The sequence below is a fragment of the Limnohabitans sp. genome (assembly GCF_044361645.1).
Taxonomy (GTDB): Bacteria; Pseudomonadota; Gammaproteobacteria; order Burkholderiales; family Burkholderiaceae_C; genus Limnohabitans_A.
Map to the genome: position 1 here is coordinate 1 of NZ_JBIKIL010000012.1, position 45846 is coordinate 45846.

Below are 45846 nucleotides of genomic sequence, written 5' to 3' on the forward strand. Positions count from 1 at the left end.
TTCGCGCTCGGACAGGCTGTATTCGCCAGCGCCTTGGGATGAGTACACCACTTCAGAGGTGAGGGTGTTGACGATGTTGAGGTTGACTTTGGCGTAGGCCACTTGGGTCTTGCCCCGGCCCAGGATGCCAAACAGCTGGCGGTCGCCCACGTCTTTGCGGCCAAATTCGGTCACGTCACCGGTGACCACATAGTCGGCCCCTTTGAGGTTTTGGTTTTGTTTTTTGAGGGCGGCTTCTTGTTTGATTTCGGTCATGGCCGAGCGGTCGAGCACGCCAAAGCGCTGCGATTGCTGCAGGTGGGTGACCAAGATGGTTTGCGCTTGGCTGCCCATGCGGTCTTCGTTATTGGAGAAGACACCGCGCATGAAGGACGAGCGGTTGTCAAATTGGCCCACCGATACGGGCACGCGCACGCCAGAGTATGGGCGTGCAGCCGATTCGACTTTTTGGATGGGCAGGGTGCGCGAGCCTTCTTGCACGCAGGCGCTCAGGGTCAAGGTGGTCAAAGAGATGAGAAGGAGCTTTTTCATGGGAAGGAATGCCTGAGGAAGGGGGGATTTTAGGTTAAAAATAAATCACTAAATTTTCATTTTTGGTTTTATTTTGCTGCGCATGGACGCTGGACGACCGCCGCAATTGGCTGGGTTGGGTTGAAGGTTCAAGGGCGCTTGCGCAGCACCATCTCGTCGCGCCGGATCTCCACGTCGAAGTGCCTCAAAAAGGCCTGACCCAGCAGCGCTTGTTCGGGCGGCATGCCGCTCAGGCCCACAGTGACGCTGGTGTCGTTGAGCACCAGGTGGCCCGCCCGCACGGGCACGTTGCGCACCAGTTGGCCGGGGCGCTGGCCGTTGGCGGTGTGCAAGGTGATGCTTTGGCCTGCAGGCAGTCCGGCTTGCGTGGCCAGCGCTTGGCTCACGCTGACATGGCTGGCCCCGGTGTCCACCAAAAAGCGCACGGGCTGCCGGTTGACTTCGCCCTCGACATGAAAATGCCCGTCGCGCTGGCGCGGAATCACCAAGTCACCCGAGCTCAGCGCATAGGGCTTGAGGCTGGCTTGGCGGTTTTGCTCGATGCGCTCAAACACCAAATACAGCACCCCGGCGACCGCCAGCCACACTGCGGCGATGGCGAAGGCGCCGAAGCGGGCGGTTTTTTGCAGAGATGGATCAGGCACTGGGGCTTTTATCGGACGCCCCAAGCTTGCAAACGGTTGGCGGCGTATTGCGCGGCCTGCCCTTGCTTGTTGGCTTGTAAAAATCGGCGGTACAAAACCGCAGCGTCTTGCCGGTTGCCGCTGCCTTCCAGCGCAATACCGCGCAAAAAAGTGATGCCGGGGTCACCCGGTAGCGTTTGCTCAAAGCGGGTCAGGTCTTCGTAGGCCTGTTGGGGTTGCTTGAGCTGCAAGGCCAACACGCCCGAGATTTTCTGCGCTTGCGCCTCTTGCGGGTAAATGCTTTGGCCAGTTTGTGCATAAGCACGGGCCTCTTGGGGTTTGCCCATGGCTTGTAGGCATTGGGCCATGCGCACGTGGGCGGCGTAGTCTCTGGGCGTGGCTTTGATGGCTTGGGCAAACGCCGCTTGGGCTTGGGGCAGTTGTTTGCGGCTCATCGCGGTTTCGCCGCGTTGGCAGGCTTCGATGGTGGGTTGGATGCGGCGCACGCTGGCGGTGCTGTCCATGAAGCGTTCGCGTCGGGTGGGCAGGCTTTTCGTGTTGGCGTATTGCGTGCTGGCCAGCCGCCCGGCGGTGGCCACGCGCTCGGCGCTCATGGGGTGCGAGCTGAACATGGTTTGCAAGAGGCTGGGGGCTTGCTTTTCTTCGTCGAGCAGCAGTTGGTGCAAGCGCACCATGCCGCTGGCGGGGTAGCCGCTGCGCACCATGTAGGCTTGGCCCAAGGCATCGGCCTCTCGCTCGTTGTCGCGCGAATACGAGGCCAGCAGCGCGCTGGCGCCAATTTGCCCACCCACCATGGCCAAGTTGCCCCATTGTTCGTTGGCCGTCAAGGCCACGCCCATCAAGGCCACGTTGGCCAACAAGCCTTGGCCGCTGCGCTGCGCAGAGTGGCGTGCGGTGACGTGGCCAATTTCGTGACCCAGCAGCGCGGCGAGTTCGGCTTCGTCCTTCATGGCCACCAAAATGCCGCGTGTCACGCCCATGGCACCTGCGGGGAAGGTGTAGGCATTGACGTAATTGGCGTTCAGCACCCGGTAGTTGTAGGGCATGTCGGGGCGGTGCGAGCGGGTGTGCAGCTCGCGCCCGAGTTCGCTGACGTAGCGGTTCACCGCCGGGTCTTGGATGGCCCCAAGGTCTTCAGAAAATTGGTGCGGCGCCTGTTGCGCATCGATGGCACGCTCTTGGCCCTCGGACATGCCGACCAAGATGCGTTCACCCGTGATGGGCGATTGGGCACAGCCTTGCATGGCGCTCAAGCTGGTGGCCGACACGCTGGCACCCAGCAGCCACAAGGCATGGCGACGGGTGAGGCGTTGGCGAGACAAGGCAAGAGACAGTGGGGCGTGTTTCATGGGGCTGTGTTGGCAAATGGTGGCTGAAGGCTGTTGAATTATTCAACACTTCGTATTCACCCCGCTCAGCTCGCCCCGCTTTCATTCGATTGCATGCGCTTGCATGCGCTCACATCGCCCGGAACAAATGCGCATACAGGCGGCTGACGCTCAAGGCTTCGTTGTGGTTTTTGAGGCGCAGGCTCAAGCGGCCCATGTCGTCGCGGGTGACGCTCTCGATGGCGCTGGCGCGCACCACGCAGCCGCGGTGGATTTGCCAGAACACTTGCGCATCGAGCCGTTGCATGAGTTCTTTGAGCGGGGTGCGCAGCAGCACTTCTGTGCCGTCGGTGGTGAACACGCGCACGTATTTGTCGGCAGCTTCTAAGCGCAGCACGTCGGCCACGGGCACCATGCGCAGCGTTTTGCCCACGCTCGCTTGCAGCAGTTGCAGCGGGGGCAAGTCGGGCTCTGGGTGATGGGGGTGGGTGGTTTCGATGCGCAGACTGAGCAGGGCGCGCAGTTGCGCCAGCACCGGGCCTTCTTGCAGGCCGTGCAAGAGGCCCGGTGCAGCGCTGTGCTGGGGGCGTTGCTGCAGGGCATGTTGCAGCCGCGTCACGGTCTGCACCAGCCGCTCGGCGCGCACGGGTTTGAGCACGTAGTCCACCGCCTGCGCTTCAAAGGCCTGGATGGCGTATTGGTCGTAGGCCGTTACAAACACCAGCAGCGGAAAGGCCTGCTGCTCGGGCCACTCCTCGGCCAGCTCGGCCACAGCCTCTAACCCGCTTTGGCCCGGCATGCGGATGTCAAAAAACAGCACATCGGGGCGGTGTTGCAGCGCCAGGGCCACGGCGCTCAGGCCGTCGCCCGCCGTGGCCAGCACGCGCAGCGCGGGCCACAGGGCCTGCAGTTCGTTTTGCAGGGTTTGGGCCAGCAGCGGCTCGTCTTCGGCAATCAGGGCGGTGGCGGGGGTGTTCATGCGGTGGCTATTTTGTCTTCGTAGGAGCCCACCCTATGGGCGATGGTTTTCAGGGCGTGTGCCACGCCCATCGCCCACAGGGGTGGGCTCCCACAAAAAGCATACGCAGTGGGGCGCCGCATTTCATGCTTTCTCATGAGGGTTGTTGAATGGCAATGTCAGCACCACGCAGGTGCCGCCGGTGGCCATGGGGGTGATGCGAATGCCAGCGCGTGGGCCATACAAGGTGTGCAGGCGCTGGCGCACATGGGTGAGGCCCCAGGATGTGTTGGTGCGGTCGGTGGCCGGGGTCAAAGGCCGGGCCGATTCGGCCAGCGCCAGTTCGCTGATGCCCAAGCCGTTGTCTCGCACCGTCAGCAGCAGCTGCGCACCCTCAGCGCGGGCCTGTACTTCGATGCGGCCACCGCTGACCTGGGGCTCCAGGCCGTGGCGGATGGCGTTTTCCACCAGCGGCTGCAGGATGAAACGCGGCACGGGCGCTGTGGCCAAGGCGGGGGGCAAGTTCAGATCAAACGCCATGCGTGGCCCCATGCGGATCGCCATCAGGCTCAGGTAGTCGCCCAATCGAGAGAACTCGTCGCCCAGCGGGTGCAGCGCTTGGTGCACGGGCAGTCGCGTGGCCTGCAGCGTGGTGCGCAAATAGTCGTTCAAGTGGTCGAGCATGGCGTGGGCTCGCGCGGTGTCTTGCCCGATCAGCGCCCGCAAATGCGCCAGCGTGTTGAACAGCATGTGGGGTTCGAGCTGCGACTGCAGCAGCATGAGCTGCGCCTGAGTCACCTCGTTGGCCAGCGATTCGGCTTTGCCGCGTTGGCTGAAATAGGCGACGAAGGCAACGCTGATGGCGATGGAGGTGACCATCAGGCCCAAAAAGCGGTTTTGGTTGTGTTCAAGTAAATCCCAAGTGGACTTGCCCGAATACGCATCGCCCAACAGTCTGCCCAGCAAAAAGCCCAGTGGAATGCCCACCAAGAGCATGAGCGTGGCGGGCAGCGCAGGCGGCCAGTAATAGGGCGCGGGTGAGCGCAGCAGGCGTTTGAATACAAAGCGCGGCACATCGGTCAGCAGCCAAATGAAGGTGGAGATGGCGTAGGCATAAACCAGCGACACATCCAAGGTGCTGGGGTGTCCTTTGGCCATGTTGCCATTCCAGGTGCTCAAGCCGATCAACAAAGCCACGCCCCACACGATCAGCAAGCGCTGCAGCAAGGGGCGACGGTGATGGGGCGGGAGCCAGGCAAGGAGGGTGTTTGTGTTCATGGCTGAGAGAGCTTTTGTTTGAAGAATAACGCGATCTGGTCGAAGGCTTTTTGGCGGTCTGCGTCGGTGAATGCGGGGTTGGGCAGGCCACCGCGCATTTGGGTGGCGGCCACGGTTTGGGCCAGGCTCACAGGCCAGGGCGAGAGCCAGTCAAAGTGGCCCGCTTGCGGGTGGTCTGACAGGTTGGTGCAGCTTGTGCAGTGTTTCAGCACATGCTGGCTGTGAAAGCGGGGCAGCAGCACGCCGTCATCGCCCGATGTGCTCAAGGCCACGGGGATGCGGATGCGCGCCAGGCTTTCGGGGGTAAAGATCACACCAACCGGCACGGCCAGGCTGACGGCGGACACACGCGGGTCGGGGCGCGGGTCATGGCCTTGGCCAGTTGCCTGGGCACTGCTTTTGCCGCCGTACACCACTTTCAAGTTGTCGGGGGCGTTGCTTTCTGTCAATACCCGTGCCATGAAGAACTGGGTTTTGCGCAGCAGTTGTCCCCCTGTTTTTCCGACCAAGCCGTTCAGGCAAAAACCGATGTCTTCGTCCAGGTTTTGCGCGCAGTGCATTGCCAAATCGAGCAGGCGCCACTGCGCCCCGGCCAGCACCAAGCCGGTCACGCCGCCTGCCGACATGCCGTGCACGCCCACGCGGCGGGTGTCCACCAACGCTGCCAGTGCAGGGTCACGCGCCACGGCGTCGATGGTCTCGATCACGTCTTGCGGGCGGGTTTTCCAGCTCTTTGGGCCTGCTTTGCTGAAGTCTTGCCAGTTGTCGCCCCGGTGCTCGGGCTGGGCCACCACAAACCCGGCGCGGGCCAGTGTGGCGGCCAGGGTGTGTTCGGGCAGGGCGCTGCCTGCGGTGCCGTGCGACAAGACAATCAGCGACCGTTTGCCCGATGCCGCTGTTGAATCTGTCGGCAAAGGCGCAGCGTTGCTGGCCACTTGGACCGTGAATGCACCGTAAGTGACGTCTTGGGCCGCTGCCGCAGTGGGGTAGACCAAGGTGATGGTCATGCCGCTTGACTGGATTTGGCGCATGCCCACAGAGGTGACTTGGGCCTGGCTGGCGCTGGCGGCCAGCAAGCTGAAGGTGCAAGCCAGGCGGGTGAAAGTTTTGAGAAGGGTGGTCATGTGGTTTCTTTCATTGCAGTTTCAAAAAACGCCAAACCCGAGCGATGACGATGCCGGACAACAGCCCATACAAGGCGCTGATGCCTATGGCCGCTTGCACGCTGCGCAGGGTTTCTGGCGCGATGGCGCTGAGCGTGCCCACGACAAATTTGCAGGCAAAGATGGCCATGAACAAGGCCAGTGGCCACCCACTGCCGGGCAAGGTGAAGCGCTGGGTAGCGGGGTTGTAGCTGGCCCCAGCGGGCGCGGCGCTTTGGCTCAAGGCCCAGCTCACGAACAGGCCTGTGAGTGCCCAACTGATCAGGGCGATGGCCAACCAAGGTGTGGGCCACCAAAGTTGCACCACGCTGATCAAGGTCACAACGGTCAGCGCGACTTTCGCGCCCAGCAGTTGCCTCTTGTGCACTTGCCGGGTACGGGTTTGGAGCCAACCCAGCGTGACCAAGCCGATGAATAGAAAGAGAACCCAGAGGGGGATGTGTTGAAGTGTTTGCATGTCGATGTTTTGGTGATTCAGATCCAACCCAGCCATTGGCCCCATACCAATTGGCCCAAAAAGCGCCCGGGCAGCAGGGTGAAGCTGCCCGTGACGATGCAGGCCCAGAAATACAGCTGTTGCATGGTTTTGCGGTGGCCGGTGATGTTGCCCGCCGCCAAAAACCGGAAGGCCCGGTAAAGGCTGAACACGGTCAGCGGAATGAGCCAATGGATGGGGGTGTAGCCCCAGAGGTTGGGCAGCCTGAAGTCGCGGATGAACAAGCCCGTGAGCGCGGCCCCCAGCATGCAGGTGACCCAGGCATAGCCCAAGGCGCGGTGCAGTTGGGGGCGGGTGATGGCGCCCATGCGGGCCCAGAGGACCCAAGGGCCGATGGCGACGGCGCTCAGCGCCAAGCTCATGTGGACGGCGATGGTGGGTGTGAGTTGCACAGTTTTCCTCCTGACTTCTTTTGGTGGCTGCACTGTGGCAGCTGCATCAGGCGGGATCAACGGGCTTGCGACGAACTGCACTGGCGCAGCGTGAACGGCGTTGGGTGGTCGTGAGCGGCCAGGCTGACAGGGCCTTGAGGTGCCGATGCGCCAGGTTCTGGCGAGCATTTGCACCGATGGGGGTGAGCCGTCACCACCCGTTCAGCGACGATAATCCACCCAGTTTTTTCGAGGAACGCTTGTGGATCTGATGTTGTTGCTGAAAGCCGCCGTGATGGGCGTGGTCGAGGGCTTGACCGAGTTTTTGCCGGTGTCTTCGACGGGGCATTTGATTTTGACAGCGTCTTTGCTCGGCTGGCACGGTGAGAAGGTCAAGCTGTTTGAGGTGGTGATTCAGACCGGGGCCATCTTGGCCATCGTGTCGCTGTATGCCCAGCGTTTGTGGCAAACCGTGGTGGGCTTGCCCACGCAGCCGCAGGCGCGGCGCTTCACGGCGAATGTGTTGATTGGGTTTTTTCCGGCGGCGCTGGCCGGTTTTTTGTTCATCGACGTGATCAAGGGCGTGTTGTTCTCGCCCATGGTCGTGGCCTTTGGGTTTATTTCGGGCGGCTTGGTGATTTTGTGGGTCGAGCGTTTGCAGCGCTTGGGCGCGGTCAGCCCCATCCAAGAGGTGGACGCGGTGCGCTGGACCGATGCTTTGAAGGTGGGCTTGATTCAGTGCGCTGCTTTGGTGCCGGGTGTGAGCCGCTCGGGCGCGACCATCATCGGTGCGATGTGGCTGGGCTTTAACCGCAAGGCGGCCACCGAGTTCAGTTTCTTCTTGGCCATCCCCATGTTGTTTGGCGCAGCGGCCTATGACCTGTACAAAAACCACGCGCTTTTGACCACGGCCGACATCCCGCTGTTTACGGTGGGTTTGGTGATGTCTTACCTGTCGGCCTGGGTGTGTGTGAAGTGGCTGCTGCGCTTTGTGGCCGACCACAGTTTTGTTGTGTTCGCTTGGTACCGCATCGTTTTTGGCTTGGTGATTTTGGGCACCAGTTACCTGGGCGTGGTCAACTGGGCGGCTTGAGCCCCCAAAGAGGTCAGGCCCCCATGTTGCGCAGGCTGGCCTCGATGGCGGCGGCGGTGGCCAAGGGTTTTTCCATAGGGAAGAGGTGCGAGCCGTCCAGCATCATCACCCGGCCTTTGACGACTTGGTGGGTCAGGTCGGTCCCGGCTTGGCGCATTTCGGCCGACTGCGTGCCACCAATAAAGGCCACCGGACATTTGAGAGGGTGCCGCTTGAGCAGGCTGTCGAGTTTGTGCGGCAGGCTGTTGTAGATCGCGGTTTCGATGTCACGGTCAAAACTCAAAACACGCTGGCCACCTTCGTCGTGGGTGCCGTGCGCGATGTAGTCGCGCAAGACCTGCGGGTCCCAGCGGGCAAACGATTTTTTTTGCTGAAAACTCTCCAGCGCAGATTCGGCATCAGGCCAATGGTGGCGACGTTTTTGGCTGATGCGACCGGGTGACAGCGCGCCCACCAAAGCGGTGCGCTTGGCCAGGCCCAAGGTGGTGGCACGCCAGCCGCCGAGCACGGGCGAGTCGATCAACAAGACGCCGCGCACCAGCTCGGGGTGGCGGGCAGCGCACATGAGGCTCAAAATGCCGCCCAGTGAGTGACCGACCAAAAAGGCGGGTTCGTCCGCTCTGTCTTGATCCTGCGGTGAAACATGCATGGACTGCCACGCTGCGCTCGCAGTGACGTGGGAGTTGTCTGCGAGGATGGCGGGGGGGCTGCCTGCGAAGTTGGCGGGGGAGTTGTCCGTGTGATTGAAGGGGGCGTTGTCCGCGTGCATGGACTGCCGCGCTGCGCTCGCAGTGACGGGGGAGTTGTCTGCGAGGTTGGCGGGGGGGTTGTCTGCGAAGTTGGCGGGGGGGCTGTTCGTGTGATTGAAGGGGGCGTTGTCCGTGTGATTGACGAAGAAGCCGTCATCGCGAGGGACGAAGCGATCCATGGGGCGGGTTGTGCCGGGGTGGGCTGTGCTGTGCTGGTGTTGCTTGTCACGCGCAAAGTCGGCCAGTTGCTGCACCAAGTGGGGCCAGTTGTTGGTGACGGGGTATTGCGGGTCGTGGCCGAATTTTTCGATGGCGTCGACGACAAAGCCGCGCTGGCGCAGGCTGTCGAACAGCACACGGTAGGTGCTGGCCGGAAAGCTGTTGCCGTGCGAGAAGATGATGCGAGGTTTCATGGCGGGGCGAGGTTATGGTTTGTGCATCGGCAAATGGGTGGCAGCGCGGTCGGAGATGGACGCTTCTCGGTGGGCGATGGACGCTTCGCGGTGGGCGATGGACGCTTCGCGGTCAGAGACCGCTCCTACAAAGGGCATGCCATGACGGTCAGAGCCGGCCACAACATGGGGGGGTGTGTAGGAACGCTCAGAGACCGCCCGCACATTGGGCGTGCCATGACGCTCAGAGACCGATCCTACAAGGGACATTCCATGGCGCGGTGCGTTGTGTAGGAGCGGTCTCAGACCGCGATCTGTGGACCCGGCCCATGAAGGGTCCTGCGCCATCAGATCAGCTTCTCTTCAGGCGTGGTGATTTTCTTGAGCGCGGCATTGCGCGTGGGCGGCACCATCAGCGGGATGTCGGTCGCGCCGCCGTGCCACATGGGGTCTTCGATGCTGTCGAACATTTGGCGCAGCTTGTCGCCCCAGCTCGTGCGCAGCATTTTGAAGTAAGGGTTGTGCTCGTCGATGCACATGATGCGGTCGGTCTGCAAGCGGCCCACTTGGTAGACCACCATGTCCAGCGGCAGGCCCACCGACAGGTTGGATTTGAGGGTCGAGTCCATCGACACCAGGGCGCATTTGGCGGCTTCGTCCAAAGGGGTGTTGGGGGTGATGACGCGGTCCAAAACGGGCTTGCCGTATTTGGATTCGCCAATCTGAAAGTAGGGTGTTTCGTCGGTGGCTTCGATGAAGTTGCCGGGCGAATACACCTGAAACAAGCGCATGCCCTCGCCGCCAATCTGACCGCCAAAAATCATGGACACATTGAACTCCACACCCGAGGCGCGCAGCGCTGCGGCGTCGCGCTCGTACACGCGGCGCACCGCCGCGCCCAGCACGCGGGTGGCGTCGAACATGCTCTTGGCGTTCCAGATGGTGAGCGGTTCGTCCAGACCGGGTTCGACCAATTTTTCAATTTGCAGCACCTCGCGCACCGACTGCGAGACGCTCAGGTTGCCCGCTGACAACAGCGTCATGAAACGGTCGCCCGCTTTTTCGTAGACGATCATTTTGCGAAAGGTGCTGATTTGGTCCAGGCCCGCGTTGGTGCGCGAGTCGGACAAGAACACCAAACCGGCGCGGGTTTTGACGGCAACGCAGTAAGTCATGGATTCAACTTTTGGGCAAAAGACGCTGCAAAGCATACAGGGCATCGAGCGCCTCGCGGGGGCTCAAGGCGTCGGGCTTGATTTGGGCCAAGGCCACTTCGATCGGGCTGGGGCCTGTGGCTTCGGTCTCGGGTGGCGCGGCAAACAGGTCGACTTGCTGGCGGCTTTCAGTGGCACCGGCTTCCAGGGCGCTGAGCGCATGGCGTGCGTGGTGGAGCACGGCCGCTGGCATGCCCGCCAGCCGCGCCACTTGCACGCCGTAGCTTTTGCTGGCGGGACCGGGTTGCAGCTCGTGCAAAAACACGATGGACGCGCCGGACTCGGCCGCACTCACATGCATGTTGACGGCCGCGGTGTGCGTGGCCGGGAACTCGGTCAGCTCGAAGTAGTGCGTGGCAAACAGCGCAAAGGCCTGGGTTTTGTTGTGCAGGTGCGTGGCGATGCCGCTGGCGAGAGCCAGGCCGTCAAAGGTCGAGGTACCGCGCCCGATCTCGTCCATCAGCACCAGGCTGTGCGGCGTGGCGCTGTGCAAGATTTGCGCGGCTTCGGTCATCTCCAGCATGAAGGTCGATTGGGCATTGGCCAGGTCGTCGGCCGCGCCGATGCGGGTGTGGATGGCATCGATGGGGCCTAAGCGGCAGCGGCTGGCGGGCACATGGCTGCCGATGCTGGCCAACAGCACGATCAGGGCCACCTGGCGCATGTAGGTCGATTTGCCGCCCATGTTGGGGCCGGTGATGATTTGCAGGCGCTGCTTGGGGCCCAGCACCGTGTCGTTGGCGATGAAGCTGGCGCCCGTGCCGCCTGTGGCACCCCTCGAATAGCCTTGGGCCAAGCGCGCCTCGACCACCGGGTGGCGGCCTTGGCGAATCTCGATGCAGGGCTCTTTGGTGAATTCGGGCGCGCACCAGTTCAGGGTCAGCGCGCGCTCGGTCAGGGCGCACAGCGCGTCCAGGCTGGCCATGGCTTGGGCCAAAGCGCTGAGCGCGGGCACAAAGGGCTGCAGTTGGTCGAGCAGGCCTTCGTAGAGCCACTTCTCGCGGGCCAAGGCGCGTTCTTGGGCCGACAGGGCTTTGTCTTCAAAGGTCTTGAGTTCGGGCGTGATGAAGCGTTCGGCGTTTTTCAGGGTCTGGCGGCGGCGGTAGTCGTCCGGCACTTTGTCGAGCTGGCCTTGCGTGACCTCGATGTAAAAGCCGTGCACCTTGTTGAATTGCACGCGCAGGTTGGCAATGCCGGTGCGCTCTTTTTCGCGGGTTTCCAGGTCGAGCAAAAACGCATCGCAATTCGTCTGTATGTCGCGCAGCTCGTCCAGCTCGGCGTCCAGACCGTCGGCAATGATGCCGCCGTCGCGCACCAGCGCGGCGGGCTCTTCGAGCAGGGCCATGTGCAGCAGCTCGGCGCAGTGCGCTGGCGGTGTCAGCCAGCGGGCCATGCCCGCCAGCAAGCTGCCGGGTTCGGTGTTCAGGGCTTGAAGTTGCTCCGACAGCGCAGCTGCACGCGCCAGCGCATGGCGCAGGGCCACCAGTTCGCGCGGGCGCACCTGTCGCAGCGCGGTGCGGGCGGTGATGCGTTCCACATCGCTTGCGCCTTTGAGTTGTTCGCGCAGGCCGCTCCACGCGCCAGTACCGCTGTCGCCACGCAACACGGCTTGGGCTTGCAGGCGTTGCTGCGCCACTTGCCGGTCTCGTGGCGGGCTGAGCAGCCAGCTTTTGAGCAAGCGGCTGCCCATGCCGGTCATGCAGCTGTCGAGCAGCGCAAACAGCGTGGGTGCATCGGCAGCGCTCTCGCCGCGCAGGGTTTGGGTCAGCTCCAGGTTGCGGCGGGTGCTGGCGGGCAGGTCAATGAGCGTGTCTGAGCGCTGCACCTGCACCCGCTGCACATGCGGCAGGCTGCGGCCTTGGGTGTGTTCGGCGTAGGTCAGCAGCGCGGCGGCGGCGGCATGCGCGTCGGCCAGCGTGTCGGCGCTCCAGGCGGCCAATGAGGCGGCTTGCAGTTGCTCCAGCAGCTTGCGCTGACCCAGGCCGGCGTCAAACTGAAAGTCAGGCCGTACAGCGAAGGACCAGGCCCCACGCCCTGTGGTTTTCAGGCCGCGCAGTTTTTGCTCAAAGCTGGGTGTCACGCCCGCGCTGGCCAGCAGTTCGCTGGGGCCGATGCGGTCGATCCAGTCGGCCAATTCATCTTGCGCGCATTCGGCCAGGTGCACCACGCCTTGGGTGACGCTCAGCCACGCCAGGCCGCAGCGGTTTTTGCCCGCTTGGTGCACGGCCAGCAAAATCGCTTCGCTCTTGTCGGACAGCAGCTCGCTGTCGGTCAGGGTGCCGGGTGTGACCACACGCACCACTTTGCGCTCCACCGGGCCTTTGGACGTGGCCACATCGCCCACTTGCTCGCAAATGGCCACCGACTCGCCCAGCTTGATCAAGCGGGCCAGGTAAGTTTCCATCGAATGAAAAGGCACGCCCGCCATCAGCACCGGCTGCCCGGCCGACTGGCCGCGCCGCGTCAAGGTGATGTCGAGCAGGCCAGCGGCTTTTTCGGCGTCGCCAAAAAACAGCTCGTAAAAGTCGCCCATGCGGTAGAACACCAGCGTGTCTGGGAATTCCGCCTTGATGCCCAGGTACTGAACCATCATGGGCGTGTGGCCAGCGTAGTCAGCGGGGCTGGGGGCAAGAGAGGTGTCGTTTGGCATCAAGGGCTGGGCCGACTCGGCAAGGGGTCACCGGGGCAGGGTGCGGTGGTGGGGCAGCACTGATTTTATTCGGCGCGGGGTACCATGGCTGCCCTTGACGTGATGCATGAAGATTTGAACCCATGGAATTCCTGAAAAACTACTGGCCCTTGTTGGTCTTGGCCCTTTGGTTGGGCTACAAATGGTGGAACGCCCGGCGTGTGGTGGCCCTGCTGCCTGCCTTGAAGCAGCAAGGCGCGACACTGCTGGATGTGCGCTCGGTGGCCGAATTTGCCAACGCCAATGCGCCCGGCACGGTGAATATCCCCTTGCAGGAATTGGGTGCCCGCTTGGCTGAAATTCCGCGCAATGCGACGGTGGTGGTGGGCTGCGCCAGTGGCACCCGCAGCGGCATGGCCAAACTGCTGCTCAAAAAGAAGGGCTTTGCGCCGGTTCACAACATCGGGGCCTGGTCCAACTTTATGAAGTGATGCTGCCAGGTGGCCGTGAAGGTCTTTCGGGGACTGAATTGCATTTGCTTACAATGTAAGTCTGTCAACTTTCAGGGCTCAGGCGAGCCCCTTGTATGGAAATAGCGATACTTTTTGCCCTCATCTGCCTGAACGGGGTGTTTGCCATGTCCGAGATTGCCTTGGTCACGGCCCGCAAAACCCGGCTTCAAAAGCTCATCGATGAGGGCGACAGCGGCGCAGCAGCCGCGGTCAAGCTGGGCGAAGACCCCACGCGATTTTTGTCCACCATCCAGATTGGCATCACCTCCATCGGTGTTTTGAACGGCATCGTGGGCGAGGCCGCTTTGGCCGCCCCCATGGCTTTGTGGCTGGTGTCCTTGGGCGTGCCCGAGTCATACGCCAGCTTTGGGGCCACCGGCATCGTGGTTTTGACCATCACTTATTTTTCGATTGTGGTGGGCGAGTTGGTGCCCAAGCGCATCGGTCAGTCTTACCCCGAGACCTTTGCCCGCCTGGTGGCCCGGCCCATCAACTTTTTGGCGCTGGCCACCAAACCGTTTGTGATTTTGTTGTCGGCCTCCACCCGCGCCTTGCTGCGCCTGATGGGGGTGAAAGAGACCAAGGGCACGCCCGTGACCGAGGAAGAAATCCACGCCATGTTGGTGGAAGGCACTTCGGCTGGCGTGATCGAGTCGCATGAGCACACCATGGTGCGCAACGTGTTTCGACTGGACGACCGGCAAATCGGCTCACTCATGGTGCCGCGTGCCGACATCGTGTCCTTGGACATCGACGACCCGTTTGAGGTCAACCTCCAGCACATCGAGGACTCTGACCACGCCCGTTTCCCGGTGGTGCAAAACGGCATTGAAAACATTTTGGGCGTGATCAACGCCCGCCAGTGGCTGGCACGGGCTTTGAAAGACCCCAGCCAATTGCAGTCGCTGCGCGATCAGCCCTTGCAAAGCGCTTTGTATGTGCCCGAAACCATCACCGGTATGGAGTTGCTCGACAACTTCCGCTTGTCCGATGTGCACATGGCTTTTGTGATCGATGAGTACGGCGAGGTGCAGGGCATCATCACGCTGCAAGACCTGATCGAGGCGATCACGGGTGAGTTTCAGCCGCGCGATCCCGAGACTTCGTGGGCGGTGCAGCGTGAAGACGGCAGCTGGCTGCTGGACGGCCACATTCCCGTGCCCGAGTTGAAAGACCGTTTAGGTCTGGAAGAGGTGCCCGAAGAAGAGCGGGGCCGCTACCACACCCTGAGCGGCATGATCATGCTCTTGACCGGCACCTTGCCTAGGGTTGCCGACTCGGTGGTGTGGGAAGGCTGGACGCTGGAAATTGTCGATATGGACGGCCGTGCCATCGACAAGGTGCTGGCCATGCGCCTGCCGCCCGATGAGGCTGAGCCCGATGAGGGTGAACCCGATTCGGCGTCCGAGCACAACAAACAAAGCGCTGATTGATCGGTTTGTCTGAGCTGTGAATGAAAAAAGCAGCGCATCAAGCTGCTTTTTTCATGGTGCTCAAAGGCTTTGTGCTGGCTTCAAAAGGGCGCGTCTTTGTGCGCGGTGCGGGTGTCGGCGTGCAGCGCTGTGGCCGTGTCTTCGGCGTCTGGTTTGTGCGTGTCTGCAGTGCGTTCGCGGCTCAGGGTGTCAACGGCCATGCGCACGGCCGCTTTGTCGCCAGCGCTGGCAAATTTGCTGTAGCGCCCCAAGATGCTGACCAGCTGGCCGTAAATGCGCGGTGCACCGGCCAGGCATTCTTTTTGTTCCAGAAAGTCGGACTCGCCGGTGAAGTTGCCGATCAGGCCACCGGCTTCGGTGACCAAGAGCGAGCCCGCAGCCACGTCCCAAGGCGACAAGCCGGTTTCAAAGAAGCCGTCGGTAAAGCCTGCGGCCACATAGGCCAGGTCGAGCGCGGCAGCGCCTGGGCGGCGCAGGCCAGCGGTGCGCTGCATCACGTCGCCCATCATGCGCAGGTATTGGTTGAAGTTGTCGCCCTTGCGGAAGGGAAAGCCCGTGGAGATGATGCACTCTTCCATCCGAATGCGCTTGCTCACGCGCAGGCGGCGGTCGTTCATGAAGGCGCCCCGGCCTTTGGTGGCGGTGAACAAGTCGTTGCGGGTAGGGTCGTAAATGACGGCTTGCTCGATCTTGCCGCGCACCTGCAGCGCAATGCTCACGCAGTAAACAGGAAAGCCGTGGATGAAGTTGGTGGTGCCGTCCAGGGGGTCGATGATCCAGATGTGGTCGGACAGCGGGTTGCCAAAATCGCGGCCCGACTCTTCGGCCAAGATGCCGTGGTCGGGGTAGGCGGTCAGCAAGGCCTCGATGATGACTTTTTCGCTGGCGTGGTCGACTTCGGTGACGAAGTCGTTGACCTGTTTTTGCGAGATGCGAACCGCCTCAAGGTCAAGCGCGGCGCGGTTGATGATGGCGCCAGCGGCGCGTGCAGCCTTGATGGCCACGTTGAGCATGGGGTGGAGATTGGACGACATGAATTGTGTGAAGAACGGGTGTAACGCACGCACGATCGCGGCGACAAGAGGTACATTTTCTCACGAAAAGACAAACAAACCGTCGCTGGTGCGTCATAAGCTTTGACGTTCACGCAGCCACTCTGGTGAACGCCGGGTGTCCAGCACGGCCATTACAGTGGCTTTTTTGCCTTCGAGCAAATAGTAAATGGCAAAGGGAAAGCGGCTACCCAAGCTTCGAAACGCGCCGCTGGGTTGAACTTTGATATGAACACCGGCACTGATTTGCAAGGCGTCAATGTCAGCGTACAAGCTGTTTAAAAAGTAAGCGCCTATGCCAGTTTGCTGGTGTTCGTAAAACCAGTAAGCCGCCAGCAAGTCGTCTTGAGCCGCTTGCGTGATCTCAATGGACTCGCAGCCATTCATGGCTTGCCTGGCTCAGTGGCTTGGGGTTTGGCGGGTGAGGGTGCGCAAGTGCTCTTTGGCCTGATCCCAAGGCAGACAGTTTTCCTGGCCTGACTTCAGGCGTTCCAATCGTGCAGCAAGCACCTGCTGATGCCATGGGGGGGTCATGTCTTCAGTGGGGTTTTGAGACAAGGACTGCCACAAAATTTCCATGGCCAGCAAGCTTTCCGCTTTGGGCAAGTCTTTCAGTTGGTCAAAGTTCATGGGTTTTCCTGCAAGTCTGGTGGACTTGCCCAGTTTAGCAAAATGAAGCTTGAAGGCCTGCACCCGAGCTCTGAGGTTTCTTGCGTGGACAATCGGGCCATGCAAACGCGATTCATCTTGATAGACACCAGCCATGCCGGCAATGTGGGCGCTGCCGCTCGAGCCCTGAAAGTCATGGGTTTTGACGACTTGGTGCTGGTGGCACCGCGCTGGCCCAATGTGCTGCGCAAAGAAGAAAGCATCCAGCGCGCCAGCGGGGCGGGCGACGTGCTGGCCAAGGCCCGCGTGGTGGCAACGCTGGACGAGGCGCTGAACGGTGTGACCCATTTGTGTGCCACCGCCATGACACCGCGCGACTTTGGCCCGCCCGCCCGCTCGCCGCGCGAGCACTTTGCCGAGTTGACCCGGCCCGGTGCCCCCGAGCAGTGCGTGGCCTTCTTGTTTGGCTCGGAGCGCTTTGGCATGAAAAACGAGGACGTCTACCGCTGCCATGTGGCGCTGTCGATTCCCACCAACCCCCAGTTTGGCTCGCTCAATCTGGGCTCGGCCATTCAGGTGCTGGCCTATGACTGGCGCTTGGCTTTGGGCGGTTTCCCGGTGCACAACGCGGTGCCACCTGCTGACAAAGCCGATGCCCAGCAGGTGGCGGGCATGCTCCAGCACTGGGAACAAGCCTTGACCGAGCTGGGCTTTCTGGACCCGGCTGCGCCCAAAAAGCTCATGCCCCGTCTGAACCAACTGTTCAACCGGGCTGAGCTCAGCCCAGAAGAAATTCACATCCTGCGCGGCGTGGCCAAGGCCATGATCCAAAACGCTGCCAAAGCCGACCCAGCCAAGGGATAGACTCTGATCTTATGTTTTCACGCCTTCGCTCCGACATTCAGTGCATTCTCGACAGAGACCCCGCAGCCCGTACCGCTTGGGAGGTGCTGACTTGCTATCCCGGGCTGCACGCTTTGGTGCTGCACCGCAGGGCCCACTGGTGCTGGCACCATGGTTTCAAGTGGCTGGCTCGTTTCATCTCACACGTCTCGCGTGGCTTGACGGGCATCGAGATCCACCCCGGTGCCAAGATCGGTGAGCGGGTGTTTTTTGACCATGCCATGGGCGTGGTGGTGGGGGAGACCGCCGAGATCGGCGATGGCTGCACAATTTACCAAGGTGTGACTTTGGGCGGTACCTCGCTGTACAAAGGGGCCAAACGCCACCCCACGCTGGGCCGCGATGTGGTGGTCAGTGCCGGGGCCAAGGTGTTGGGCGGTTTTGAGGTCGGTGATGGGGCCAAGATCGGCAGCAATGCGGTGGTCATCAAGCCCGTGCCTGCCGGGGCCACGGCGGTGGGGATTCCGGCGCGCATCATCCCCTCCAAACAGGGTGAAAGCGCCGATGTGTCGGGCACCGAACGCAAGTTCAACGCCTACGGCATCACCCAAGACGACGACCCGGTGAGCCAAGCCTTGCGCGGCCTGATCGACAACGCGGCCGGTCAAGAGGCGCAAATGGCCTTGATCTGGAAGGCTTTGGAGCAGCTGTGTGCGCAGCAGCAAATGCCCATGCCGGGCAAGGCCGCCAACCTTGGCTGTTTTGAGGCCGACAAGCTCAACCAATTGCTCGACAAATAAGGCGCGCTTGGCGGTCAGTGCTCGAGCCCAATCGATACCCTGCGGCCCCTTATTCAGGCATCTGCCGACATGCGGGCGGCTTCGGCGGCCATCAACGCTTTGCGGCGTTCGTGCAGGCTGCGCCAGCGTTGCTGGGCTTCGGGGTCTTGGCCGCTGCTGGCTTGGACCAGGGCCTCGGTTTCGAGTTGCTTGAGGCGGTCGATCATCAGCAAGTGCAACAAGCGGCGCAGCTCTTGCCGGGCTTCGAGCGGGTCGGGTGGGGTGGCGTCTTCGCTGCCCGGGGTCATGCCCAAATGGTCTTGGGCCATCCAGCGCCTGGCCTCGTCTGCGAAGGCCTGGCCTTGCATCTCGGCCTGCAAAGCCGAGCCACCCAAGGCACCGTGCTCATGGAACTGCGACTCAAGCCATGCGAACAAACTGCCATGCGGTGCAGGCAAAGCGCACAGCAGGGCGTGGTCTTCACCGGCCAGCGTCTCCCACAGCGCCATGTTGCCCAGCAGCAATCGCGCCGCGTGGTCGGCCCGGCTGGCGGGCACGGTGCGCGGGCCGGTGTACTCGGGCACGGCTTCGCGTTTGAACTTGCCTTTGCCAAACTTGCTGCCCGGTGTCCAGTTGGGGTTTTTGCTTGGCCACGGGTTGGCTCCCGAGTTGTAGGCGCTGCCGTAAGCCGGTGCTGCGTTGGCCAGCGCACTGTCGCCCGTCCAGCCGGGAGGGGAGCCATAGTGGGGCTCAAAATGGTGTGCCTTGTCTTGGCCGTGCGGGCCAGCAAGGCCGAAGTCTGCGCCGGTGTGCGGGGGCATGGACGCCGCAGTCGGGCCCCGCCCAGCAGGCGCAAAGCGCTGTTCGCTGGCCGTTTGCTGGGCCCAGAGTTTTTCCAGGCCTGCGGTTTCCAGTTGGATGAGCTGCGCCAATTCGGCCAAGAGTTGTTGCTTGAGCGCGCCTTCGGGCAGCAACTGCCACAGCGGGCGGGCTTGGCTGGACAGGCGGGCCCGGCCTTCGGCGCTTTGCAGGTCGCAGTCGGCGCTGGCCGCTTCGATCAAAAAGCGCGACAGCGGCATGGCTTGCTTGATTTGCTGCGCGAAAGCCTCTTGGCCAAATTCGCGCACGTAGCTGTCGGGGTCGTGCTCTGCGGGCAAAAACAAAAACTTGATGCTGCGCACATCGGTGGCGTAAGGCAGGGCACCGTCGAGCGCCTTGCGCGCGGCGCGGCGGCCAGCGCCGTCGCCGTCGAAGCTGAAGACCACCGAGTCGGTGAAGCGAAACAGCTTTTGCACATGCTCGGGCGTGCAAGCCGTGCCCAGCGTGGCCACGGCGTTGGCAAAGCCCAGCTGGGCCAGTGCCACCACGTCCATGTAGCCTTCGGTCACCAGCACATAGCCCGCGCTGTGCAGGGCCTCACGGGCTTCGTACAGGCCGTACAACTCGCGGCCTTTGTGGAACACCGGGGTCTCGGGTGAGTTCAGGTATTTGGGGGTGCCCGAGCCGATCACTCGACCGCCAAAGCCGATGCACTCGCCCTTGATGTTGCGGATCGGGAACATGATGCGGTCGCGAAAGCGGTCGTAGCGTTTCTCGTCTTCTTCGTTGACGATGACCAAGCCCGACTCGGCCAACAGCGGGTCGTCGTATTTGGGAAAGATGCTGGCCAGATTGCGCCAGCCTTCGGGCGCATAGCCCAGGCCAAAGCGCTTGGCGATCTGACCCGACAGGCCTCGGCCCTTGAGGTAGTCGATGGCGTGCGGCGAGATCTTGAGCTGCTCGCGGTAAGCCTCACCGGCTTTTTCCAGCACATCGCTCAGGCTGTCTTGCTTGGCTTTTTGGGCAGCCGCTTTGGCGCGGTCTTCGGGCGACAGCTGTTCTTCGGGCACCACCATGCCGGTTTGTTGGGCCAGGTCTTTCACGGCCTCAATGAAGCTCATGCCCGCGTGCTCCATCAAAAAGCCAATGGCGTTGCCATTCTTGCCGCAGCCAAAGCAGTGGAAAAACTGCTTGGTCGGGCTGACGCTGAAGCTGGGTGACTTTTCGCCATGAAAAGGGCACAGGCCCATGAAGTTGGCACCGCCTTTCTTGAGCTGCACGTACTTGCCCACGATGTCGACCACGTCGACGCGGGACAGCAAGTCCTGAATGAAAGACTGGGGGATGGCCATAAGATATTTTCGCCGATGTTCGGGCAGGCTTGAGTCTTGCAGTATCACCGCATGCGCGGCACCCAAGATGTCATTGCGAGCAAAGCGCGGCAATCCATGCGTTTGTGGACCACTCCGTCATTGCGAGCGCAGCGCGGCAATCCATGCGTTTGTGGACCACTGTGGATCGCTTCGTGCCTCGCGATGACGCCATGCCCGTCATTGCGAGTTGCGCCATTCCCGTCATGACGCCATTCCCGTCCTCGCGATGACGCCATGCCCGTCATTGCGAGCGCAGCGCGGCAATCCATGCGTTTGTGGACCACTGTGGATCGCTTCGTGCCTCGCGATGACGCGATTCCCGTCATTGTGAGCTGCGCCATGCCCGTCATGACGCCATTCCCGTCCTCGCGATGACGTCATTCCCGTCATTGTGAGCGCAGCGCGGCAATCCATGCGTTTGTGGACCGCTGTGGATCGCTTCGTGCCTCGCGATGACATCATTCCCGTCATTGCGATGACGCCATGCCCGTCCTCGCGATGACGCCATGCCCGTCCTCGCGATGACGCCATGCCCGGCATTGCGAGCGCATTGCCTAAAATGAAAGCAATAAGCCAGGAGACCCCCATGACCAGTATCTTTGACCAAGACTTGCCCCAGACCCCCGCCAACCACGCCCCGATGTCGCCCTTGAGCTTCATCGAGCGCACGGCTGAGGTCTATCCTCAGCGCTTGGCCATCGTGCACGGTGACTTGCGCCAAAACTGGGCCGACACCTACCGGCGCTGCTGCCAACTGGCCAGTGCGCTGGCGCAGGCGGGCATTGGCAAAAACGACACGGTGGCGGTGATGCTGCCCAACACGCCGCCCATGGTGGAGGCGCACTTTGGCATTCCCATGGCGGGCGCTGTGCTCAACGCCCTGAACACCCGACTCGACCCGGAGACGGTGGCCTTCATGCTCGACCACGGCGAGGCCAAAGCGGTGATCGTGGACCCGGAGTTTGCGGGGGTGATGAAAAAAGCCCTGGCGCTGCGCCAGTCCCCACGGCCCATGCTGGTGATCGACGTGGAGGACGCGCTGTACACCGGCCCCACCGTCAAGCTGGGCACGCTGACTTATGAGGCCTTTGTGGCCAGCGGCGATGCCAACTTTGCCTGGAGCCTGCCGGCCAACGAATGGGACGCGATTGCGCTGAACTACACCAGTGGCACCACCGGCAACCCCAAGGGCGTGGTCTACCACCACCGGGGCGCAGCCACCAATGCGATTTCCAACATTCTGGAATGGGACATGCCCAAGCACGCGGTCTATTTGTGGACGCTGCCCATGTTCCACTGCAACGGCTGGTGCTTTCCGTGGACGGTGGCGGCGCGTGCGGGCGTGAACGTGTGCCTGCGCAAAGTCGATGCGCAGGCCATGTTCGACGCCATGCGCGACCATGGCGTCACGCATTATTGCGGCGCGCCCATCGTGCACGGCCTGCTGGTGAACGCCCCAGCTGCGATGAAAGCGGGCGTGCCCGCAGGCATCCAGGCCATGGTGGCGGGCGCTGCGCCGCCGGCCTCGATGATCGAGGGCATGGAGCAGATGGGTTTTGATTTGACCCATGTGTACGGCCTGACCGAGGTCTATGGCCCCGCCACCGTGTGCCCCAAACACCCCGAGTGGGATGCCCTGGACATTGGCGATCGGGCCCGGCTGAACGCCCGTCAGGGCGTGCGCTACCACCTGCAGCGCGATGTGCGGGTGCTCAACCCTGAAACCATGCAGCCTGTGCCGCAAGACGGCGAGACCATGGGCGAGATCATGTTCAAGGGCAACATCACCATGAAGGGCTACCTGAAGAACCCCAAGGCCACGCAAGAGGCTTTTGCGGGCGGTTGGTTCCACAGTGGTGACTTGGCGGTGCAGTACCCGGACGGCTACTTCAAGATCAAAGACCGCAGCAAAGACATCATCATCTCGGGCGGCGAGAACATCTCATCGATCGAGGTCGAAGACGTGCTTTACCGCCACCCCGCGGTGCTGGCCGCCGCCGTGGTGGCCAAGCCCGATGCGCGCTGGGGCGAGACGCCTTGTGCCTTTGTGGAGCTCAAAGCCGATGCCCAGGTCACCGCCCAAGACATCGTGGCGCACTGCAAGCAACACCTGGCGGGCTTCAAGGTGCCGCGTGCTGTGGTGTTTGGCGAGTTGCCCAAAACCAGCACGGGCAAGATTCAAAAATTTGAGTTGCGCAAGCAGGCGGGGTCGGCCGCGGCGATTGACGTTTGAGCGTCTGGCGTTGAACGCCCAACGCCCAAAGCTCAAGCGATGTCGAAAGCGTGGGTGGCAAAACGGCCCGCACGCCGGTCGGCAAAGTAGTGCACCAGCGTTTCCTTGACGGTGCGAAAGGCCAAATCGTCCCAAGGGATTTCTTCTTCTGTGTACAGGCGCGCTTCCATGGTTTCGTGCCCGGGCTCGAACACGTCGCTGGTCAAGCGCGCCCGGTAATACAAATGCACCTGGCCCACACGCGCCACGCTCATCACGGTGAACAGGTCTTCCATGATGAACTGCGCGCCCGCTTCTTCGGTGGTCTCGCGGGCCGCACCCTCTGAGGTGGATTCGCCCAACTCCATGAAGCCTGCGGGCAAGGTCCATTTGCCTTTGCGCGGCTCGATGTTGCGCTTGCACAGCAGCACCTGATCGCCCCAATGCGGCACCGTGCCCACCACGTTCAGGGGGTTTTCGTAATGCACCGTGTGGCAGACGGTGCAAATCGCGCGCAGCTTGGTGTCGCCGTCGTCGGGCAGGCGGTAGGCCACCGCTGCGCCGCATTGGCGGCAATGGCGAATGGCTTCACGTGAGTACATGGTCAAATTTTCAAGACGAATAAAACAACAGAAGGCACAAAGACAATCAGCAAAATGCGCAGAATGTCAGAGGCCAAGAAGGGCATGATGTAGCGGAAGATGTCTTTCATCGGCACATCTTTCGTCATGCTGCTGATGATAAACACGTTCATGCCCACGGGCGGCGTGATCAGGCCAATTTCGACCACCATGAGTGCCAATATGCCAAACCAGATGGCTTTGGACTCGGGGTCCATGCCCCACAAATCGATGCCCATGATGATGGGAAAGAAAATCGGGATGGTCAGCAGCAGCATGGACAAGCTGTCCATCACGCAGCCCAGCACCAAATAAATGCCGATGATGGTGAACAGCACGGCCAAGGGCGACAACTCCATGCCCACCACCCATTTGGCCAGTTCGGTGTTGACCTGGGTCAGCGCCAAAAACACGTTCAAGATGTCGGCGCCCAGCAAAATCAAAAAGATCATGCCCGTGCCAGCGGCTGCGCCGTACAAACATTGCAGCAAGCCTTGGCCAAGCAAGCCGCCCGATTTCCAGGCCACAAAGGCGGTGGCCACAGTGCCAATGGAGGCGGCCTCGGTGGGGGTGAAAAAGCCACCGTAAATGCCACCGATGACGACCACAAAAATCAGCAAAACAGGCCAGGTTTCGACCAGCGCGGACAGGCGCTGTGACCAGCTAAAGCGCACGCCACGCGGCGCATCTTGCGGGCTGACCCGGGCGATGATGGCAATCACCAGCATGTAGCCAATGGCGGCGATGATGCCGGGCACAAAGGCTGCCAGAAACATCTTGGCGATGTTTTGCTCGGTGATGATGGCGTAGATCACCAAAGGCACCGAGGGCGGAATCAAGATGCCCAAAGTGCCACCGGCCGCGATCACAGCGGCCGACAAGCGTTCCGAGTAGTTGTGCGCCTTGAGTTCGGGCAAAGCCACTTGGCCCATGGTGGCCGCCGTGGCCAGCGAGGAGCCGCAAATGGCGCCAAAACCGGCGCAAGAGGTGACGGCGGCCATGGCCATGCCGCCGCGCCAGTGGCCAATCATGGCGTTGCCTGCCTGGAACAAGGCCTTGGACAGGCCGCCGTTGGTGGCAAACTGGCCCATCAGCAAAAACAGTGGCACCACCGACAAGTCGTAGGTGGAGTAACGGGCAAATGCCGCGTTTTTGAAAAAGCTCATCAGCGGGTCCCAGCCCGCCACCATGGTGTAACCCACGGTGCCTGTGAGCAACATGGCCACACCAATGTGGATGCGCAGCGCCAACAGCAGCAGCAGCACAGCAAACATCAAACCACCCCATTCGATGCCGCTCATGATTGGGCCTCTTTCATTTTTTCAACCGCACGGTAAAGGGCTGTGAGCGACAGCAGGGCAAAGGCAGGCACCAAGGGCACATAAGCCCACCAAGTGGGAATTTCCAGCAGCATGGAGGCGTCAAAGCTGCCGCGCAAATCGAGCAGGCCCACCCCGACGCGCCAGCTGATCAGGCCAGCAAAAAACGCCAACAGCAAATGGGCCAGGGTGTCGAGCACGGCGTTGAGCCGGGCAGGGGCTTTGGCGGTGAAAAAGTCCACGATCACATGGCCCGAGATCCAGTGGGTGTAGGGCAGCGACATGGCCACCGCACCCGCGCACATGAACTGCACCAACTCATAGTCGCCCAGCAAAGGGGCATCAAAAAACGCACGGCCCACGATGCTGCGCAAAGACATGAAGGCCATGGCCAACAAGGTTAGGCCAGACAAAATGGCCAGCAGTTTGCACAGGCGGTCCAGCACCAGGCCCAGGCCGTGGTACTGACGGGTAGAAAGGACATGAACAGCTTCAGCCAAGGGGCTTCTCCTTGTGGCTCAGGACCGGTGAGCTTGTCAAATGGCGAGGCGAATTGCGTTGGTGGGTCATGGCAAGGCTGAGTTTTTGGGGTCATCCCGGGTCTGCATTTTGCGTCATCCTCAGCCTGTCATTCATGCCATTCCACGTGTGCTGTGGGTGTCACTTCGTGCGGCTCAAGGCGGTCAGCGCCAATTTGTCAGGCAAAAAAATGGGGTGGGCCGCAGCTCACCCCATGGCGCACAAAGTCAGACGGAAGTCTTTACTTGGTGTATTGCTTGACCAGGTCTTGTGCTTCCTTGAGCAAGGCCGCACCATTCAGGCCGCGCTTGTTCATGCTCTCCACCCACTCGTCGTCTTGCTCCGCGGTGGCTTTCTTCCAGCGGTCCAGCTCCGCCGGTGGGATCACCGAGATGGTCTGGGTTTTGGTGTCGGCAAACACTTTGCGGCTGGGCACATCGTTGCCCTCTTGGGTGGCCCCCAAGAAGGCCGAAAACTCGCGACCAGAGTTTTTGTCGATGACCGCTTTCAGGTCAGCAGGCAGCGAATCGTACTTGGCCTTGTTCATGGGCACCACAAAAACCGTGGTGTACAGGGCTGGGTAGCTCTTGTCGGTCTCGGCGCTGAACTTGGTCAGCTCATGCACCTTCAGGCCAGGGGCCACTTCGTACGGAATCACGGCCCCGTCGATCACCCCTTTGGACAAGGCTTCGGGCACTTGCGGCACGGGCATGCCCACAGGTGTGGCCCCCATTTTGGTCAACATCTTGGTCACGTTGGCGGTCGGGCCGCGCATCTTCAAACCCTTGAGGTCTTCCATCTTGGTGATGGCCTTATCGCGCGTGAAAATCACGCCAGGGCCGTGCACGTGGACGGCCAGCAGCTTGACGTCTTTGTGCTCATCCATGGCGTTTTTTTGCACAAAGTCCCAAGCCGCGCGGCTGGTGGCGGCGGCATTGGTCATGGTGAAGGGCAGCTCAAACACTTGGGTTTTGGCAAAGCGACCAGCCGAGTAACCGGCCACAGTCCAAACCACATCGGCCACGCCGTCTTTGGCTTGGTCATACAGCTGCGGTGGGGTACCACCCAACTGCATGGCGGGGAAGATTTGGCATTGCAGGCGGTCTTTGGAGTCGCGTGCAATGTTTTTGCACCAGTCGCCCAGCATGGTGGTGTGCTGGATGGACTGTGGGCCCAAAAAGTGGTGCACCTTCAGGGTGATGGTCTGGGCGTGCACCCCAAAACCAACGGCCATCAGGCCTGCGGCCAAGGCCGTTTGTTGTAGGAATTTCTTCATCGACTGGTCTCCATCATGGGTTGAAAAAAACGATCATAAACCAACCGTACGGTCGGTTAATTAAAAAACAGGCCCATGTCCTGTCAAAAGTGCGGTGACAGCCCCAAAAAAGGACGCAAAACATGCATTATTTTGTAAGTTAATGGGATTTCTCAGACGGGTTGACCGTTGTTTTTGAAAATTTGTTCACTTAAATACACTTTTTGCGCGCAGCCCACCCAGGCCAGGCCCTTGGGCTGGGCGGACACGCGATCAGCCAATTTGGACGTGCAAGGGCCCCAAGCCGGTGATTTGAGCGACCAGGGTGTCGCCTGTCACCACCGCGGCCACGCCTTCGGGGGTGCCGGTGTAGATCAAGTCGCCAGCTTGCAGTTCCCAGGCGGCAGACAGGTGTTCAATGGTTTCGGCGACATTCCAGATCAGCTTGGCTACGTTGCTGCGCTGGCGGTCGCTGCCGTTGACCTGCAGGCTGATCTCGGCGTGGTCCACATCGCCTGCTTGCGCTTTGGGGGTGATGGGGCCGATGGGGGCTGAGTGGTCAAAGGCCTTGCCGATGCACCAAGGGCGGCCTTGTTTTTTCATGTCGTTTTGCAAGTCGCGGCGCGTCATGTCCAAACCCACGGCGTAGCCAAAGATGTGCTGGGCTGCGTCGGAGGCTGCGATGTTGCGCCCCCCCTTGCCAATGGCCACCACCAACTCGATTTCATGGTGCAGGTTTTGCGTCAAGCTGGGGTAGGGCATGGCACCCGTCTGAGCTGAGTCCACCACCACCAAGCTGTCGGTGGGTTTGAGGAAAAAGAACGGCGGTTCGCGCCCCGAGAAACCCATTTCTTTGGCGTGTTCTTCGTAGTTGCGGCCCACGCAGTAAATGCGGTGCACTGGAAAACGCGCCGCCATCCCGAGCACGGGCACAGAGACGGTGGGCATGGGCGAAAATACAAAATTCATGTTGTGCTTTCCTCAACAATTGAAAATCCGATGGTAATCGCAAGGCCAAAGCGCCAAGCAAGCTCGACTACAGCACCAACCCCAGCCCATTGACACGCTCATGAACCCCAGTATTGACCTGCAGGCCACACCCGGACACCTGATTCGAAGGGCGCAACAAATTGCGGTGGCCCTTTTTGCGGAGCAACTGGGCCACTTTGACATCACACCCGTGCAATTTGCCACCCTCAACGCCTTGTTGCTCAGTCAAGGCATCGACCAAGTGAGTTTGGCCAAGCATGTGGCCTTTGACGCGGCCACTTTGGGCTCGGTGATCGGGCGTTTGGAGGCCAAGGGCTGGGTTGCACGCGTGGCGGACCCGCTTGACCGCCGTCGCAAGTTGCTCAGCCTCACCTGCTTGGGGGTGCAAGCCCTGAAGGCTGTGCAGGCCGATGTGGCGCGTGTGCAAGAAAAAATCTTGGCCCCTTTGACGCCGTCTGAGCAAAGCCAGTTGGTGCGCTTGCTCGCGCGCTTGGTGCAAGGCCACCAAGCCGCTTGAGCGCTCAGCCCCGCCGGCGAGCGGTCAAGGCCAGTCGCCCGCCGGTCAAGCCAGCTGGGGGGCGGGTGCTGTCGACAGCGCGGGGCGGCGCTTGGCCCGGGGCGACAAAAAGAGGCCCGGGGTGACAAAAATGTGCGTGCCATGGATGTGGCAACTTCATCGGCCGATCAGATCGATCAGGCCGATCAGGCCGATCAGACTTTTCAGGCCGAGGTGTAGGTCAATTCAAAATGCGCCACGTGCGGCGGCTCAGCAAAGAAGGGGCCCACAATGGCACGCCACTCGGTGAACAGCGCCGACTCACGGAAACCCACGGTGTGGTCTTCCAGGGTGTCCCAAAAAATCTGCAGCACAAAGCGCTCTGGGTTTTCAATGCAGCGGTTGACCTTGGCCCCTCGGTAGCCTTTGGCGCGAGAAGCCACGCTGATCAGGCCGCGTTCAATGGCTTTTTCAAATTCGGCTTGCTGGCCGGGGTGGATGCGGATGTCGGCAAGTTCAAGGATCATGGCGTTGTCCAATGGCAAAAGTGGTGATGTCAAAAATGGCAGTTCAGCTCGGGTGATGTTGGCCGATGCTGAGGGCGCTTGCGCTTGTTGTGATGGCGGCGCTGTGGTTTTTGTCCTCCAAAATTGACGCTGCATAGTAGCCTGTGCTGGCGGGATTGCCTGTCTCGCATGGGCGGATTGTGCTGGCCTTGCAGGGCGCGGATTTTGTCATTTGCAGACTTGGCCGTGGGCGTTTGTTTGCGGGCCAAGATGCGGCATGAGCCCAGCCAAACTTTGCGCCAAAGAGACGCAAGCGTCCACCGTGAATTGCCCCGCTTGCATGCGCGTGATGACTTCGCCGGGGCTCAAGCACGCAAAAGATTGCACCTCGCCGTCGGTATTGATGGGCGTTTCATGCGCCGACAAATGCAGTGTGTAGACCAGCAGTTGCTCGTCGTGCCAGCCTTGTGGCTCCAGCCTTTGTGTGCGTACCGCACCTCGCCAGTGCAGGCGATGCGGGGCGTGCAAGCGCAAACCGGCTTCTTCGGCCAACTCGCGCAGTGCGCTGCTCAAAGGGCTTTCGCCTGCCGTCACGCCCCCGGCCGTGAGGTTGTCCAGCATGCTGGGGTCGGTGGCTTTGTGGGCCGCGCGGCGACCGCACCACAGATCCCCCTGCGCCGCAAAACCATGGATGTGCACGGCGTGGCTCATCATGCCCAGGTGCCTGAAACCGGCGCGTTCTGCGCACAAAAATGGCGGTATCTGGGCGTTGTGTGGGCAAACCGGCGTGTCTGACCACCAGGCAAAGTTTTCGCCACGCCAGCCGCGTATGCGGCCTTTGGCGGCTTGTTGCGTTAAAAAATCTTGCAGCGTTTGGCTGCGCTGGCGCTGAATGTGGGCCGCACTGCGCCAGTGCAATCGGCCTTGGCTGAGCTGGCAATGGGGCAGCTCAGCGAGCATCTCTTGCGCCCGCTCGGCAGGCACCCAGCCCACATCCACCGCGTCGCAGGTCCAAAAACAACCCGTGCTTGGGGGTGTCTGCCGGTGCCCCAGTTGTTGGCTCAGCCAGTCCTGCTGGGAGGGGTTCAAACGGGCCCAAAAGGCCGCCTCAGGTGGCTGGTGTTGCATGCTGAATCAGGGTCGCAAAAGGCATCAAAAATAAATCAGAAAGTCCGTCTATTTGTCATGCACTTGACATTTGAAAAGGCGACATTCAGGGCATGGACACAACGCTCAACGCACTGCTTCAATTGTACGAACAAGCAGGTGACCGCATGTACGCAGGCGAGGCCGTCACGCAATTGGCCCACGCTTGGCAGTGCGGTCGCTTGGCCGAAAAATCGGGTGCCAATGCCGGCTTGCAATTGGCCAGTTGGCTGCACGACATCGGGCACTTGATGTCTGCTGCGCCCGGCACGCCGACGCTGCGTGGTGAAGACGACCGGCATGAGGCCCTAGGTGCGCAACTGTTGATGCCCATTTTCGGACCATCGGTGGCCGAACCGATTCGCTTGCATGTTCAGGCCAAGCGTTACTTGGTGGGCATGCGCGAAAGCTATGCCAAAAAACTCACGCCCGATTCGATCCGCAGTTTGCAGCTGCAAGGTGGCCCGATGGACGCTGTGGCGTGTGCGCAATTTGAAACGGAGCCGTTCTTTTTTGATGCGGTGAAGTTGCGGGTTTGGGACGACTTGGCCAAAAAGAGCGGCTGGTTCGAAGACACGCCAGAGGCGGCCTTGGGCCATTTGGCCTCGTTGATGGTGAAAGTGAAAGCCCAGTGCGTCACTCAAATTTAACCCAAAAGACATTTTTTCGTCATGTTGACTGCGGATGATCCAAGCACACAGCCAACAGGAGTGAACGCCATGAAAGAACTGCCCAAACCCAGCTTTGCACTGTCACCGGTTCAATTGCCCAGGGGGTCACTTCATCCCCCCTTGCATGGTGCACGCATGGAGTTTTTGCCTCGCCGTGTGCAAAGCACCCTGCAGGTCAGTTGGGCTTTGCACCAAGACGAGGTTCGCGAAGCCCAGCGCCTGAGGTACGCGGTGTTCGCCACCGAATTGGGGGCCCGATTGCCCCCAAGCGTGCCGGGCCACGACATCGATTTGTTTGACGACTACTGCGAACACCTGCTGGTTCGGGACACGCTGTCGGGCACGGTGATCGGCACCTACCGCGTGCTCACACCCGCACAAGCCAAGCGTGTGGGCAGCACTTACAGCGACACCGAATTTGACCTGACCCGCCTGCGCGACATGCGCAGTCGCATGGTCGAGTTGGGGCGCAGTTGCGTGCATGGGGAGCACCGCCATGGCGGCGTCATCATGGCCTTGTGGGGCGCCCTGTTTGAGTTCATGGACCGCAACCGCTTGGACACCATGATCGGTTGCGCCAGCATTCCCATGCTGCACAACGGCTTGGTCACGGGCGATGTGGCCGCCAGCATTTGGCACCAGTTGCGACAAAGCCATTTGGCCGACATCCAATACCATGTTCGGCCCCGCTTGGCCTTGCCTGTCGACGAGTTGAACCACGGCCTGCCCATCGAGCCCCCCGCGCTCATCAAGGGTTATTTGCGCTTGGGTGCCAAAGTGTTGGGGGCGCCGGCGTGGGACCCAGATTTCAACACCGCCGACTTGCCCATGATGATGCGCACGGCCGATTTGCCTTTGCGCTACCGCAAACACTTTTTCAGCGTTCCCGCATGACATTCTCTTCAAGCCCACTGCACCATCCGCTGCGCTTCAAGACTGCGCAAGCCGGTCTTGACGCGGCATGGGTGAACGCAGCCTTGCCCGCCTTGCATGGCCAAGCCTCGCTGCACGAGGGCGATGAAAATCAAGACGATGACAAAGATGATCTTGGGCGTCAGCGTTTGCGCGCGGTGTTCATCTCTGACTTGCACATTGGCACGCCCGGTTTCCAGGCCGAGGCCTTGCTGGATTTTTTGAAGCACCACCCCAGCGATGTGCTGTATCTGGTGGGCGACATCGTGGACGGCTGGCAGCTTCGCAGGCGTTGGTTTTGGCCCCAAAGTCACAACGATGTGGTGCAAAAACTTTTGCGCAGAGCGCGCAAAGGCTGCCGCGTGGTCTACGTGCCGGGCAACCACGATGAATTTGCCAGGCACTTTGTAGGGCATGCATTTGGCGGCATTGAGGTCGTGCACGACACCTCACACACCACCGCCAAGGGGCTCAAATTGTGGGTGGTCCACGGCGACCATTTTGATGGCGTGATCCAGTGCGCCAAATGGCTGGCCTATGTGGGTGATTGGCTTTACGAGTTGACTTTGCGGCTGAATCGGCACCTCAACAGCTTTCGGTCTCGCGTGGGTTTGGGCTATTGGTCTTTGTCGGCTTACCTCAAGCTCAAGGTCAAAAAAGCGGTCAATTTCATCAGCGACTTTGAGGTGGCTGTGGCCAGCGAAGCCAAGCAGCGTGGTTTTGACGGTGTGGTGTGTGGTCACATTCACCACGCCGAAATCCGCGATGTCAACGGCACTTTGTATTGCAACGATGGCGATTGGGTGGAGAGCCGCACCGCCTTGGTCGAGCACGCCGATGGCCGCTTGGAAATTGTCCACTGGGGGAGCCACGCGGTGGTGAGCAACCGCACACCCGAGGTGCGCGCTGTGCCCGCTTAAGCCAGTTGGCCGACACCCACTGCGTCTGGCATGGCTTGCTCGGTGCGTTGGCGCACCGGCAGCAAGCTTTTCAAGCGCAGCCCGACAAGCGCATCAAGACAGGCCTTTTTGGGCTGCACAAATCGCCTTTGAATTCACGAAATTGTCACGAAATTGAAGCGCTCACTACTTATACTGAACCACGCTTTTTAAGTGTTTTTTTACAGGTTTCAAGCCCCCATGGACAAGCCCTTATCTGGCCACCCCCCGGCCTTGTTGGACCGCGATCTGAGCATCTTGTCGTTCAATGAGCGTGTGCTCGACTGGGCGCACCGGGCCGAAGTGCCCGTGTTGGAGCGCCTGCGCTACCTGTGCATCGTGTCCTCGAACATTGACGAGTTTTTCGAAGTGCGTGCACAGCCCCATGTGATGGGCACTTTGCAAGACCTCACAGCAAACCCCTACGGCAGCGACAGCCTGTCGGCGATCGCGGCCAAAACCAACGCCATGGTGGCACGCCAATATGCCTTGTACAACGACGACCTCTTGCCCACATTGCAAAAAGCGGGTTACCGCATCTTGTCGCATGGCGAACGCAACGCTGTGCAGCGCCAATGGGTGAGCAATTATTTTCAGCGCGAAGTCAAACCCCTGTTGGTGCCGGTGGGCCTGGACCCAGCGCACCCTTTTCCCAATGTGGCCAACAAATCACTCAACTTCATTGTGCAGTTGTCTGGCCAAGATGCTTTTGGCCGCTCCAACGAGATTGCGATTGTCAAGGTGCCTCGCGTATTGCCCCGTTTGATCCCTTTGCCGCCCCGTGTGTACGATGGTTGCACCGCGTTTGTCTTGCTGTCGAGCGTGATCAGGGCCCACTTGGGCGAGCTTTTCCCGGGGCGAGAGGTCGGGCAATTTTCACAGTTCAGAGTCACCCGCCATTCGGATTTGGCAGTGGACGAAGACGAGATCGCCAATTTGCGCATGGCCTTGCAGCAAGGGCTGCAGCACCGTCACTATGGGCAAGCGGTGCGACTGGAGGTGTCGGCCACCTGTGCGCCACGCTTGCTGGATTTTTTGCGCACAGAATTTCGCCTGCCCGAGGCCGCAATTTACCGCGTCAATGGCCCCGTGAACTTGGTGCGCTTGATGCAATTGATCGATCTGATCAATCTACCCAAACTGTTGTTCCCCCCTTACAAAGCCAGTTTTCCAGTGCAATTGCCGCAACAAACCTCGGTTTTCGCCAGACTCAAACAAGGCGACGTGGTGATTCACCAGCCCTTTGAGAGCTTTGATGGTGTTTTGGCTTTTTTGCGCGAGGCGGTGCTGGACCCCAGCGTGTTGGCCATCAAACAAACCATTTACCGCGCGGGCAGTGACACCACCATGATGGACCTGCTGCGCGAGGCGGTGCGCAGAGGCAAAGAGGTCACCGCCGTGGTCGAACTCAAGGCCCGGTTTGACGAAGAGGCCAACATCAACTGGGCCGAGCAGCTCGAGGCCATCGGGGCCCAAGTGGTGTACGGCATTGTGGGGCTTAAAACACACGCCAAGATGCTGCTGGTGACACGCCGTGAGGGCCGAAGTTTGAAGCGCTACGGCCATTTGTCGACAGGCAACTACAACCGGCGAACGGCAGCGCTGTACACCGACATCAGCTACCTCACGGCTGACGCGGCGATCACCGCCGACATGGACCAGTTGTTTGGCCATTTGGCCAGCCAAAGCCGTTTGCCCAAGCTCAAGCGCTTGTTGCTTGCCCCTTTTCACCTGCACGCCGAGATGCTGGCGCGCATCCAAGCCGTGGGTGCTGCAGCAAAGCGGGGTGCCCCGGCCCGTATCGTGATCAAGGTCAACGCGCTGACCGATTTGCCCTTGATCAATGCCTTGCTTTTGGCGGGTCAACAAGGTGCCAAGATCGACTTGATTGTGCGCGGTGCTTGCATGCTGCCAGCGGGTGTGGCCGGGGTGAGTGAGAACATCCGCGTGCGCTCGGTGATTGGCCGATTTTTAGAGCACACCCGGGTCTTTTACTTTGACGCCGAGCAAGACGAGGCGCTGTTTTTGTCAAGCGCTGACTGGATGACGCGCAACATGACGCGTCGCATCGAGTTGGCTTGGCCTGTCAACGACCCGGCCTTGCGCCAGCGCATCATCAACGAGTGCTTGATTGCTTATTTGCACGACGGTCGCGACGCCTGGGATTTGGCCTCGGATGGCCAATACCACCGCGTGGATTTGGCGGCGTCGGGCCACAGTGCGCAGCAAGCGCTGATGCAGCGCTACAGCGACACCAATCCACGGGAGTCTGGCGAATGGACTTGATTGTTTGGCGGCATGCCGAGGCGCACGATGCCGAGCCGGGGGGCGATGACTTGCTCAGGGCCTTGACCCCCAGAGGCCGCAAGCAAGCCGAGCGCATGGCTGCATGGTTAGAAAAGCAGTTGCCCCAAGGCACGCGCGTGCTGAGCAGCCCCGCGCTGCGTGCAGAACAAACCGTCAAGGCGATGGGGCGCAAATACAAAGTGCGCGATGCTTTGTCGCCCGGTGCCACGGTGCAAGATGTGCTGGAAACCGCGGGCTGGCCTGCGGCCAACCACTCTGTTTTGTTGGTAGGCCACCAACCGGCCTTGGGCGGTTTGTTGGCGCATTTGTTGGGCATGCCCGAGGCGGTTTGCGCCATCCGCAAGGGCGCGGTGTGGTGGCTGCGCCACCGCGTGCGCGAGGGTCAGGCGCAAACCGTGTTGTTGGCGGTGACCTGCCCCGAGCGCATCTGAGCGCGATCAGTCTTTGGCGGGGCGGCCCGTCTTGATGGTGGGCACCATGGCCATGGCTTTTTTGAAGGCGGCGTCGGCCATGCCCACCAAAGCCTGCAGGCCAGCGCGGATCAGTTCACTCTTTTTGACCTCAACGCCCAAAGCCATGGCGCGTTTCTTCATGGCATCGATTTGCAACAACTCGGTTTTGGGCAGGGTGAAGCTGTCGCGCACCACTTTGACTTTTTTGTCCTTGGCGGGCTTGCTGCTTGCCGGGGCTTTCTTTTTGCTTGTGGTTTTGGGCGCTGCCTTGGTTGCAGCGGGGGCCGCAGCGGGGGTGGTTTGGGTTGCAGTTTGGGGTGCTGCTTTGCCCCTCACGGCATTGGCAGCACCGGCGGGCGCTGCTTTGCGGGCGGATTTGGATGGGGTTTTAGCCGAAGTTTTGGCAGCAGGCTTGGCCGCGGCGCTGGTTTTTTGCGCCGCCAATGTGCGCGGCTGGCCCGGTTGACGCGCTTGACTGGGCTTGGGCGCTGGGCTGGGCGCAGTGTGGCCGACCGAGGCGGCGCCTTGGGTGGGGGTGTTTGTGGTGCTTTGCGCGGCGCTCATGGTCATGTTGGCTCCAATTTAAAAAAACGGTGCATACAGTTTATACCGTTGTTTTTTTCTTCACAAGCATGTGCCCCCGAAAACGCAAGGGCTTGATGCGGTGCATGCCCAAATGGCCCAGCCCGCCCACTTGCAAGGGCCGCCGCCCGGGCTGCCGCAGGGCTCGGCTGTTCAGACAGGCAAGGGCAAAAAAGACCAACCGGTTTTGAGCCAAGCCGCGCGTTCTTCGCGCAGCAAATGCGCCGACTGCGGCCACAACTCGGCCCATTCGCTGCCGATGCTCAAGGCCACCGTGCAGCGTGCTTCGTCGCAAGCCAAGCTGAGCCCTGACAAATCGGGGTCGCGGCGGGCATGGCACAAAACCACGGCCAAACGCAAGGCCATGAGTTGCTGCACAAACCGCACATCCTCCAACTCGGCTTCGAGCTTGCGCAGTTTGCCCCGGTGGCCCAACACCAGTTGACTCAGGCGGTGCAACTCATTGAGGGTGAAACCCGGCAAATCGGTGTTGTCTAAGATGTATGCGCCGTGCTTGTGGTAATCGCTGTGCGAGATGCGCATGCCGGTTTCGTGCAGTTGGCATGCCCAACGGAGTTTTTGCAAGTGGCGCTGCCGCTCGCTCGCAGGCACGCTGGGGCTGGTGCTCATCATGGCTTCGAGCAAACTCTGGGCGGTGCGCGCAACCCGCTCGGCCTGCAAGGCATCGGTGCCAAAGCGCTGGGCCAGCCAATCGACCATGGAGGAGCGCACATCTTGCATGCCCTCGCGGTCGATCAGGTCGTACAAAGCGCCGTGCCGCAACGCCCCTTGGGCGGCGTGCATCTCATCGATCTGCAACAGGTCAAAGACGGCTTGCAAGACCGCCAAGCCGCCGCCGATCACGGGTTTGCGGTCTTCTTTGACGCCTTCCAGGCGCAGATTTTCGGGTCTCTGGGCTTTGAGCAAACGGTCTTTGAGCCAGGACAAACCGTCGCGGGTGACGCGTCCTTCGGGCCAACCGGCCGCGTTCAAAATGTCGGCCACCGAACCCACCGTGCCCGAGGAGCCGTAACACTTGTCCCAGTGGTTGCGGTTGAACAAAATTTGGGCTTCGTCCAGCACTGCTTTGGCACCAATTTCGGCGGCTTTGAAAGCCGATGGGGTCCACAGGCCATCGCCGAAATACTTCATGGACCAGGCCACGCTGCCCACGCGGTAAGACTCTAAGGTGCTGGCGCTCTCATGCTGGCCCAAGATCATCTCGGTGGACCGACCACCAATGTCCACCACCAAGCGGCGTTCATCCGATTGCGGCAACAGGTGCGACACGCCCAAATAAATCAACCGGGCTTCCTCGCGCCCGGCAATCACCTCGATCGGAAAGCCCAACAAGTGTTTGGCTTTGCTCAAAAAGGCTTCGCGGTTGCGCGCTTCGCGCAGGGTTTGTGTGGCCACAGCACGCACTTGGCCGGGTTTGAAGCCGGCGATGCGTTCGCCAAAACGGGCCAAGCACTCCCAGCCCCGCACCATCGCTTCTTCGCTCAAATTGCGCTCGGCATCCAAGCCGTTGCCTTGTCGAACGGTTTCCTTGATGTACTCCACCCGCCGCAGTTGCCCTGAGTCCATTTGACCTATTTCAAGTCTGAAACTGTTGGAGCCGAGGTCAATGGCAGCGAAAAGGGACTTGGTTTGCATGGAGAGGTGGGGCAGGGCAAGGCAGATCGGAAAGATGCAGATTATGTGACTTAAATGTGAAATGTTCGTGACGCGCACCGGTGCTGAGTCACTTGTCTGCCCCCAGTTCAGGCTTGGCGCTTGTCTGCGCTTGTCTGGGCCCCAGGTGCCAAGTTCACACGCGCATGCTTCAAGCCTTGGCGATCTTGGGCTGCTGCGGTGCCCAGCGATTGATCAGCGCCACCAGGCTCAGCATCACGGGCACCTCGACCAGCACACCCACCACGGTGGCCAGCGCCGCGCCCGAATGCAGGCCAAACAGCGAAATCGCCACCGCCACCGCCAGCTCAAAAAAATTGGAAGTGCCAATCAAACAAGCGGGCCCGGCCACGTTGTGCGGCAGTTTGAGCCAGCGCGCGCCCCACCAGGCGATGAAGAAAATGCCATAGGTTTGCAACACCAAGGGCAGGGCAATGAGGGCGATGACCAGGGGCTTGTCGATGAGGGTCTGCGCCTGAAAGCCAAACAACAGCACCACCGTCGCGATCAAACCGGTGACCGACCACGGCTTGAGTTGCACCACGCGGCGCTGCAGGTGTTCGGCCCCGCGCGCCAGCCACAAGCGGCGGCACAGCATGCCTGCGGCCAGGGGCAGCACCACATACAGCACCGTGGACAGCACCAAGGTTTCCCATGGCACGGTGACATCGGCCACGCCCAGCAAAAAAGCTGCAATGGGCGCAAAAGCCACCACCATGACGAGGTCGTTGATCGAGACCTGCACCAAGGTGTAGTTGGCATCGCCCTTGACCAGTTGGCTCCACACAAACACCATGGCGGTGCAAGGGGCCACGCCCAGCAAGATCATGCCGGCGATGTACTCCTTGGCCGATTGCGGATCGACCCAGGGCGCAAAAATATGCTGAAAAAACAGCACACCCAAAGCCGCCATGCTGAAGGGCTTGATCAGCCAATTGACCACCAGCGTGAGCCACAAAGCTTGCGGTCTTTTGCCCACGTCTTTCATGGCGCGCCAATCGATTTGCACCATCATGGGGAAAATCATCACCCAGATGAACACCGCCACCACCAAGTTGACGTGTGCCCACGCCAAACCGGCCACGGCCTGAAACAGGTCAGGCACCAGCAGGCCCAAGCCCACGCCGACTGCAATGCCCAAAGCCACCCAAATCGATAAAAAGCGCTCAAAAATGCCCATGACCGATTGTGAACTCAGAACGCGGTGCTGAAATCGCGCAGCCGATTGAAAACCGTTGGGTGGCTCATTCTTGGCCGATTTTTTGCAGTTCTTTGTGCAAAGACAAATGGTCGAGTTTGTCCATGGGCAGGCTGAGCAAGATCGAGATGCGACGGTGCAACTTCATGAACGCACCCCAAAAGGCTTTGGCTTGGTCTTCTTCTGTGCCTGTGGCATGAGCGGGATCTTCCACGCCCCAATGCGCGGACATGGGCTGGCCCGGCCAGATGGGGCAAACCTCGCCTGCGGCCTTGTCGCACACCGTGATCACAAAGTCCATGACCGGGGCACCGGGCGCGGCAAATTCAGCCCATGACTTGCTGCGCAAGCCCACGGTGCTGAGGTGCTTGCGCGCCAGACAATCGGCTGCGCCGGGGTGGAGGTGCCCCGCAGGCTGGCTGCCCGCGCTGTAAGCCACAAACCGGTGTGGCCCCAGGTGGTTCATGATGGCCTCGGCCATGATGCTGCGCGAAGAGTTGCCGGTGCAGATGAACAGGATGTTGAACAAGGCCATGGGAAATTCTCCTGCAAGAGTCAGCTTGCCGTTCAGCAGCGGCCCGGTTCGCAAGTGAGGTTGATGGCATCGCCGCAAGGCAGGCCTTGGCAGCAGTGGGCCGTCAAAAAGTCCATCAGGCTTTGCATGGCTCTGAGGTCTGCGCGGTAGCGCAAAAACCGGCCTTCGCGTTGCACGCTGACCAAGGCCGAGTGGTGCAATTCTTTCAGGTGAAACGAGAGCGTGTTGGCCGGCACATCCAAAGCCGCAGACAACTGCCCGGGCTGAATGCCTTCAGGCCCGGCACCCACGATGGCGCGAAACACCTTGAGGCGCGAGCTTTGCGCCAGAGCCGCCAAGGCCTTGACGGCCACGTCTTCGTCCATGACGCTGAAAAGAGAAACGGGGGTCATGGGCTGGCCTTTTGTGCAGGGGTGTGGGTCAGCAGGCCCATGGGCAAACGCAGCGTGGCCAGCCAGCACAAGAGCAGCATCAAAGCCGAGCCCAGGAGCGCGACCATCAGGCCACCCCACTGGTACAACAAGCCCGACAGCAGCGTGCCCATGAAACGGCCCAGCGCGTTGGCAGCGTAATAAAAGCCCACGTCTTCGGCGGCTTTTTCAGAGCCGGCATAGGCCAACACCAGATAACTGTGCACCGACGAATTGATGGCAAAAGCAAAGCCAAACAAACTCAGACCGCCCACCACCCACCACTCCAGCTGCGGTGCTTGCAGGTACATGGCCGCTGCAATGCCCAGCGGTATGAGCATGAGCACCGCCGACCACCAACGCGCTGCAGGCACCTCGCGGCTCAGGCCGTCGGCGCTGCGCCGCACCAGTTGTGGGGCCAGCGCTTGCACCAGGCCATAACCAATCGTCCAAGCTGCCAAAAAGCCGCCCACCATGGTGAAGGTCCAGCCCACGGAGTACAAAAACACCGGCAGGCCCACCACAAACCACACATCGCGTGCGCCAAACAAGGCCACGCGGGCGGCCGCCAAAGCGTTGATGCCCGGGTTTTTGGCGAACAGCTCGCGCGCCGAACTGGAGGGCTTGCTCTTGCCCATCATGGGCGGCAGGCTGGTCACCACGCCCAGCAGCACCAAGGCGAGCAAGCCCGCCATGGCCCACAGCGAGCCCTGAAAGCCCAGCGTCTGCAGCAGCAAGCCGCCTAAGAAAAAGCCCAAACCCTTCATGGCATTTTTGCTGCCGGTGAACCAGGCCACCCACTTGAAGAGCTGCCCGTTGCCCGTGTCTTTGGCCTGCGCCTGGGTGATCTTGATGGCCGATTTGCTGGCGGTTTTGGTCAAGTCTTTGGCCACGCCGCACACCCCTTGCGCCAGCACCACCCAGGCCACCGACATGGCCGCAGTCCAATCGGGCTGCAGAGCCGACAATAAAGCAAAGCCGATGATCTGCGTGACCAAGCCCACGGTGAGCATGCGCGCAATGCCGTAACGCGTGGCCAGCCAGCCGCCAATCAGGTTGGCCAACACGCCCGCGCCTTCGTACAGCAAAAACAAAAACGCCAGCGTGAAAGGCGAGTAACCCAGCTGGTAAAAGTGCAGCAGCACCAACATGCGCAAAGCGCCGTCGGTCAGGGTGAAGCCCCAATAGGCCGCGGTGACGATGCCGTAATGGCGTTCAGCAGCGTTCATCTCAGATGCCGACCTCGTTCATGTGGCAGGCCAGGTCGACCATGCGGCAGGCGTAGCCCATCTCGTTGTCGTACCAAGCGTAAATTTTGAGCAGCGTGCCGTCGGTCACCAGGGTGGACAGCGCGTCCACGATGGCGCTGCGCGTGTCGCGGGCATAGTCCACGCTGACCAAGGGGCGCTCCTCGTAACCCAAGATGCCTGCCAGCGGGCCTGCGGCGGCTGCGGCAAACAAGGCGTTGACTTCTTCGGCGCTGGTTTCGCGTTTCATCTCAAAGACACAGTCTGTGAGGGACGCATTGAGCACCGGGGCGCGCACCGCGTGGCCGTTGAGCTTGCCCTTGAGCTCGGGGTAAATCAGGGCAATCGCCGTGGCGCTGCCGGTGGTGGTGGGGGCCAGGCTGACCATGGCGCTGCGCGCGCGGCGCAGGTCTTTGTGCGGCGCGTCCACCACCAAATTGGTGTTGGTCGGGTCGTGGATGGTGGTGATCTGGCCGTGTTTGATGCCAATCGCTTCGTGCACGACTTTGACCACCGGGGCCAGGCAGTTGGTGGTGCAAGACGCCGCTGTGACGATGCGGTCTTTGGCCGGGTTGTACAGCGTGTGGTTGATGCCCACCACGATGTTCAGCACATCGCCCACTTTGACAGGGGCGGCCACGATCACGCGCTTGGCGCCCCGGTCCAGGTGGCCTTGCAGGGTTTCGGGCGTCAAAAACTTGCCGGTGCATTCGAGCACCAGGTCCACACCCAGGTCGCCCCAGGGGATGTCGGCCGGGTGGGCATGGGATGAAAAGCCCAAAGTTCGCTCACCGATGCGGATCTGGCTGTCGCCCTTTGCTTCGATGCGCTCGCGCCATTTGCCCTGCACGCTGTCAAAGGCCAGCAAGTGGGCCGTGGCCGCTGCGCCGCCTTTGAGTTCGTTCAGGTGCACCACCTCCAGGCGGTTGCCTGCGCGGGGGTCGTCCGACTGGCGCTCAGCCGCGCCCATGGCCGCACGCAGCGCCAAACGGCCGATGCGGCCCATGCCATTGATGCCAACTTTCATGGTGCTTCCTCTTGGTGTAATTCGATGGACATCGAATTGTGCGCGGCCTGTGTGTCAGTTCAGTGACAGACCGGCCTGCAAGTGGGGTGATCGCCAGCCTGCCAATCAACACAGGCCAAGGCCAAGGAAGGCCAAAGAAGGCCAAAGAAGGCCAATGCGGCTCAGTCTGCACACCGCATTTGGCCAAGGCACATGGGCAGGCTTTGCACCTTGGGCTCAATCCACGGGGGCTAAAACCACCTCGATGGCATACCCTAGGGCTTGCCCACGGGGGTGCTCAATCCGCAGCCTCATGGCCCTTTCGTCGCCTGGCGGCGAGGTTGCAAGCGGCACCGCTGGAGGTGCCCCCTCTTCGCGCCCCAGCAGGTCTTGGGGCCGGGTGCGCGCAGCTGGGGCACCCACCCCAAACGCCCGGCCTGTTTGCAAGGTCAAAATGGCCTTGGCTTGTTTCGGCGTGAGTTCAAGTTGCTGGATGGAAATCAGCCGGTGGCCTGGGGGAATCTGCCAAGTGACATGGTCGGTGTCGTCACGCGCCACCCAGCCGTGGATCACATGGGTGTGCGCGCCTGCGGTCAAGACGCTGGGCAGCGCGGGATTGTCTGAGGCTTCATGCGCCAGGCGGCTTTGAATGGCGGCGTCAAAACTTGTGCCTTCCGACGCGTTGCCTGCCAGGTCCACTTGGCGCAGCCGCACATCGGTCAGCATGTTGCCCAAAAGCGCCAGTGCAGCCCCTTGGCCTGCGCGCCAGGTGGCTTGCTGGTCGAGTGAATATTCCCAGTGCGCGCCCGGCTCCAGCCCTGAGAGCTTCAAAATGTGGGTGTTGCCCTCAGGCTGTGCGCTGACGGTCAGGACGGCAGGGGCCATGGTGTCCAGAACACAAGGGACGCGAACGATCTTCGAGGTGTTGCCTGCGTAATCGCGTGCGCGCACCCAAATCATTTGGGGCCCGTCGTCTTTGACCTCAAACGATTGGCCAACACCTCGGCTCCAGCTGGCACCTTGGTCCAGTGAAAACTCCCAGCCCAAGCCTGCGCTTTCGACATCCCACAAACCGTTGCGGGTCACGCCATCGCTCACGCTCAGACCGGTGTCGTTGAAGGACAAAACAGGGGCGCTGAGCCGCTCTGCGCCCTCCGCCAAGCGGACTGAGGAGGGCAAAGCACGGGGCGCGGTGTCTTGTTGGGTCAAAGCCTTCGCGCCGCTGCAGGCGGTCAAAACAAGAGCTGAAAAACAAACCAACAGGCAAGAAACGCGCTGATCAAAACCATTGGGCATGTGGCCTCTTTGTCCAAAGCTGTTGAAAATTGGCCATCGAAAAATGTTCAAACGCCAAATGCAGTTGAGATGCTAAGCGCGCACATGACACGGGCATGAAAACAGCTGCAAAGCTTGTCAGCTTTCACAGCACAGCGCCAGACAAAGTCGCTCGCATGGCGGGTTTGTCATCAAAGCTACACATGGCGCATGAAAGATGTGGTTTTTTTAACCGAGGCTTCTTCACATGTCACACACACTCAGCGATCTGGTCTGCAACACCTCTGACAACCCCCACTTTCAGGATGTCCTGACCCAGTCCCTGCAAAACCCCACGCGCCGTGGTTTGCTGCGCGGTGGCTTGGGTTTGGCAGGCTTGGCCATGCTGCCCGGCTGCGCCAGTCTGAGCACCGGCATGGCCGCTGCGCCCAAGGCTTTGGGCTTTCCCGCTGTGGAAAAAAGTCTGTTCGACAATGTCATGCTGCCACCGGGTTACCAGTACAGCGTGCTGCACGCCACGGGCGATGCGCTTGACTCGGCTTTGGCGGCTTATTCGAACAAAGGCACCGAGTCAGACGACTGGGCACGCCGTGTGGGCGATCACCACGACGGCATGGACATCTACTACATCGATGCCAAGGGCAGGTATTCTGAAAACGAAACCGGCCGCGCCGTGCTGTGTGTCAACCACGAAAGCTCGGCCGATGCGCATTTCATGCACCCCAATGGCCAAACCAGCAATGGTGTCAGTGGCAAAAAGTTTTCGCAATTTGGCGACTGGGACCTGGGCACGCGCCCTGAGCTCGAAGTGCTCAAAGAAATCAACCACCACGGTGTGTCGGTGGTGGAGATCGTCAAAACCCCGCAAGGCTGGCGCGTCAAGCAAGACTCACCGCTGAACCGCCGCATCACCGCACAAACCCCCGTGCGCATCAGCGGGCCACGCGCGCACATCGATCAAATTCGCGCTTTCATGGTCACCCGCTGGGACACAGCCGGTTCCATGGCGCGTGGCACCTTGAACAACTGCGGCCATGGCAAAACGCCTTGGGGCACCTATCTGGGATGTGAAGAGAACTGGGCTTACTATTTTCAAGCCACTGCCAATGGGGCTGCGCTGACGGCCAAAGAAGTGGCTACTCGCAAACGTTATGGTGTTGCTGCTGAAGCCCCTGCGGCAGGTGTCAAAAAAGCCAAAAGCCAAGGCTGGCATACCGTGTCGGACACCGACGACCGCTTTGCCCGTTGGAACTTGGCTGCCACCGCTGCCAAACCCGATAAAGACTTCCGCAATGAAGCCAACACATTTGGCTTCAACGTTGAAATCGATCCCCTGTCGCCCAACTCCACACCCGCTAAGCGCGTGGCCATGGGCCGGTTTGCACACGAAGCCGCCGTTTGTGGTGTCCCCAAGGCTGGTGAGCCTTTGGCGTTTTACATGGGCTGCGACTCCCGCAACGAATACATTTACAAATTCGTTTCGGCAGCCGTCTGGGATCCTCGCGATATCGGTGGTGGACTGGTTGCTGGCGACAAATACCTGAGCGAAGGCAAGTTGTACGCGGCTCGCTTTGACGCCACAGGCCAAGGCGAATGGCTGGAGCTGACCATGGCCGACCCCCGCATCGCCAACTACAGCGCGTACAAGTTTGCCAACCAGGCCGACATTTACGTCAACACCCGCCATGCTGCCGATGCCGTGGGCGCGACCAAGATGGACCGTCCGGAGTGGGGTGCTGTCAACCACCGCAACGGCGAGGTGTACTTTGCCCTGACCAACAACAGCGCCGCCAACCGCACACCCGCCAAAGTGGACGCCGCCAATCCCCGTGCTTACATGGACATGGATGGCAAAAAAGGCATGGGCAATCCGCACGGCCACATCATCCGGTTCAAGGAAGCGGGTCAAACATCCACGGCCAAGACCTTTGCCTGGGACATCTTCTTGTTTGGCGCCGAGGAAGACTCGGGCGATGCCAACTTGTCGGGCTTGACCCCTAAAAATTCGTTCTCTTCGCCCGACGGCCTGTGGTTCAGCAAGGCCACGGGCATTTGCTGGATCCAGACCGACGACGGTGCTTTCACCGACGAGACCAACTGCATGATGTTGGCGGCCATTCCGGGCCAAGTGGGTGACGGCGGCAAAGTCACGGTGAAAAACAAAATGGTGGTGGGCGGTGTCGAGCAAAGCGGCACCCAAGAAAGCTTCATTGGCGCGGCTTTGGGCGAGGCCAAACTGCGCCGCTTCTTGGTGGCACCGCCCGGCGCAGAGGTCACCGGCATCACCGAGACCGCCGATGGCCGGACCTTGTTTGTCAACATCCAGCACCCAGGTGAATTGTCCAAGCCCTTGGCCAGCGGCAGCGCACCCCAAAGCATGTGGCCGGGCAACGCAGGCTACGGTGCACAGGGCCGTCCGCGTTCGGCCACCATCGTGATCACGCGCAAAGATGGTGGGGTGATCGGGCTGTAAAGCTCTGGGGTCAAGTGTTCAGATCAGCCGAGCGATGGCCTCAACATCCTCGGCGAACATTTGGCCCTTTTCCGCCAACAGCACTTTGTGCTGTCTGTCCATCAAGAGCGTGATGGGCAAGCCCTTGGGTTTGGGAAACTGTTGGCGCCACGCGGGGCTGGCCCAAGCCGAGGGGAAGGTGTAGCCGCGTTTTTGCAGGTAAGCCCGAGCGTCTTCGGGCTTTTTGTCGATGGACAAGGCCAGCATGCGCAAGCCCCGGTTTTTTTGTGCCTGCCACAGCGCCTGCATGCTCGGGCTTTGCAGGGCGCAAAATGGGCAGGTGCTGGACCACCAATACAGCAGCAAAGGCTGGCGCTCGTGCTGAAAGTTCACGTCGCTGAGCAAACGGATGGGCGGTACCTTGAGCAAATCACCCACGCGGGGCATAGGGGGTGCCATGGCTTCCAGGCTTGCTTCGGAGGGGCTTTGGGCTTGTGCCCAGGCCCACGGCCACAAGGCGCTTAGACCTAAACCGAGGCTGATTTGTCTGCGTGTTGCAAAAGACATCGGTGCCCCATGGGGGGTGCGTGTCGCGTCTTTGGATTCAGGGGCAACTTGGGCCACGGTTTACTCCATTTCCATTTCTAGTACATCGTTCCATTAAAACCAATGCATATTAGGCGACACCGAGATCGAACTTGTTCCAACGAAACACCACTGGCGATGCATTTATCTCTGCTATGCCTTTGAGGATGCGCTGTTTCAGATCGTCTTTGGATGTGACCCGGATGTGCCGCAGGAATGTGCGCGCCATCTTGGAGAAGGCGCACTCGATCAAGTTGAGCCAAGAGCCATGCT

The 45846-nt window shown here is 60.9% G+C and carries 44 protein-coding genes and 3 pseudogenes; 13 read left to right on the top strand and 34 right to left on the bottom strand.

The annotated features are described in order from the left end of the window. The 8 genes from ACIQ39_RS03345 to ACIQ39_RS03380 all read right to left on the bottom strand — a co-directional run. Positions 1 to 531 (bottom strand): CsgG/HfaB family protein (locus ACIQ39_RS03345; protein ID WP_396433199.1); only part of this gene is annotated, 531 nt, incomplete at its 3' end. Positions 532 to 659: 128 nt separating this feature from the next. Then, positions 660 to 1175 (bottom strand): TIGR02281 family clan AA aspartic protease, encoded by a 516-nt coding sequence (locus ACIQ39_RS03350; protein ID WP_396433200.1) that lies wholly within the window; start codon positions 1173 to 1175, stop codon positions 660 to 662. Positions 1176 to 1183: 8 nt separating this feature from the next. Further along, entirely contained in the window at positions 1184 to 2524 is a 1341-nt protein-coding gene (locus ACIQ39_RS03355; RefSeq protein WP_396433201.1) for a M48 family metalloprotease, read from the bottom strand. Between the two features lie 109 nt (positions 2525 to 2633). Continuing rightward, positions 2634 to 3482 carry a LytR/AlgR family response regulator transcription factor gene (locus ACIQ39_RS03360; protein ID WP_396433202.1) on the bottom strand — a complete coding sequence of 283 codons (849 nt, stop codon included), beginning with the start codon at positions 3480 to 3482 and terminating at the stop codon, positions 2634 to 2636. A gap of 123 nt (positions 3483 to 3605) precedes the next feature. Continuing rightward, positions 3606 to 4739 (bottom strand): sensor histidine kinase, encoded by a 1134-nt coding sequence (locus ACIQ39_RS03365; protein WP_396433203.1) that lies wholly within the window; start codon positions 4737 to 4739, stop codon positions 3606 to 3608. Beyond that, entirely contained in the window at positions 4736 to 5863 is a 1128-nt protein-coding gene (locus tag ACIQ39_RS03370) for an alpha/beta hydrolase family protein (RefSeq protein ID WP_396433204.1), read from the bottom strand. Before ACIQ39_RS03370 ends, ACIQ39_RS03365 begins: the two co-directional genes overlap by 4 nt. Before the next feature lie 10 nt (positions 5864 to 5873). After that, positions 5874 to 6359, bottom strand: coding sequence for a DUF6622 family protein (locus ACIQ39_RS03375; protein WP_396433205.1), 486 nt, complete (start codon positions 6357 to 6359; stop codon positions 5874 to 5876). A 17-nt stretch (positions 6360 to 6376) separates the two neighbouring features. Beyond that, complete coding sequence (locus ACIQ39_RS03380) at positions 6377 to 6790, bottom strand: DUF2306 domain-containing protein (RefSeq protein ID WP_396433206.1); 414 nt, start codon at positions 6788 to 6790, stop codon at positions 6377 to 6379. 241 nt (positions 6791 to 7031) lie between these two features. Between ACIQ39_RS03380 and ACIQ39_RS03385 the strand changes: the two genes are divergently transcribed. Next, entirely contained in the window at positions 7032 to 7862 is an 831-nt protein-coding gene (locus tag ACIQ39_RS03385) for an undecaprenyl-diphosphate phosphatase (protein ID WP_396433207.1), read from the top strand. A 13-nt stretch (positions 7863 to 7875) separates the two neighbouring features. Here the strand turns inward: ACIQ39_RS03385 and ACIQ39_RS03390 are convergent. The 5 genes and pseudogenes from ACIQ39_RS03390 to mutS form a co-directional block, all read right to left on the bottom strand. Then, positions 7876 to 8487 (bottom strand): annotated as a pseudogene (locus ACIQ39_RS03390) (alpha/beta fold hydrolase); the annotation flags it as partial. 351 nt (positions 8488 to 8838) lie between these two features. Further along, positions 8839 to 9024 (bottom strand): annotated as a pseudogene (locus tag ACIQ39_RS03395) (alpha/beta hydrolase); the annotation flags it as partial. A gap of 12 nt (positions 9025 to 9036) precedes the next feature. Then, positions 9037 to 9273 (bottom strand): hypothetical protein, encoded by a 237-nt coding sequence (locus ACIQ39_RS03400; protein WP_396433208.1) that lies wholly within the window; start codon positions 9271 to 9273, stop codon positions 9037 to 9039. 77 nt (positions 9274 to 9350) lie between these two features. After that, a complete protein-coding gene (locus ACIQ39_RS03405) occupies positions 9351 to 10178 on the bottom strand; it encodes a peptidase (protein WP_396433209.1) in 828 nt (275 codons plus the stop codon). Positions 10179 to 10182: 4 nt separating this feature from the next. Then, entirely contained in the window at positions 10183 to 12867 is a 2685-nt protein-coding gene (mutS, locus tag ACIQ39_RS03410) for a DNA mismatch repair protein MutS (RefSeq protein ID WP_396433210.1), read from the bottom strand. 122 nt (positions 12868 to 12989) lie between these two features. Between mutS and ACIQ39_RS03415 the strand changes: the two genes are divergently transcribed. Then, on the top strand, positions 12990 to 13337 hold the full coding sequence (locus tag ACIQ39_RS03415; protein ID WP_396433211.1) for a rhodanese-like domain-containing protein: 348 nt from the start codon (positions 12990 to 12992) through the stop codon (positions 13335 to 13337). A 95-nt stretch (positions 13338 to 13432) separates the two neighbouring features. Beyond that, positions 13433 to 14791, top strand: a complete 1359-nt coding sequence (locus ACIQ39_RS03420) for a hemolysin family protein (protein WP_396433212.1) — start codon at positions 13433 to 13435, stop codon at positions 14789 to 14791. 80 nt (positions 14792 to 14871) lie between these two features. On the opposite strand, the gene ACIQ39_RS03425 is transcribed toward ACIQ39_RS03420, so the two are convergent. The 3 genes from ACIQ39_RS03425 to ACIQ39_RS03435 form a co-directional block, all read right to left on the bottom strand. Next, complete coding sequence (locus ACIQ39_RS03425; RefSeq protein ID WP_396433213.1) at positions 14872 to 15825, bottom strand: inositol monophosphatase family protein; 954 nt, start codon at positions 15823 to 15825, stop codon at positions 14872 to 14874. Between the two features lie 93 nt (positions 15826 to 15918). Beyond that, positions 15919 to 16230 (bottom strand): hypothetical protein, encoded by a 312-nt coding sequence (locus tag ACIQ39_RS03430; protein ID WP_396433214.1) that lies wholly within the window; start codon positions 16228 to 16230, stop codon positions 15919 to 15921. Positions 16231 to 16242: 12 nt separating this feature from the next. Continuing rightward, positions 16243 to 16473 (bottom strand): addiction module protein, encoded by a 231-nt coding sequence (locus tag ACIQ39_RS03435; protein WP_396433215.1) that lies wholly within the window; start codon positions 16471 to 16473, stop codon positions 16243 to 16245. A 99-nt stretch (positions 16474 to 16572) separates the two neighbouring features. Here ACIQ39_RS03435 and ACIQ39_RS03440 point away from each other — a divergent pair, with 99 nt between their 5' ends. Both ACIQ39_RS03440 and cysE read left to right on the top strand, forming a co-directional pair. Next, the gene (locus tag ACIQ39_RS03440; RefSeq protein WP_396433216.1) at positions 16573 to 17316 is read left to right on the top strand and encodes an RNA methyltransferase; all 744 of its coding nucleotides are present in this window, start codon (positions 16573 to 16575) and stop codon (positions 17314 to 17316) included. 11 nt (positions 17317 to 17327) lie between these two features. Beyond that, complete coding sequence (gene cysE, locus ACIQ39_RS03445) at positions 17328 to 18095, top strand: serine O-acetyltransferase (protein ID WP_396433217.1); 768 nt, start codon at positions 17328 to 17330, stop codon at positions 18093 to 18095. A 53-nt stretch (positions 18096 to 18148) separates the two neighbouring features. Here the strand turns inward: cysE and dnaG are convergent, their stop codons facing one another. Next, a complete protein-coding gene (gene dnaG / locus ACIQ39_RS03450) occupies positions 18149 to 20245 on the bottom strand; it encodes a DNA primase (RefSeq protein WP_396433218.1) in 2097 nt (698 codons plus the stop codon). A gap of 607 nt (positions 20246 to 20852) precedes the next feature. On the opposite strand from dnaG, the gene ACIQ39_RS03455 reads away from it, so the two are divergent. After that, positions 20853 to 22499, top strand: a complete 1647-nt coding sequence (locus tag ACIQ39_RS03455) for an acyl-CoA synthetase (protein ID WP_396433219.1) — start codon at positions 20853 to 20855, stop codon at positions 22497 to 22499. A 32-nt stretch (positions 22500 to 22531) separates the two neighbouring features. Here ACIQ39_RS03455 and ACIQ39_RS03460 read toward each other — a convergent pair whose 3' ends face one another. From ACIQ39_RS03460 to ACIQ39_RS03480, 5 genes are all read right to left on the bottom strand, one after another. Continuing rightward, entirely contained in the window at positions 22532 to 23080 is a 549-nt protein-coding gene (locus ACIQ39_RS03460) for an NUDIX hydrolase (RefSeq protein WP_396433220.1), read from the bottom strand. 2 nt (positions 23081 to 23082) lie between these two features. Then, on the bottom strand, positions 23083 to 24399 hold the full coding sequence (locus ACIQ39_RS03465) for a TRAP transporter large permease (RefSeq protein ID WP_396433221.1): 1317 nt from the start codon (positions 24397 to 24399) through the stop codon (positions 23083 to 23085). Then, positions 24396 to 24917, bottom strand: coding sequence for a TRAP transporter small permease (locus ACIQ39_RS03470; protein WP_396433222.1), 522 nt, complete (start codon positions 24915 to 24917; stop codon positions 24396 to 24398). Before ACIQ39_RS03470 ends, ACIQ39_RS03465 begins: the two co-directional genes overlap by 4 nt. Before the next feature lie 260 nt (positions 24918 to 25177). Then, the gene (locus ACIQ39_RS03475) at positions 25178 to 26212 is read right to left on the bottom strand and encodes a TRAP transporter substrate-binding protein (protein ID WP_396433223.1); all 1035 of its coding nucleotides are present in this window, start codon (positions 26210 to 26212) and stop codon (positions 25178 to 25180) included. Positions 26213 to 26464: 252 nt separating this feature from the next. Further along, positions 26465 to 27160, bottom strand: coding sequence for a fumarylacetoacetate hydrolase family protein (locus ACIQ39_RS03480; protein ID WP_396433224.1), 696 nt, complete (start codon positions 27158 to 27160; stop codon positions 26465 to 26467). Positions 27161 to 27260: 100 nt separating this feature from the next. Between ACIQ39_RS03480 and ACIQ39_RS03485 the strand changes: the two genes are divergently transcribed. Beyond that, positions 27261 to 27698, top strand: coding sequence for a MarR family winged helix-turn-helix transcriptional regulator (locus tag ACIQ39_RS03485; protein ID WP_396433225.1), 438 nt, complete (start codon positions 27261 to 27263; stop codon positions 27696 to 27698). A gap of 203 nt (positions 27699 to 27901) precedes the next feature. Here the strand turns inward: ACIQ39_RS03485 and ACIQ39_RS03490 are convergent, their stop codons facing one another. Both ACIQ39_RS03490 and ACIQ39_RS03495 read right to left on the bottom strand, forming a co-directional pair. Continuing rightward, the gene (locus ACIQ39_RS03490; RefSeq protein ID WP_396433226.1) at positions 27902 to 28204 is read right to left on the bottom strand and encodes an antibiotic biosynthesis monooxygenase family protein; all 303 of its coding nucleotides are present in this window, start codon (positions 28202 to 28204) and stop codon (positions 27902 to 27904) included. Positions 28205 to 28411: 207 nt separating this feature from the next. Continuing rightward, positions 28412 to 29311 carry an NUDIX domain-containing protein gene (locus ACIQ39_RS03495; protein WP_396433227.1) on the bottom strand — a complete coding sequence of 300 codons (900 nt, stop codon included), beginning with the start codon at positions 29309 to 29311 and terminating at the stop codon, positions 28412 to 28414. Positions 29312 to 29403: 92 nt separating this feature from the next. Between ACIQ39_RS03495 and ACIQ39_RS03500 the strand changes: the two genes are divergently transcribed. The 5 genes from ACIQ39_RS03500 to ACIQ39_RS03520 all read left to right on the top strand — a co-directional run bounded on the left by ACIQ39_RS03500 (position 29404) and on the right by ACIQ39_RS03520 (position 34588). After that, positions 29404 to 29979 carry an HD domain-containing protein gene (locus ACIQ39_RS03500; protein ID WP_396433228.1) on the top strand — a complete coding sequence of 192 codons (576 nt, stop codon included), beginning with the start codon at positions 29404 to 29406 and terminating at the stop codon, positions 29977 to 29979. A 69-nt stretch (positions 29980 to 30048) separates the two neighbouring features. Further along, positions 30049 to 30894 (top strand): GNAT family N-acetyltransferase, encoded by an 846-nt coding sequence (locus ACIQ39_RS03505; RefSeq protein WP_396433229.1) that lies wholly within the window; start codon positions 30049 to 30051, stop codon positions 30892 to 30894. Then, on the top strand, positions 30891 to 31832 hold the full coding sequence (locus ACIQ39_RS03510; RefSeq protein WP_396433230.1) for a UDP-2,3-diacylglucosamine diphosphatase: 942 nt from the start codon (positions 30891 to 30893) through the stop codon (positions 31830 to 31832). Before ACIQ39_RS03505 ends, ACIQ39_RS03510 begins: the two co-directional genes overlap by 4 nt. Positions 31833 to 32051: 219 nt before the next feature. Further along, positions 32052 to 34136, top strand: coding sequence for a polyphosphate kinase 1 (ppk1, locus tag ACIQ39_RS03515; protein ID WP_396433231.1), 2085 nt, complete (start codon positions 32052 to 32054; stop codon positions 34134 to 34136). Then, the gene (locus ACIQ39_RS03520; RefSeq protein WP_396433232.1) at positions 34127 to 34588 is read left to right on the top strand and encodes a SixA phosphatase family protein; all 462 of its coding nucleotides are present in this window, start codon (positions 34127 to 34129) and stop codon (positions 34586 to 34588) included. Before ppk1 ends, ACIQ39_RS03520 begins: the two co-directional genes overlap by 10 nt. 6 nt (positions 34589 to 34594) lie before the next feature. Here the strand turns inward: ACIQ39_RS03520 and ACIQ39_RS03525 are convergent, their stop codons facing one another. From ACIQ39_RS03525 to ACIQ39_RS03560, 8 genes are all read right to left on the bottom strand, one after another. After that, on the bottom strand, positions 34595 to 35179 hold the full coding sequence (locus tag ACIQ39_RS03525) for a hypothetical protein (RefSeq protein ID WP_396433233.1): 585 nt from the start codon (positions 35177 to 35179) through the stop codon (positions 34595 to 34597). Positions 35180 to 35344: 165 nt separating this feature from the next. Beyond that, positions 35345 to 36847 carry an exopolyphosphatase gene (locus ACIQ39_RS03530; RefSeq protein ID WP_396433234.1) on the bottom strand — a complete coding sequence of 501 codons (1503 nt, stop codon included), beginning with the start codon at positions 36845 to 36847 and terminating at the stop codon, positions 35345 to 35347. Positions 36848 to 37016: 169 nt separating this feature from the next. Continuing rightward, complete coding sequence (arsB, locus tag ACIQ39_RS03535; protein WP_396433235.1) at positions 37017 to 38045, bottom strand: ACR3 family arsenite efflux transporter; 1029 nt, start codon at positions 38043 to 38045, stop codon at positions 37017 to 37019. Positions 38046 to 38109: 64 nt separating this feature from the next. Further along, a complete protein-coding gene (locus tag ACIQ39_RS03540) occupies positions 38110 to 38598 on the bottom strand; it encodes an arsenate reductase ArsC (protein WP_396433236.1) in 489 nt (162 codons plus the stop codon). Positions 38599 to 38630: 32 nt separating this feature from the next. Next, entirely contained in the window at positions 38631 to 38963 is a 333-nt protein-coding gene (locus tag ACIQ39_RS03545) for an ArsR/SmtB family transcription factor (protein WP_396433242.1), read from the bottom strand. Positions 38964 to 38986: 23 nt separating this feature from the next. Continuing rightward, positions 38987 to 40237 carry an organoarsenical effux MFS transporter ArsJ gene (gene arsJ, locus ACIQ39_RS03550; protein WP_396433237.1) on the bottom strand — a complete coding sequence of 417 codons (1251 nt, stop codon included), beginning with the start codon at positions 40235 to 40237 and terminating at the stop codon, positions 38987 to 38989. A 1-nt stretch (position 40238) separates the two neighbouring features. Beyond that, positions 40239 to 41282, bottom strand: coding sequence for an ArsJ-associated glyceraldehyde-3-phosphate dehydrogenase (locus ACIQ39_RS03555; RefSeq protein ID WP_396433238.1), 1044 nt, complete (start codon positions 41280 to 41282; stop codon positions 40239 to 40241). 216 nt (positions 41283 to 41498) lie between these two features. After that, entirely contained in the window at positions 41499 to 42497 is a 999-nt protein-coding gene (locus ACIQ39_RS03560) for a hypothetical protein (protein WP_396433239.1), read from the bottom strand. A 286-nt stretch (positions 42498 to 42783) separates the two neighbouring features. Between ACIQ39_RS03560 and ACIQ39_RS03565 the strand changes: the two genes are divergently transcribed. Further along, positions 42784 to 45009: a PhoX family protein gene (locus tag ACIQ39_RS03565; RefSeq protein ID WP_396433240.1), complete on the top strand. Its 2226-nt coding sequence runs from the start codon at positions 42784 to 42786 to the stop codon at positions 45007 to 45009. Between the two features lie 18 nt (positions 45010 to 45027). Here the strand turns inward: ACIQ39_RS03565 and ACIQ39_RS03570 are convergent, their stop codons facing one another. Then, positions 45028 to 45612, bottom strand: coding sequence for a TlpA family protein disulfide reductase (locus ACIQ39_RS03570; RefSeq protein ID WP_396433241.1), 585 nt, complete (start codon positions 45610 to 45612; stop codon positions 45028 to 45030). Positions 45613 to 45664: 52 nt separating this feature from the next. After that, positions 45665 to 45846 (bottom strand): annotated as a pseudogene (locus ACIQ39_RS03575) (IS630 family transposase); the annotation flags it as partial.

Coding starts and splice junctions, on each gene's coding strand:
- ACIQ39_RS03355 (WP_396433201.1), bottom strand. CDS start 2,524: ATGAAACACGCCCCACTGTCTCTTGCCTTGTCTCGCCAACGCCTCACC.
- ACIQ39_RS03360 (WP_396433202.1), bottom strand. CDS start 3,482: ATGAACACCCCCGCCACCGCCCTGATTGCCGAAGACGAGCCGCTGCTG.
- ACIQ39_RS03365 (WP_396433203.1), bottom strand. CDS start 4,739: ATGAACACAAACACCCTCCTTGCCTGGCTCCCGCCCCATCACCGTCGC.
- ACIQ39_RS03370 (WP_396433204.1), bottom strand. CDS start 5,863: ATGACCACCCTTCTCAAAACTTTCACCCGCCTGGCTTGCACCTTCAGC.
- ACIQ39_RS03375 (WP_396433205.1), bottom strand. CDS start 6,359: ATGCAAACACTTCAACACATCCCCCTCTGGGTTCTCTTTCTATTCATC.
- ACIQ39_RS03400 (WP_396433208.1), bottom strand. CDS start 9,273: ATGTCCCTTGTAGGATCGGTCTCTGAGCGTCATGGCACGCCCAATGTG.
- ACIQ39_RS03405 (WP_396433209.1), bottom strand. CDS start 10,178: ATGACTTACTGCGTTGCCGTCAAAACCCGCGCCGGTTTGGTGTTCTTG.
- mutS (WP_396433210.1), bottom strand. CDS start 12,867: ATGCCAAACGACACCTCTCTTGCCCCCAGCCCCGCTGACTACGCTGGC.
- ACIQ39_RS03415 (WP_396433211.1), top strand. CDS start 12,990: ATGGAATTCCTGAAAAACTACTGGCCCTTGTTGGTCTTGGCCCTTTGG.
- ACIQ39_RS03420 (WP_396433212.1), top strand. CDS start 13,433: ATGGAAATAGCGATACTTTTTGCCCTCATCTGCCTGAACGGGGTGTTT.
- ACIQ39_RS03425 (WP_396433213.1), bottom strand. CDS start 15,825: ATGTCGTCCAATCTCCACCCCATGCTCAACGTGGCCATCAAGGCTGCA.
- ACIQ39_RS03430 (WP_396433214.1), bottom strand. CDS start 16,230: ATGAATGGCTGCGAGTCCATTGAGATCACGCAAGCGGCTCAAGACGAC.
- ACIQ39_RS03435 (WP_396433215.1), bottom strand. CDS start 16,473: ATGAACTTTGACCAACTGAAAGACTTGCCCAAAGCGGAAAGCTTGCTG.
- ACIQ39_RS03440 (WP_396433216.1), top strand. CDS start 16,573: ATGCAAACGCGATTCATCTTGATAGACACCAGCCATGCCGGCAATGTG.
- cysE (WP_396433217.1), top strand. CDS start 17,328: ATGTTTTCACGCCTTCGCTCCGACATTCAGTGCATTCTCGACAGAGAC.
- dnaG (WP_396433218.1), bottom strand. CDS start 20,245: ATGGCCATCCCCCAGTCTTTCATTCAGGACTTGCTGTCCCGCGTCGAC.
- ACIQ39_RS03455 (WP_396433219.1), top strand. CDS start 20,853: ATGACCAGTATCTTTGACCAAGACTTGCCCCAGACCCCCGCCAACCAC.
- ACIQ39_RS03460 (WP_396433220.1), bottom strand. CDS start 23,080: ATGTACTCACGTGAAGCCATTCGCCATTGCCGCCAATGCGGCGCAGCG.
- ACIQ39_RS03465 (WP_396433221.1), bottom strand. CDS start 24,399: ATGAGCGGCATCGAATGGGGTGGTTTGATGTTTGCTGTGCTGCTGCTG.
- ACIQ39_RS03475 (WP_396433223.1), bottom strand. CDS start 26,212: ATGAAGAAATTCCTACAACAAACGGCCTTGGCCGCAGGCCTGATGGCC.
- ACIQ39_RS03480 (WP_396433224.1), bottom strand. CDS start 27,160: ATGAATTTTGTATTTTCGCCCATGCCCACCGTCTCTGTGCCCGTGCTC.
- ACIQ39_RS03485 (WP_396433225.1), top strand. CDS start 27,261: ATGAACCCCAGTATTGACCTGCAGGCCACACCCGGACACCTGATTCGA.
- ACIQ39_RS03490 (WP_396433226.1), bottom strand. CDS start 28,204: ATGATCCTTGAACTTGCCGACATCCGCATCCACCCCGGCCAGCAAGCC.
- ACIQ39_RS03495 (WP_396433227.1), bottom strand. CDS start 29,311: ATGCAACACCAGCCACCTGAGGCGGCCTTTTGGGCCCGTTTGAACCCC.
- ACIQ39_RS03500 (WP_396433228.1), top strand. CDS start 29,404: ATGGACACAACGCTCAACGCACTGCTTCAATTGTACGAACAAGCAGGT.
- ACIQ39_RS03505 (WP_396433229.1), top strand. CDS start 30,049: ATGAAAGAACTGCCCAAACCCAGCTTTGCACTGTCACCGGTTCAATTG.
- ACIQ39_RS03510 (WP_396433230.1), top strand. CDS start 30,891: ATGACATTCTCTTCAAGCCCACTGCACCATCCGCTGCGCTTCAAGACT.
- ppk1 (WP_396433231.1), top strand. CDS start 32,052: ATGGACAAGCCCTTATCTGGCCACCCCCCGGCCTTGTTGGACCGCGAT.
- ACIQ39_RS03520 (WP_396433232.1), top strand. CDS start 34,127: ATGGACTTGATTGTTTGGCGGCATGCCGAGGCGCACGATGCCGAGCCG.
- ACIQ39_RS03525 (WP_396433233.1), bottom strand. CDS start 35,179: ATGACCATGAGCGCCGCGCAAAGCACCACAAACACCCCCACCCAAGGC.
- ACIQ39_RS03530 (WP_396433234.1), bottom strand. CDS start 36,847: ATGCAAACCAAGTCCCTTTTCGCTGCCATTGACCTCGGCTCCAACAGT.
- arsB (WP_396433235.1), bottom strand. CDS start 38,045: ATGGGCATTTTTGAGCGCTTTTTATCGATTTGGGTGGCTTTGGGCATT.
- ACIQ39_RS03540 (WP_396433236.1), bottom strand. CDS start 38,598: ATGGCCTTGTTCAACATCCTGTTCATCTGCACCGGCAACTCTTCGCGC.
- ACIQ39_RS03545 (WP_396433242.1), bottom strand. CDS start 38,963: ATGGACGAAGACGTGGCCGTCAAGGCCTTGGCGGCTCTGGCGCAAAGC.
- arsJ (WP_396433237.1), bottom strand. CDS start 40,237: ATGAACGCTGCTGAACGCCATTACGGCATCGTCACCGCGGCCTATTGG.
- ACIQ39_RS03555 (WP_396433238.1), bottom strand. CDS start 41,282: ATGAAAGTTGGCATCAATGGCATGGGCCGCATCGGCCGTTTGGCGCTG.
- ACIQ39_RS03565 (WP_396433240.1), top strand. CDS start 42,784: ATGTCACACACACTCAGCGATCTGGTCTGCAACACCTCTGACAACCCC.